Annotated in this window: 55 protein-coding genes and 2 pseudogenes (2 of these 57 running past the window's edge); 37 read left to right on the top strand and 20 right to left on the bottom strand. The window is 48.0% G+C overall.

Annotated features, from left to right (window positions below; translation table 11 throughout):
* Positions 1–43, bottom strand: partial view of an AraC family transcriptional regulator gene (locus KZE55_RS09595; protein WP_222258287.1) — the 5' end (the start) only. It extends 800 nt beyond the left edge of the window; the window shows 43 of its 843 coding nt (coding positions 1–43); it begins with the start codon at positions 41–43; its stop codon lies beyond the left edge, outside the window.
* Positions 44–165: 122 nt separating this feature from the next.
* Complete coding sequence (locus KZE55_RS09590) at positions 166–768, bottom strand: nitroreductase family protein (RefSeq protein WP_222258286.1); 603 nt, start codon at positions 766–768, stop codon at positions 166–168.
* Positions 769–884: 116 nt separating this feature from the next.
* On the opposite strand from KZE55_RS09590, the gene KZE55_RS09585 reads away from it, so the two are divergent.
* Together KZE55_RS09585 and KZE55_RS09580 are read left to right on the top strand one after the other, a co-directional pair.
* Positions 885–1,193, top strand: a complete 309-nt coding sequence (locus KZE55_RS09585; RefSeq protein ID WP_222258285.1) for a winged helix-turn-helix transcriptional regulator — start codon at positions 885–887, stop codon at positions 1,191–1,193.
* Positions 1,194–1,331: 138 nt separating this feature from the next.
* Positions 1,332–2,633 carry an L-cysteine desulfidase family protein gene (locus tag KZE55_RS09580; protein ID WP_222258284.1) on the top strand — a complete coding sequence of 434 codons (1,302 nt, stop codon included), beginning with the start codon at positions 1,332–1,334 and terminating at the stop codon, positions 2,631–2,633.
* On the opposite strand, the gene KZE55_RS09575 is transcribed toward KZE55_RS09580, so the two are convergent.
* Positions 2,634–3,809: an AraC family transcriptional regulator gene (locus KZE55_RS09575; protein WP_222258283.1), complete on the bottom strand. Its 1,176-nt coding sequence runs from the start codon at positions 3,807–3,809 to the stop codon at positions 2,634–2,636.
* Between the two features lie 143 nt (positions 3,810–3,952).
* Between KZE55_RS09575 and KZE55_RS09570 the strand changes: the two genes are divergently transcribed.
* Together KZE55_RS09570 and KZE55_RS09565 are read left to right on the top strand one after the other, a co-directional pair.
* Positions 3,953–5,959, top strand: a complete 2,007-nt coding sequence (locus KZE55_RS09570) for a right-handed parallel beta-helix repeat-containing protein (RefSeq protein WP_222258282.1) — start codon at positions 3,953–3,955, stop codon at positions 5,957–5,959.
* Between the two features lie 50 nt (positions 5,960–6,009).
* Positions 6,010–7,275: an MFS transporter gene (locus KZE55_RS09565; RefSeq protein ID WP_222258281.1), complete on the top strand. Its 1,266-nt coding sequence runs from the start codon at positions 6,010–6,012 to the stop codon at positions 7,273–7,275.
* Positions 7,276–7,428: 153 nt separating this feature from the next.
* On the opposite strand, the gene KZE55_RS09560 is transcribed toward KZE55_RS09565, so the two are convergent.
* The 3 genes from KZE55_RS09560 to KZE55_RS09550 are packed head-to-tail and all read right to left on the bottom strand — an operon-like array spanning position 7,429 to position 9,788.
* Entirely contained in the window at positions 7,429–8,280 is an 852-nt protein-coding gene (locus KZE55_RS09560; RefSeq protein ID WP_261313250.1) for an alpha/beta hydrolase, read from the bottom strand.
* A gap of 20 nt (positions 8,281–8,300) precedes the next feature.
* On the bottom strand, positions 8,301–9,254 hold the full coding sequence (locus KZE55_RS09555) for an alpha/beta hydrolase (protein ID WP_222258279.1): 954 nt from the start codon (positions 9,252–9,254) through the stop codon (positions 8,301–8,303).
* 3 nt (positions 9,255–9,257) lie between these two features.
* On the bottom strand, positions 9,258–9,788 hold the full coding sequence (locus tag KZE55_RS09550) for a DapH/DapD/GlmU-related protein (protein WP_261313249.1): 531 nt from the start codon (positions 9,786–9,788) through the stop codon (positions 9,258–9,260).
* A 108-nt stretch (positions 9,789–9,896) separates the two neighbouring features.
* Here KZE55_RS09550 and KZE55_RS09545 point away from each other — a divergent pair, with 108 nt between their 5' ends.
* The 3 genes from KZE55_RS09545 to KZE55_RS09535 all read left to right on the top strand — a co-directional run bounded on the left by KZE55_RS09545 (position 9,897) and on the right by KZE55_RS09535 (position 11,582).
* Entirely contained in the window at positions 9,897–10,784 is an 888-nt protein-coding gene (locus KZE55_RS09545) for a LysR family transcriptional regulator (RefSeq protein WP_222258278.1), read from the top strand.
* A complete protein-coding gene (locus KZE55_RS09540; RefSeq protein ID WP_396442461.1) occupies positions 10,768–11,253 on the top strand; it encodes a GNAT family N-acetyltransferase in 486 nt (161 codons plus the stop codon). The genes KZE55_RS09545 and KZE55_RS09540 overlap by 17 nt, the downstream gene beginning before the upstream one ends.
* Positions 11,254–11,345: 92 nt before the next feature.
* Entirely contained in the window at positions 11,346–11,582 is a 237-nt protein-coding gene (locus KZE55_RS09535) for a cytochrome b5 domain-containing protein (protein ID WP_222258277.1), read from the top strand.
* Between the two features lie 165 nt (positions 11,583–11,747).
* On the opposite strand, the gene KZE55_RS09530 is transcribed toward KZE55_RS09535, so the two are convergent.
* Entirely contained in the window at positions 11,748–12,884 is a 1,137-nt protein-coding gene (locus tag KZE55_RS09530) for a 5-methyltetrahydropteroyltriglutamate--homocysteine S-methyltransferase (RefSeq protein WP_222258276.1), read from the bottom strand.
* Between the two features lie 576 nt (positions 12,885–13,460).
* Positions 13,461–14,825, bottom strand: coding sequence for an APC family permease (locus KZE55_RS09525; RefSeq protein WP_222258275.1), 1,365 nt, complete (start codon positions 14,823–14,825; stop codon positions 13,461–13,463).
* A gap of 225 nt (positions 14,826–15,050) precedes the next feature.
* On the opposite strand from KZE55_RS09525, the gene KZE55_RS09520 reads away from it, so the two are divergent.
* Complete coding sequence (locus KZE55_RS09520) at positions 15,051–16,346, top strand: alkaline phosphatase family protein (protein ID WP_222258274.1); 1,296 nt, start codon at positions 15,051–15,053, stop codon at positions 16,344–16,346.
* Positions 16,347–16,354: 8 nt separating this feature from the next.
* Positions 16,355–17,454, top strand: a pseudogene (locus KZE55_RS09515) (MFS transporter).
* 70 nt (positions 17,455–17,524) lie between these two features.
* On the opposite strand, the gene thrS reads toward KZE55_RS09515, so the two are convergent.
* The 3 genes from thrS to KZE55_RS09500 form a co-directional block, all read right to left on the bottom strand.
* Positions 17,525–19,330: a threonine--tRNA ligase gene (gene thrS / locus KZE55_RS09510; RefSeq protein ID WP_222258273.1), complete on the bottom strand. Its 1,806-nt coding sequence runs from the start codon at positions 19,328–19,330 to the stop codon at positions 17,525–17,527.
* 327 nt (positions 19,331–19,657) lie between these two features.
* Complete coding sequence (locus KZE55_RS09505) at positions 19,658–20,245, bottom strand: hypothetical protein (protein ID WP_222258272.1); 588 nt, start codon at positions 20,243–20,245, stop codon at positions 19,658–19,660.
* 289 nt (positions 20,246–20,534) lie between these two features.
* Positions 20,535–22,142, bottom strand: coding sequence for an Nramp family divalent metal transporter (locus KZE55_RS09500; protein WP_222258271.1), 1,608 nt, complete (start codon positions 22,140–22,142; stop codon positions 20,535–20,537).
* Positions 22,143–22,461: 319 nt separating this feature from the next.
* On the opposite strand from KZE55_RS09500, the gene KZE55_RS09495 reads away from it, so the two are divergent.
* The 6 genes from KZE55_RS09495 (at position 22,462) to KZE55_RS09470 (ending at position 28,400) form a co-directional block, all read left to right on the top strand.
* Complete coding sequence (locus KZE55_RS09495) at positions 22,462–23,475, top strand: zinc-dependent alcohol dehydrogenase family protein (protein ID WP_222258270.1); 1,014 nt, start codon at positions 22,462–22,464, stop codon at positions 23,473–23,475.
* Positions 23,476–23,611: 136 nt separating this feature from the next.
* The gene (locus KZE55_RS09490; RefSeq protein WP_047770372.1) at positions 23,612–24,130 is read left to right on the top strand and encodes a TetR/AcrR family transcriptional regulator; all 519 of its coding nucleotides are present in this window, start codon (positions 23,612–23,614) and stop codon (positions 24,128–24,130) included.
* A gap of 1 nt (position 24,131) precedes the next feature.
* Complete coding sequence (locus KZE55_RS09485; protein ID WP_047770374.1) at positions 24,132–25,202, top strand: FtsX-like permease family protein; 1,071 nt, start codon at positions 24,132–24,134, stop codon at positions 25,200–25,202.
* A gap of 11 nt (positions 25,203–25,213) precedes the next feature.
* On the top strand, positions 25,214–25,888 hold the full coding sequence (locus tag KZE55_RS09480) for an ABC transporter ATP-binding protein (RefSeq protein WP_047770375.1): 675 nt from the start codon (positions 25,214–25,216) through the stop codon (positions 25,886–25,888).
* 136 nt (positions 25,889–26,024) lie between these two features.
* Positions 26,025–27,983 carry an ABC transporter ATP-binding protein/permease gene (locus KZE55_RS09475; RefSeq protein WP_222260001.1) on the top strand — a complete coding sequence of 653 codons (1,959 nt, stop codon included), beginning with the start codon at positions 26,025–26,027 and terminating at the stop codon, positions 27,981–27,983.
* A 183-nt stretch (positions 27,984–28,166) separates the two neighbouring features.
* Positions 28,167–28,400, top strand: coding sequence for a hypothetical protein (locus KZE55_RS09470; RefSeq protein WP_047770379.1), 234 nt, complete (start codon positions 28,167–28,169; stop codon positions 28,398–28,400).
* Positions 28,401–28,674: 274 nt separating this feature from the next.
* Here the strand turns inward: KZE55_RS09470 and KZE55_RS09465 are convergent, their stop codons facing one another.
* Entirely contained in the window at positions 28,675–28,983 is a 309-nt protein-coding gene (locus tag KZE55_RS09465) for an ArsR/SmtB family transcription factor (protein ID WP_047770381.1), read from the bottom strand.
* A 127-nt stretch (positions 28,984–29,110) separates the two neighbouring features.
* The gene (locus KZE55_RS09460; RefSeq protein ID WP_222258269.1) at positions 29,111–30,823 is read right to left on the bottom strand and encodes a LysM peptidoglycan-binding domain-containing protein; all 1,713 of its coding nucleotides are present in this window, start codon (positions 30,821–30,823) and stop codon (positions 29,111–29,113) included.
* A 377-nt stretch (positions 30,824–31,200) separates the two neighbouring features.
* Between KZE55_RS09460 and KZE55_RS09455 the strand changes: the two genes are divergently transcribed.
* Positions 31,201–32,139 (top strand): LacI family DNA-binding transcriptional regulator, encoded by a 939-nt coding sequence (locus KZE55_RS09455; protein ID WP_222258268.1) that lies wholly within the window; start codon positions 31,201–31,203, stop codon positions 32,137–32,139.
* 91 nt (positions 32,140–32,230) lie between these two features.
* On the opposite strand, the gene KZE55_RS09450 is transcribed toward KZE55_RS09455, so the two are convergent.
* Entirely contained in the window at positions 32,231–32,416 is a 186-nt protein-coding gene (locus KZE55_RS09450) for an LBP_cg2779 family protein (RefSeq protein WP_047770387.1), read from the bottom strand.
* A 216-nt stretch (positions 32,417–32,632) separates the two neighbouring features.
* Here KZE55_RS09450 and KZE55_RS09445 point away from each other — a divergent pair, with 216 nt between their 5' ends.
* From KZE55_RS09445 to hisS, 3 genes are all read left to right on the top strand, one after another.
* The gene (locus KZE55_RS09445) at positions 32,633–33,253 is read left to right on the top strand and encodes an LVIS_2131 family protein (protein WP_222258267.1); all 621 of its coding nucleotides are present in this window, start codon (positions 32,633–32,635) and stop codon (positions 33,251–33,253) included.
* A gap of 25 nt (positions 33,254–33,278) precedes the next feature.
* Positions 33,279–34,481, top strand: a complete 1,203-nt coding sequence (locus KZE55_RS09440; RefSeq protein ID WP_222258266.1) for an MDR family MFS transporter — start codon at positions 33,279–33,281, stop codon at positions 34,479–34,481.
* A 294-nt stretch (positions 34,482–34,775) separates the two neighbouring features.
* On the top strand, positions 34,776–36,053 hold the full coding sequence (gene hisS, locus KZE55_RS09435; protein ID WP_222259999.1) for a histidine--tRNA ligase: 1,278 nt from the start codon (positions 34,776–34,778) through the stop codon (positions 36,051–36,053).
* A gap of 223 nt (positions 36,054–36,276) precedes the next feature.
* Here the strand turns inward: hisS and KZE55_RS09430 are convergent, their stop codons facing one another.
* Positions 36,277–37,098: a magnesium transporter CorA family protein gene (locus KZE55_RS09430; protein ID WP_222258265.1), complete on the bottom strand. Its 822-nt coding sequence runs from the start codon at positions 37,096–37,098 to the stop codon at positions 36,277–36,279.
* 313 nt (positions 37,099–37,411) lie between these two features.
* On the opposite strand from KZE55_RS09430, the gene KZE55_RS09425 reads away from it, so the two are divergent.
* Positions 37,412–38,272: an IS982 family transposase gene (locus KZE55_RS09425; protein WP_222259876.1), complete on the top strand. Its 861-nt coding sequence runs from the start codon at positions 37,412–37,414 to the stop codon at positions 38,270–38,272.
* Between the two features lie 34 nt (positions 38,273–38,306).
* Here the strand turns inward: KZE55_RS09425 and KZE55_RS09420 are convergent, their stop codons facing one another.
* A complete protein-coding gene (locus KZE55_RS09420) occupies positions 38,307–39,092 on the bottom strand; it encodes an NADPH-dependent oxidoreductase (RefSeq protein ID WP_222258264.1) in 786 nt (261 codons plus the stop codon).
* Positions 39,093–39,112: 20 nt separating this feature from the next.
* A complete protein-coding gene (locus KZE55_RS09415; protein WP_222258263.1) occupies positions 39,113–39,754 on the bottom strand; it encodes an NAD(P)H-hydrate epimerase in 642 nt (213 codons plus the stop codon).
* 116 nt (positions 39,755–39,870) lie between these two features.
* Here KZE55_RS09415 and KZE55_RS09410 point away from each other — a divergent pair, with 116 nt between their 5' ends.
* Together KZE55_RS09410 and KZE55_RS09405 are read left to right on the top strand one after the other, a co-directional pair.
* Entirely contained in the window at positions 39,871–40,269 is a 399-nt protein-coding gene (locus KZE55_RS09410; RefSeq protein WP_222258262.1) for a hypothetical protein, read from the top strand.
* The gene (locus KZE55_RS09405) at positions 40,262–40,588 is read left to right on the top strand and encodes a DUF7671 family protein (RefSeq protein WP_222258261.1); all 327 of its coding nucleotides are present in this window, start codon (positions 40,262–40,264) and stop codon (positions 40,586–40,588) included. The genes KZE55_RS09410 and KZE55_RS09405 overlap by 8 nt, the downstream gene beginning before the upstream one ends.
* A gap of 95 nt (positions 40,589–40,683) precedes the next feature.
* Here KZE55_RS09405 and KZE55_RS09400 read toward each other — a convergent pair whose 3' ends face one another.
* Positions 40,684–41,040, bottom strand: coding sequence for a DUF488 domain-containing protein (locus KZE55_RS09400; RefSeq protein WP_222258260.1), 357 nt, complete (start codon positions 41,038–41,040; stop codon positions 40,684–40,686).
* A 65-nt stretch (positions 41,041–41,105) separates the two neighbouring features.
* Here KZE55_RS09400 and KZE55_RS09395 point away from each other — a divergent pair, with 65 nt between their 5' ends.
* The 9 genes and pseudogenes from KZE55_RS09395 (at position 41,106) to KZE55_RS09355 (ending at position 49,655) form a co-directional block, all read left to right on the top strand.
* Positions 41,106–41,738, top strand: coding sequence for a DNA-3-methyladenine glycosylase (locus KZE55_RS09395; RefSeq protein WP_222258259.1), 633 nt, complete (start codon positions 41,106–41,108; stop codon positions 41,736–41,738).
* On the top strand, positions 41,739–42,893 hold the full coding sequence (locus tag KZE55_RS09390) for an AAA family ATPase (protein ID WP_222258258.1): 1,155 nt from the start codon (positions 41,739–41,741) through the stop codon (positions 42,891–42,893).
* Entirely contained in the window at positions 42,893–44,188 is a 1,296-nt protein-coding gene (locus KZE55_RS09385) for a vWA domain-containing protein (RefSeq protein ID WP_222258257.1), read from the top strand. The genes KZE55_RS09390 and KZE55_RS09385 overlap by 1 nt, the downstream gene beginning before the upstream one ends.
* Positions 44,188–44,484 (top strand): hypothetical protein, encoded by a 297-nt coding sequence (locus tag KZE55_RS09380; protein WP_222258256.1) that lies wholly within the window; start codon positions 44,188–44,190, stop codon positions 44,482–44,484. The genes KZE55_RS09385 and KZE55_RS09380 overlap by 1 nt, the downstream gene beginning before the upstream one ends.
* A gap of 75 nt (positions 44,485–44,559) precedes the next feature.
* A complete protein-coding gene (locus KZE55_RS09375; protein ID WP_222258255.1) occupies positions 44,560–46,464 on the top strand; it encodes a M13 family metallopeptidase in 1,905 nt (634 codons plus the stop codon).
* 490 nt (positions 46,465–46,954) lie between these two features.
* Positions 46,955–48,334: a group II intron reverse transcriptase/maturase gene (gene ltrA / locus KZE55_RS09370; RefSeq protein WP_181578162.1), complete on the top strand. Its 1,380-nt coding sequence runs from the start codon at positions 46,955–46,957 to the stop codon at positions 48,332–48,334.
* A 187-nt stretch (positions 48,335–48,521) separates the two neighbouring features.
* Positions 48,522–48,759, top strand: a pseudogene (locus KZE55_RS09365) (helix-turn-helix domain-containing protein); the annotation flags it as partial.
* A gap of 39 nt (positions 48,760–48,798) precedes the next feature.
* The gene (locus KZE55_RS09360) at positions 48,799–49,152 is read left to right on the top strand and encodes a hypothetical protein (protein WP_222258253.1); all 354 of its coding nucleotides are present in this window, start codon (positions 48,799–48,801) and stop codon (positions 49,150–49,152) included.
* Complete coding sequence (locus KZE55_RS09355; protein ID WP_222258252.1) at positions 49,152–49,655, top strand: O-acetyl-ADP-ribose deacetylase; 504 nt, start codon at positions 49,152–49,154, stop codon at positions 49,653–49,655. The genes KZE55_RS09360 and KZE55_RS09355 overlap by 1 nt, the downstream gene beginning before the upstream one ends.
* Here the strand turns inward: KZE55_RS09355 and KZE55_RS09350 are convergent.
* Entirely contained in the window at positions 49,569–51,296 is a 1,728-nt protein-coding gene (locus KZE55_RS09350; protein ID WP_261313247.1) for an IS1182 family transposase, read from the bottom strand. The genes KZE55_RS09355 and KZE55_RS09350 overlap by 87 nt on opposite strands.
* A gap of 275 nt (positions 51,297–51,571) precedes the next feature.
* Here KZE55_RS09350 and KZE55_RS09345 point away from each other — a divergent pair, with 275 nt between their 5' ends.
* Positions 51,572–52,432 (top strand): IS982 family transposase, encoded by an 861-nt coding sequence (locus KZE55_RS09345; RefSeq protein WP_222259876.1) that lies wholly within the window; start codon positions 51,572–51,574, stop codon positions 52,430–52,432.
* 17 nt (positions 52,433–52,449) lie between these two features.
* Here the strand turns inward: KZE55_RS09345 and KZE55_RS09340 are convergent, their stop codons facing one another.
* Positions 52,450–52,737: a SemiSWEET family transporter gene (locus tag KZE55_RS09340; protein WP_047767784.1), complete on the bottom strand. Its 288-nt coding sequence runs from the start codon at positions 52,735–52,737 to the stop codon at positions 52,450–52,452.
* Between the two features lie 207 nt (positions 52,738–52,944).
* Between KZE55_RS09340 and KZE55_RS09335 the strand changes: the two genes are divergently transcribed.
* The 5 genes from KZE55_RS09335 to KZE55_RS09315 all read left to right on the top strand — a co-directional run.
* Positions 52,945–54,303, top strand: coding sequence for a glucose-6-phosphate isomerase (locus KZE55_RS09335; protein WP_222258251.1), 1,359 nt, complete (start codon positions 52,945–52,947; stop codon positions 54,301–54,303).
* Between the two features lie 18 nt (positions 54,304–54,321).
* The gene (gene scrK / locus KZE55_RS09330; protein WP_222258250.1) at positions 54,322–55,200 is read left to right on the top strand and encodes a fructokinase ScrK; all 879 of its coding nucleotides are present in this window, start codon (positions 54,322–54,324) and stop codon (positions 55,198–55,200) included.
* Positions 55,201–55,224: 24 nt separating this feature from the next.
* On the top strand, positions 55,225–55,491 hold the full coding sequence (locus KZE55_RS09325; RefSeq protein WP_222258249.1) for a hypothetical protein: 267 nt from the start codon (positions 55,225–55,227) through the stop codon (positions 55,489–55,491).
* A gap of 137 nt (positions 55,492–55,628) precedes the next feature.
* Positions 55,629–57,122, top strand: a complete 1,494-nt coding sequence (gene cls, locus KZE55_RS09320) for a cardiolipin synthase (RefSeq protein WP_222258248.1) — start codon at positions 55,629–55,631, stop codon at positions 57,120–57,122.
* 242 nt (positions 57,123–57,364) lie between these two features.
* On the top strand, positions 57,365–57,671 hold the start of the coding sequence (locus KZE55_RS09315; RefSeq protein WP_222258247.1) for an NAD-dependent succinate-semialdehyde dehydrogenase. Its footprint extends 1,070 nt past the window's final position; only the first 307 of its 1,377 coding nucleotides appear in the window; it begins with the start codon at positions 57,365–57,367; its stop codon lies beyond the right edge, outside the window.

Here is a 57,671-nt window from a genome sequence, read left to right as displayed (position 1 = left end):
AATCGTTAGTTGGTGAAAAATCAAATGCGGTTGCCTTTTCCATATTTGCCGTCCCCTTTCTCCCTTTATTTTACCCCCTTTCCCGGATAAGTGGTGTCGTGTTTCACATGAAACATGCAAAACCCCTCGTGGCTTGTGGGCCGTGAGGGGTTTCTTCGCTAGTAGTTACTTAATCAGCTTGAAGACGTCGCTTTCTGCTAGGTAATCCTTCTTTCCAGCAGGGGCTTCGATTGAGCCAAACGGCATTTCAGCCCGCAATTGCCAGCTGGCGGGGAGGTTGAATGCTTCGTGAATGGCGTCGTCAATCAGCGGGTTGTAGTGCTGGAGGCTTGCGCCAATCCCCTGTTCGGCCAGTGCGGCCCAGATCGCCTGCTGGGCACCACCGATTGCTTGTTCTGCCCACGGGCCAAAGTTGGCGGCATAGGATGGGAACTGCTTTTCTAGCTTGTGAACGGTCTCCGTGTCAGTGAGGTAGAGGATTGTCCCGTAACCGACGCGGAAGCTGGCAATCTTTTCCTTGGTCTTCTGGAAAGCGGCCGGGTCCTTAACGATCTTCTGCAGTGCTTCTTCAACGATGTCCCACACCTTATTTGATGACTGATTAAAGAGGACAACTGCCCGGACGGTTTGACTATTGAAGGCACTTGGTGAGTTACGGACGGTGGTCTTCACCAGGTCAAAGATCTCTTCAGGTTGGGCGTTAACCTGGTTACCCAGGGCGTAAATGCTGCGCCGCTTAGCTAATAATTCATTTAATTTTGATTTCATAGTTAATTCCTCCTTGTTCATTCATTTCACTTACTAATAGTAACCAGTCTATTGAGACAATACAAGAGGGGAATTATTTTTCACCTGGTATAATTGATAAAAAGCGGGGTGAGAAAATGAGTAAAGCAATCAAGGGTTGCCCAATTGACCAGACAATTCAAGCAATTGCGGGAAAATGGAAGGCGGTCATTATTCACGTTCTCCTACACACGCCGGTCTGTCGCTTTAGTGAATTACAGGAGAAATTGCCCGATTGCACACGGCGAATGCTGGCCCTTCAGCTAAAGGAATTGACGGCCGACGGGATTGTCAAGAAGCGGGTCTACGTAACGGTTCCCCCGAAAACTGAATACTCCTTGACAAGCCGGGGCAAGCAGCTGGGTCCCGTTATTGAAGGAATGCAGGACTGGGGGAAACAAGGTTAACCATTGTTGAAATCTTTTCCGTAAACTTGATAATTTATTAGTGATAAAAAATTATCAAGATGATATAATTTAATATGAAAGAAGTATGTGAAACGTTTCACCACCCGTCGGAATAAGGTTTCACATGAGGAGGAAAAGATGGAAGCTAGTAAGAAGGCAATGTATTTGAAGGCCCTCCACAACGGGGTATCAGTCGCAATCGGGTGTACGGAACCCGTTGCAGTCGCTTTTGCCGTTGCCACTTGTGCAGAACAGTTAGGCCATGAGGAGCCCGCTAAAATTGACGTTCGTGTATCAATGAATATCATGAAGAACGCAATTGCGGTGATTGTTCCGGGAACCGGGAAACCCGGTCTTCCCGTTGCGGCGGCCGTGGGCTACCTGTTCGGTGATCCTAGCAAGGGGATGAAGGTGATTCCGGAAATCTCAGCCGCCGGGGTCAAGCAGGTTGCTGATTTGGCGTGCTCTGGCAAGATTCACGTTTCCCTGGCCGACGTCAAGGATAAGCTTTACGTTCAGGTGAAGGTTACCACCGTCAGCGGTAATACTGCAGAGGTTTACATTGCGGCGGACCATACGAACAATTACTGCATCAAGAAAAATGGGGCGGTGGTGTTTGAAAAGGAACGCCCCGCAGTTGATTCTCTGGCCGACTGGGAACTCTTCATGCAGCAGGGCCGGCTCCAGGAGATTTGGGACTTGGCAACAACGGCGCCACTAGAGGAGTTGAAATTTATCAAACTTGCCCAGGTCGATAACATGGCCCTGGCAAAGGAGGGGCTGTCGCATGACTACGGGATGCGGGTCGGCCGGGCGATGAATAACTCACAGAGTCTGGGCTACGATAACTCCCTGTTGAACCGGCTGGTGTCATACACCGCCGCCGCTTCGGATGCGCGGATGGGTGGCGCCCCGCTGCCGGCAATTACTAACTCCGGTTCCGGGAACCAGGGAATCACGGCGACCGTCCCGGTGTGCGTTGTGGCCAAAGCGCAGCAGGCGTCTGACGAGCAGCTAATCAGGGCCCTGGCCCTATCCCACCTGACTGCAATCTACGTGCACTCATTTTTGCCGATCCTGTCAGCCTACTGTGCAACCTATGCCGCTGCGATGGGCGCTGCCACGGGAATTGCTTACCTGTTGAGCGGCGACATCGAGGTGGCCGGTCGAGCAATTAAGAACATGATTGGGGATGCTGCCGGAATGGTCTGCGATGGGGCGGGCTGTTCCTGCGCCATCAAGGTAGCGACCTCGGTTCAGACAATGTTTAAGGCGGTCAACTTGGCCCTGCAAGGGGTAACGATTCCGGGGACCAATGGCTTGGTAAGTAACTCTGTCGACGAAACAATCCGTGGCCTCGGTGAGCTAACCCGGAGTGGCTTGGCAGCCTCGGGCCCCGTTATCTTGAAGATTATGATGGGTAAGGAAGAATGTAAGTAACTATAATCGACACTTACCCTTTAGATAGTTATAGATATTCCAATCACTAATAAGAATAGGATTATTGCGCACCTGGTTTGGCGAAAACCCGGTGTGCTTTTTAAATTGGTTAGCAAAGTAAGCCTGGTCGTTAAAGTGAAGTAGGGCTGCAATTTCTGAAACGTTCATGTTTGATGAAACGAGAAGAGTGATAGCACAGTTGATTTTTTCGAGAATTCGGAACTGAGTAAAACTAATTCCCATCCACTTTTTAAACTGACTGGAAAAGTAGTTTGGTGAAATGTTGAGCTGCTTCGCTACTTCCACAATCGTAATGTCCTCCTGGGGATTTGTCGATACGATACGGTAGGCCCGGACAATTGTCGGTGGCATACCGGCAGTAATATCGTGCTTAACTTCTTTGCTGAGGTCGGTTAAATTATCTTCAATGCATTTGATGACGGCATGAAACGACTTTTGCTCTTCTAAACGGTGAACGTAGTAATCGTTCAGACTGTAAGCAAGTTCGAAGTTCATCCCGCTTCTTAAGGCTACCCGGATGTTGGTTGAAATAACAATGATGCCAAAGTCAATGATATTGCGTAATTCACCCTTATTGCTCAAAATGCCAATTCGCCCGGACTGGTATAAGCGGGTTAAGGCCGTATGAATTTCCGCTTGGTCGCTACAAAGGATAGCATTATTGATTTGCTTTTCAAAGGCGTAGTTAACATGGGCACCATTGTTGTTCAGACGGATGAAACTGCTCTTCTTAAAGCTTGTGTTGGTATAAACGGGTCGCCGGTAACGAAGCTGCAGTTTTTTAGAATTGATGTATGCGCCTAACAGGTTAATGCATAGGGCAATAACCATAATGAAACGATCCGCCGAGAAATGCTTTAGGTGGGCACTGCTGACTAAGAAAGGCTGGGGTGTCTTATCTTGGTCATTGGTGCTGATAATAACGGGTCCAATTACGTAGTAGTAATTGTGATGTCTAATAATAGCGGTGATAATATTTTGTCCCTTAAGTTTGTAAAAAGTAACGAGTCGTCTTTGCCTGCTGGTGAGGGCGAATTTTTTTGCATTGAACGTTCCCGCCAGTAAGTTATCCCGATCTTTTTCAATAGTCTGGCCGTTTCTGATGATACTGTAAGCAAAACTAGTTGTTCTGAGGTACTGACGTAATAGATTCATAAAAATCCCTCCACTTACTTATATCCAAAAATTCGTAGAAAAATGCAAGATATCCCCGAATTGATTCTGCATAATTAAATACGTAAGCGCTTGCAGGTATTGTTACTATTTAATTTTACACAAAATGATTGGAGCTGTCATGAATGAAGATTTATGTTGATGCTAATGCGACATTTGACGGCAACGGTACTCAAGAACGACCTTTCAAGTTAATTAACGAGGCTGCCCAGGTTGCTGAACCTGGTGATGAAGTTCTCGTGTTCCCTGGTACTTACCGGGAAAATGTTAACCCAATTCATGCCGGAACAAAGGATGCCCGGATTGTTTACCGCAGTGTTGAACCCCTCAAGGCGACAATTACCGGAGCAGAAAAGGTAACTAACTGGGAAAAGTACAAGGGCAACGTTTGGGTTACCCGGATTAATAACAGTATTTTTGGTTCATATAACCCATATACGACGTTTGTTGTCGGTGACTGGTACTTCGGCCCAGTTGATAAGCACACCGGGGCTGTTTACATGAATAACATCCACTTCTATGAAACTACTTCGCTAGAAGATTGTATTAAGGGTGAAGTTTATGCCCGCTCATGGGATCCGGCAAATTCAGTTTACAAGTGGTACACCGAACAAGATGAGGACCGAAACGAGACGGTCATTTACGCTAACTTCCAAGGCAAGAATCCTAACCATGAAGACGTTGATATCAATGTCCGGCGGGAATGCTTCTGGCCAAAGAAGACGGGTGTTAACTACATCACTTTTGCCGGTTTCACCGTTAACAAGGCGGCTACCACTTGGGCTCCACCGGCAGCCTTTCAAGATGGAATGATTGGTCCTCACTGGTCAAAGGGCTGGATCATTGAAGACTGTGATATTAGCTTGAGTCGGTGTGCAGGAATTTCCCTTGGTAAGTATAAGGATCCTAATAATGACCACTACTTTACTTACAAACACATCAAGAGTCCAACCCAAATGGAACGGGAAGCCGTTTGTCGGGGACAATACGATGGTTGGCTGAAGGAAAAGATTGGTCACCACATCGTTCGGCGGTGTAACATTCACGATTGCGAACAAGACGGAATTGTTGGCCGGCAAGGGGGTGTCTTCAGTCTGATTGAAGACAACCACGTTCATCACATCAACAATATGCAGGAACTTGCCGGAGCCGAAATTGCCGGTATTAAGATGCATGCGGCAATCGATGTAATTTACCGGCGGAACCACTTTGACCACTGTACAATGGGCCTCTGGTGTGATTGGGAAGCTCAAGGAACCCGAATCACTCAAAACCTGTTTGACCACAACTATGCACCAGATGGTACTGCTCACCGCCTTAATGGAGCAATGGAGAGCCAGGATATCTGGGTTGAGGTTGGTCACGGGCCAACGCTGATTGATAACAACCTCCTGCTTTCTAAAGACTCCTTGAAGATTCCTACCCAGGGCCTTGGGGTGGTTAATAACTTAATTCTTGGCTCATTTACCTATGTTGGCACCGGGACGGATTATCCAGGCAAGGGCCCTGACCGTCAACGGTACACGCCATACCACATTCCACACCGGACTGAAGTAGCTGGCTTCTCGACTATTCTGCACGGGGATGATCGTTTCTACAACAACATCTTTGTTCAAAAGTGGGCTCCAGAAGCTAACCCTGAAGATAATGAAGAAGTTGGGACCTTTGTCTTTGATGACTACCCGACTTATGACGAGTGGTATGCACCGTTCAAACGCCTTGAAGGTACCTACGCCAAGGAAAATGATATGAATGATCTTCAGCCATACCACCTGGGTCACCTTCCAGTTTGGGCCGGTGGCAACGTTTATCTAAATGGTGCTAAGGCATGGAAGAAAGAAGTTAACAATCTGGTTAACGACCATGACGAAGCCAAGGTTGAACTAGTTGAAGAAGACGGTAAGCCAGTAATTGAAACGAACGTCTACGACCTAATTGGTAATTATAAGACGAACATTATTAACTCGGATATCCTGGGCGAAGCATTCGAGCCAGAGCAACGATTTGAAACGCCTGAAGGTGACGATATCCAGATTAGTGAAGACTATTTTGGCAACCACCGTGGTATTTCGACCATCCCCGGACCGTTTGCGTCAAGCGATGCAGTTGGCAAGGCCCTCTGGAAAGAGTAGGGTCATTTGCTAAGTATTGAATGACGTGATTAAAAAGGAATGTGAAAAATATGGATAATTCGACCGAAAGAAAACCATGGCAAACGCCAACTAACGAAGAGCAGAAGAAGTTTCCAGTAAGAACTTGTATTGGGATTGTTCTGGGTTACTTTCTTTGGGTTGGCCCTTACCTTGGATTAGTTGGGGTAACAGTTCCAAAACTGGTCCAAGATATTGATCCGGCAACGAAGCAAAACGTTATTGCAACAATGTCTGCGGTCGCAATGATCGTGGCAACAATTTCGAATATTATCTGGGGTGGCCTTTCTGACCGGACCCGCTCACGTTGGGGGCGGCGGACGCCATGGATAATTGTTGGTTCAATTGGTTCATTCATTAGTATTATTGCCTGGAGTCATGCCAAGACAGCATTTGGTGTTGTTGTCGGTGACTCTGTATATGTCCTTTTCCAAAATATGATTGTGGCGCCATTGGTCGCGGTAATTGCCGACCGGACCTCTGAACAATTCCGGGGCACGATGTCCGGGATGTATGCGTTAGGGACCGCTGCCGCACAAGGATTAGGACCAGTAATTGGTTCCCATTTCTTGTACAATAACACAATGGGCTTTTACGTTATGGCTACGATGACTTTAGTATCTGGGCCAATTGCGGCGCTGATTTTACACGAGCAGTCAACTAAGGATATGCCCGTTGAAAAGATTGATGGTTGGAAGGCATTTTCTGCTAACTTCGTCTTCCCAACCCATAACGCCCGTAATTTCTATCTAGCTCTATTTGGTAAATTTATGATTATCATTTCTCAATTTGCCATTTCGGGCTATACCCTATATATTTTTACTGACTACATCAAACTCAAGGGTGGCGCGGTTCAGCAATATGTTTCACTAATTTCGATAATTTTGATGATTACCGCGATTATCATGTCACTAATCTCGGGACCACTGGCCGATAAGATGAAGGTTCGGAAGATGCCCGTTATTACTGCTGGCCTGATCATTGCCTTAGGGGTATTTGTCCCACGGCTAACAACAAATACTTGGGGAATGTTAGCATACGCAGTGATTGCCGGAATTGGATTTGGAATGTACAATTCCGTGGATCAGGCGTTGAACATTGATGTATTACCAAACGAAAAGACTGCTGCTAAAGACTTAGGGCTGTTGAACATGGCAAACAGTGCCGGGCAGATTTTTGGCCCAATTGTTGCCGCAACGGCAATTAACATGGGTAGCTATGGATATATCTTCCCTGCAGCCTGTGCTTCAGCTGTTTTAGGTTCAATTTTGATCTTCTTCATTAAAGGAATTAAGTAACTGCAATTATTAAATAACTAACTTACACATTATTTCACCGACTACCGACAACAGGGTAGCCGGTGAAATTTTTAAACAGCAAAAAACGACCAGGAATAATTTCCTAGTCGTTGAGTAGTAAAGGCTATATGAAGGGAGGGGGATCCCTTTATCCTATTTTGCCCACAGAAAGTTGATCAACGCCTGGTCAACCTGGTGGTTATTGTTGTGAAGCCGGCTGTGCTGGGCACTTTTGCCGTGCAGCTCAAGCTCCTGGTAAGATTTTGCCCGATTAGCAACCAGGTACTTCAACGACTTTGCCGAGTTAACGGGGACGTCACCGTCGGAGTTAGAGCCGTTGTCAAGGTTACCGTAGATGTTTAACACCCGGGTATTGCGGGGGAAGTTTTGCCGGAGAGAACGGAGGGCCTTGAAGCAGGAGTTCTCCCGCGTTGGCTTACCCTCCTGGCTAACCGCACTTTCGGCTGTCGATTGTCCGACCAGTCCATTATAGTGGCCAGCAATAGCAACCAGGTGGTTGATCTTCGGCAGGTGACCGGCATTGTCATTGATGTAGTTGGCAATCTCTAGGTTACCCATCGAGTGCCCCACAAAGTTAAATGCCGGGTAGTTACCGCGTTTTTCTAAGGCGTTAACCACGTTCTTGACGTAGGTGCCGCCGTGGTGGTAACCGGCCGTGTAGTTGTCCTGGTAGTGGCTAAGCTTATTATCAGCGAGGTTGACCTCCACGATGGGGTTGACTGCCCCCTTGGGGAGGCTTCGGTCAAACGACACCTTTCCCTGGCGGTCGACGTTGGCACGGATAATCGTCTTGGTCACGCCGGCACGTTGGGCAGCCCGGGCCATCTTGTCTTCTGCCCGGGCACTGGAGCCCCAGCCGTGGATGAAGATGGCTGGCACGGTTGACTGCCGGTAGTGCTGGATGGCCATTGCCCGGCGCGAAACGGTAAGGCAACAGAAAGTTAAAATGATGGTTAATATTGTAATTAGGGAGAATTTTTTCAAAATGCTCACATCCATATTAATTAGTTAAGGTGGTCAGTGAAAAAGCTTTGGATCTTGGTAAACGGAATCTTATTAACTTGGTCGTACAGGTCAATGTGTTCACAGTCGTCAACAATGTACTTTTCCTTTGGTCCCTTGGCTAAATTATATGCCCGTTCGGAGAAAGAACGGGAATGGGCCCGGTCACCAAAGATAAACAGGATTGGCCGCGGGGAAATCTCATCAATGTAGTTGAGGGCGGAGAACTGCATCATCGTCAGGTTAGAAGTGGTGGTAAAACCGGCCCGGGCATTGGGGTGGAAGCCCCGGGAAACAGCGTAGAAGCGGAACCACTCATTATTGATGGGGCCCATCTTCGGGAGCTCATCAACCGACGGGTAGGGGTGGTCAGGGAATGACGGCTTGTATTCCGGCTGCCCATTGGCAAAGTCCGCCCACCGCTGGTTAGCCAACTGGGTCTTCATCTTATCTAATTGGTCCTTGCTGGGCTTCATCATGCCGCGGATATCCGTGATGTCGTACATTGAGGCGGTAACCACCGCCTTGATCCGGGGATCAACGGAAGCGGCGGAAAGGGCAAAGCCGGCAGAGCCGCAGATACCAATCACACCAATTTTATCCCGGTCCACAAAGGGCACCTGGACCCCGAGATAGTCAACGCTAGCACTAAATGATTCGGCAAAAAGCTCTGGGGATGACACGTGGCGTGGCCAACCACCGGATTCACCCATGAAGACCTGGTCAAAGGTCAGGACCACAAAGCCTCGCTGGGCGAGCTCGTTGGCGTAGACGGCCGGGCCCTGTTTCTTTACCCCACCGTAGGGTGCACCCACGATTAAAGCCGGGTACTTTCCTGCTGTCCGTTTCTTTGGGGAGTAAAGGTCAACCGCAATCTTGATCCCGTAGCGATTTAAAAAGCTGACGTGGTCGCGGTGGACGTTTTCGTTAAGTTTGGTAATGTATCGTAATGACATAGATTAGTCCTCCTTTATTTTCTTAATGACTTTTGCGGGGACGCCGGCAACGACAGTGTTAGCTGGGACGTCCTTAGTGACGATGGCCCCAGCCGCAACAACCGCGTTTTCGCCGATGGTTACTCCTGGTAAGATGGTGGCGTTGGCCCCAATCCAGGCGTTAGTGCCCACCTTGATTGGCTTGAGCTCAAGGTTGCGACGGTCGGCCGGGTCGAGGGGGTGGTTGACGGAGACAAGAGTGGCGTTGGGGCCAATCAGGACCCGGTCTGCTGGTTGGATGCCGCCAAGGTCTGTGAAGGTGACGCCGATATTGATAAAGACGTTTTTCCCAATTTGAAGGTGGCGTCCAAAGTCGGTATAAAAGGGCAGGCGAATTTCAACGGACGGGTCAATTGCCTGCCCCGTGATTTTCGCAACGACCTGGCGAACCTCTTGGTTGGTGTGGACACCAGTGTTGAGCGCCTGAACGAGGGGCTGGTTAGTGGCGACCACCTGGGCAATTTTTGGGCTTGTGGCTTTCATGTTAGTTGTCATCCATTGATTCTCCTTTCTGTTTATTATTAGGATAAACAGTTGGCATGTCAGTGTAAAATACTTATAATATATGTGAAAGTATAAGTATTATGCATAGGAGGACTGACGATGGAAGTTCGGGTACTACGTTATTTCAATGAGATTGTCCGGGAAGGGAATATTTCCGGTGCGGCGCAGGCCCTTCACATCTCGCAGCCAGCCCTTTCTCGCCAGATGAAGGAGCTCGAAAATGAGTTGGGGGTTACGCTCTTTGAGCGGGGGCACCGGCAAATTAAACTTACTCAGGAGGGGTCCTACCTCTTTGACCGGGCTCAGGAAATCACCACCCTGGTGGACCGGACTACTGTCCAGTTGCAGAAAAAAGCGGTGGTGAGTGGTGTCATCAATATCGGCGCGGACGAAAGTCGGGCCGTCCAACCCGTGATGGACTGTATCAAACACATCATGGCTAAGTTTCCCCAGATTCGCCTCAACCTGGTGAGTGGGGACAGTGAGCTTTTACGCCACCAACTGGATACGGGCTTGATTGAGTTTGCCATCCTGATGGGACACGAAAACCTGATTGAATACAACACCATGCCCCTTAGCGGGGTTAACCGTTGGGGCATCGTCGTTGCGACCGATTCGCCACTGGCACAAAAGAAGGCAATTACCCCTGAGGACCTGATTGGCCAACCGCTGATGACGTCGGGGCAGACCAGGCGCCAGGATACCTTTCGCCAGTGGGCGGGAATGGCACTGAACCACTTCAAATTTGTTGGCCAGTATAACCTGGTCTTTAACGCGGCTCTGCTGGCTAAGACTGGTGCGTGCGCGGTAATGACTTATGAGGGACTGATTAATCCCTGCGCAGAGGACGACCTGGTCTTTCGGCCCCTAACCCCGGCGCTAGTTGATCAGAATATTTTGGCTTGGCGCAAGGATAATCGCCTGCCAAACGTCGGCAATATTTTTATTAAGGAGATGAAGGAGGTTACCCATGATCAAAATCAGTAATGTCCAACAAGCAGACCTACACGCGGTAGTTGCAATTGAGCGGGCGGGCTTTAGTCCTGCCGAGGCTGGGACCCCGTCAGCTTTTCAGGACCGGCTCAACAAATTACCAGACACCTTTTTAGTGGCCAAGGACGGGGACCAGGTAGTCGGCTTCATTGTTGGCCCGGCGGTCAATACCCAGGTGATTGACGACCAGATGTACGAGACGGCGCCGACTAACCTGCCCACGGGCGGTTACCAGCTCGTGCTTTCACTTGCGGTGGCCCCGGACTACCGGAGAAAAGGCGTTGGTAGTAAGCTCTTGGACGCCCTAGCGCGGGTAGCCCAGGCAAGTAAGCGGCAGGCAATTGTGCTAGACTTCCTGGCCAAAAACGTTCCCTTTTACGAGCATAACGGCTTTCACCAGGCGGGGGTGTCACCTTCCAGCCATGCTGACGAAACTTGGTTGACCATGGTTAAGGACTTATAACTTTTCATTAAGGTCGAGCAGAAAGTGTGCTTTTTACAGCCAGCTTCGGTATAGTAAAACTACCAAAAAAATGGAAAAGGGAGGAAACCGGTATGGCAAAGACGTTCACAAAGGAAGAGTTACAAAAGTACGATGGGCAGGATGGCCGCCCCGCGTACATCGCAATCGATGGCAAGGTTTATGACGTTTCTGAAGATGCATCCTGGCAGGGTGGTAAGCACCATGGTTATTCGGCGGGTCAGGATTTGACGGAACCATTAAAAAGACGGGTAGCCCACGGTGACAGTGTCTTACCGGGGATTCCCGTTGTTGGTGATTATATCGGATAACAAGCTGGGAAAAAAGCATTGGAGTGCTCCGTAACTAGACACTAGGAGCACGCTTTTTTCCGCGATTACTGCGTAATATTTAGAGAACTAAAAGAGGCTGGTGAGAAAACAAGTTTTCTCCCAGCCTCTCCATTTTTCGTATTCAGGAGGTGTATATCGGCGGAACTAGCCCCAGACTTTGGTGGCAATTTCCTTGACGAGGGCGACTTTCTTCCACTGCTGGTCTTCGGTGAGGATGTTACCTTCCTCAGTGGAGGCAAACCCACACTGGGGACTCAGGCAGAGGTGGTCCAACGGGTGGTACTTTGCTGCTTCGTGGATTCGGTCGATGATGGCCTGCTTGTCTTCCAGCTTGCCAGACTTGGACGTGATGAGCCCCAAGACAACGTACTTGTCGTCAGGAACCTTAGCGAGGGGTTCAAAGCCACCAGCCCGGTCGGAGTCGTATTCCAGGTAGAAGGCCTGTACATTTTCCTGGGCGAAGAGAGTGTCAGCGACGGGACCATAGCCACCAGCGGCAGCCCAAGTTGAGTGGTAGTTTCCCCGGCAAACGTGGGTGTTAACTGTTAAATCTGCTGGCAGGTCCGCAATGGCGGCGTTGTTTACTTTGAGAAACCGTTCCTGGAGTTTCTTCAACTCGGACGTATCAGCGTTGGGGTCCTTCTTCTTAAGGTTGGCAAAGTTATTGACGGAGATTCCCCAGGTACAGTCGTCAAGTTGGATGGTCCGGCAACCGGCCGCGTAGAGGTCTTCAATTACTTGGTGGTAGGCGGCCGCCACGTCGTGATCCAGCTCGTCAACGGAAGCGTAGTTGTCCTTAACGCTAGCCTGGTTTTCGGGCCGGATTAGCTCTTCCAGAAACTGAGCTGGTGCGGGGATGGTCTGCTTGACCTGGACCCCGGCAGGAGCGTGGTCCCGTACAAACTTGAAGTAGTTGACAAACGGGTGGTTTTTACCGCTGATTTTGCCCGCTACCTGGGCGGAGTCGTTCCGGGTCTCCTCGTCGTGGAAGAAGTAACCGTGCTTTAGGTTAACGTGCTTGACCCCCTGCAGCCCCCAGAAGAAGTCGAGGTGCCAATAGCTTCGCCGAAATTCACCGTCCGTGACGGCCCGTAGTCCGGCCGCAACTTCTTTTTGAATTAATTCGGTGATGCACTTATCCTCCACGGCGGTCAAGTCAGCCTGGTTGATTTTGCCCGCCGCAAATTTGGCCCGGGCATCCTTTAATGCTTGGGGACGGAGAAAACTACCAACAACGTCGTAGCGGAATGGGGAAACAGTTCGTTTTGTGAATTCAGTCATAATAATCGATCCTTTCGTATGCGGTGGGTTCCGGTGCGGAGCAAATAAAAAACGTCCCTAGGAAAGACACTGTGCCTTTCCTAGGGACGTCAAGCTAATCATTAGTTAACGTGTTACCACCCTAATTTGAGCCGGCCTCGCAGCTAGCTCCTCAGTAGGTACACCCGAAGGTAAACCTAGACGTTATATCGGACGTCACTCGTGGGTAGCTCACGTCTGGCTCGCCACCCGAACATTGCTCCAAGACCATCTTCGACAGGTCTAGCCATCCCGCCTTCCACCAACCGCGGTTCTCTGTAATGGCTACGCCTGCTTACTCATCTCTTCTAAGCATTTCTTAATTTAATTGTCATTATCTTAACGAATTCTAATTTAATTGTCAACACTAATTGGAAAATTAATTACAAAAGCGAAGCTGGAAAGCATTAGCGTGCTCCGTAATCAATGGACTTGCTTCGCGGCGCTAGACACTAGGAGTACACTTCGGCGCGAAGCTAGTCTCTGGTTTTCCACGATTACTGTGCAGTATTCGAAGGCTGAAAAACACGGCTAGCCAAATAGGCCAGCCGCGATAGACTACTTATCTTCAGTAAAGTTAAACTCGTCCGCGTGGCGAAGTGAATAGGCGAAGTAGACGATTAACCCGATGACAATCCATAGCAGGTAGGTTAACCATGCCTTGAGCGAGATGCTGACCAGCAGGATTAGGCAAAACAGGATTGAACAGGTCGGGATCACGTTGCCAAACGGGACCTTAAATGGCCGCTTTAATTCCGGGTACTTGTACCGGAGGATGATTACAATCAAGGAAATGAGCATGAAGACCATCAGGGACCCAATGTTGGCAATCAAGGCCAGGTAGTGGAGGTCGAACTCGCCGGCAAACACTGCGGAGGCCAAACCGACTAGCCAGATTGCCCGGTTTGGACTTTGGGTACGGGTGTTCAACTTGGCGAGACCCTTGGGCAGAAAGCGTGACCGGCTCATTGACTTAAGAATGTTGGACCCGGCATAAATAAAGGCAAACACCACGGCCATGATTCCGAGGACCGCCCCTAAAGAGACAATCTCGGCGACATAGTTATGGCCCTCACTGAGTAGTACGTAAGACATCGCCTCGGAAACGTTCAGCTTGGTGTAGCGCACAACCCCCGTCATCACTAAGCTAACTAGGATATAAAGGGTTGTGGAGACCGTTAAGCAGAGGACGATTGCCCGGGGAATTGTGTGACCGACGTCTTTAGCATCCTCCGCCGACGTGGCGAGGGCGTCAAAGCCCAAAAAGGAGAAGAAGACTGCCGAAGCCCCGGTGAAAATTCCCTTCGCACCGTACGGGAGGAAGGGGTGCCAATTGGTGGTCTTGACGTCCCAGACGCTGACCACGATAAATAAGACGATAATGAATATCTTGACCCCAACCAAGAAGTTGTTGACTAGTTTACTTTCGCTCGTCCCCCGGGTCAGGATGATGGTCATCAGGATGATCATCAGGACCGCTGGAAGGTTGATGTAACCACCAGCAGCGGGGTTGACGAGGAGCTGGTGGGGTAAGTTAATTCCCAAAACTTCTAAGAATGATTGGACATACCCGGTCCAGCCGTTGGCAACCGTTGCCGTGGTGGTAATGTAGACCCCAATCAGGGTCCAGCCGGCGAGGAACGCGACAAACTTACCAATTGATACCCAGGCGTAAAAAAACGCACTTCCGGAATTCGGTAAGCTAGTGGTGAGCTCCGAATAGCAAAGCCCAATCAACCCACTTGCCAAGGCCGCAATCAAAAACGAAAAGACGATTCCGGGGCCCGCATCGGTTGACGCGACGATTCCGGTGAGGACGAGGATTCCCGTACCGATGATTGCGCCAATTCCAAGGATTGAAAGGTCAAATAGCCCGAGAGTCTTTTCCTTCGGGCTACTACCTTTGCCAATCTGATTTTTCATAATTTTTTCGATTCCTTTCTCTATATATGTCCGAACCTTAAGTTTACCTTAAATAGGGCGAGAGTTCAAATTCAGGTGCTTAACATTATTAGTATTTTCCGATGGGTGGGGGCAGTTTTTTCATTGCGCTCACCTCCTAAAATTTTCTTCAGGTAAAAAGGTTTCGTATTTCTTCTTAATCCAGCTTAAAATAGAAGGGTAACTTTGAAAAAGGAAGTAAAAATAATGACCCAACATAAGCTTGTTGTAATCTCATTGGATTCACTTGGTTATCGGGACCTGGCTGAATTACGTGACCTAGTACCGAACCTTGATAAGCTGATCCACCGGGGGACGTGGGTCAAGCGTGTCCGGGGCATCTACCCAACACTGACTTACCCGTCCCACACGTCGATTATCACTGGGCAATATCCGGCGGTGCACGGGATTGTTAATAACACGAAGGTCCAGCCGCGGCGGCAGTCACCAGACTGGTATTGGTACCGTAAGGACGTCAAGGCCACACCGCTTTATGACGTGGCTCGGGCTGCGGGAATGACCACGGCCGCATTTCTGTGGCCAGTCACTGCGGGGAGCAAGATTAACTACAACCTGGCCGAAATTTTCCCTAACCGGATTTGGACGAACCAGGTGCTGGTCTCCCTTACGGCCAGCTCGCCGTGGTTTCTCCTCAAGATGAACCAGCGCTACGGGAAGCTTCGCCACGGGATCAAGCAACCCTGGTTGGATGACTTTGTGACCGCCTGTGCTGTCGATACCCTCCGCAACAAGCGGCCCGACCTAACCCTGATTCACCTGGTAGATATGGATAGTATGCGGCACCGTTACGGGGTACGGTCGAAGGAAGCAAAGGCGGCTCTGCAGCGGCTTGATGGCCGGGTGGCCCGCCTGATTCGGGCGACCAAGGATACCGGGACCTATGACTGGACGAACTTCGTAATTTTAGGGGACCACTACCAGATTAACGTCCACAAAATGATTCACTTGAATATGCTCTTCGCCCGGGAAGGGTGGCTGAGCCCGATTGATGGTAAGACCACCTTTAAGAATAACTGGAAGGTGACCGCGAAAACCTGTGACGGGGAAACCTACGTCTACGTGCGGGGGCACGACATTGACTACGGCGACGTCAAGCAGTTAATTGCCCGGGCTGACGGGGTTCAACACATTTACGATGGTGCTGAGGCGGTTAAGTTGGGCGCCGACCCTAAAGCCGCCTTCCTGGTTGAGGCCCAACCAGGTTACTACTTTACGGACGAGGTCAACCGGCCCGCAGTGGTAGAAGAGGTTGACCCTGATTCCATCGGGACCCCAGACCGTTACCACGGTGTCCACGGGTACGGGCCCGACCAGTCGAACTACTTCACAACGGCAGTTTTTGCGGGGCCGGATGTCCAGGCAGGCGCAACGGTTACTGGTGCCCACCTGGTTGACGAGGGGCCAACCTTCGCGCGCTTACTCGGCCTCCACTACCCAGCTCCAACCGCTGGGCAGGCAATTGATGAAATATTTAGAAAGTGAGTGAAACTGTGAAATTCACTAAGCAACAGTGGCAATGGATTTTTTACGATTGGGCGAACTCCGGTTACGGGATTCTCGTGATTACCGCTGTCTTACCGGTTTACTTCAAGGCGGTTGCCCAAGCTGGCGGGGTCAGTGCCGCTGACTCCACCGCCTTCTGGGGTTACGCCACTGGCAATGGCTTTTGGGCCTATATGTTTTGAGCATTATCGGTTACTCTGGCGGAAACCTCTTTTACGATAGCTTCTTGACGGATGTTGCTGACGACCGCCAGATGGACCTGGTATCGTCTACTGGCTATGGGATGGGGTACCTGGGCGGTGTATTAGCCTTTATTATTTTTCTCGGCGCCCAGCTAACCAACGGTTTTGGTGGGATGTTATCCAGCTTTGGGGTGGCCCGGTTCAGCTTTGTTCTCGCGGCCGTCTGGTGGGTAATTTTTGCCTGGCCCCTTCTCCGGCACGGTCAGCAGCGCTTTAGCGTTCAGGCCGTCAAGGACCCATTGACTGATAGTTTTCGTCGCCTGGGGCGCACCTTTCGCCATATCAGAAAATACCGGCGGATTTCCTGGTTTTTGGTCGCTTACTTCTTCTATATTGACGGGGTCGACACTATCTTTACCATGGCGACCGCAATTGGGAAGGACCTCGGTGTGAACACGACAATGCTGATGATGGTTTTGCTGATGGTCCAGCTGATTGCCTTCCCGTTCTCGCTTTTGTACGGGTGGTTGGCAAAACGGACCTCCACCCGGTTATCCGTCCTATTGGGAATCATCGTTTACCTTTTTATCTGCCTGTACGCACTGAAGCTTGATAGTTTATTTGACTTCTGGTTCTTGGCAATCTTAATTGGGACGAGCCAGGGTGAGCTGCAGGCCCTCAGCCGGTCATACTTTGGCCAGTTAATTCCGAAGGACGCTTCAAGTGAGTCCTTTGGTTTCTACAACATTTTGGGTAAATTCTCCGCCATTATAGGGCCCCTGGTTGTGGGGCTCGTCACCCAGTGGACGGGGCGTTCAACGGTGGGCGTGGCTTCGCTTAGCGTCCTGTTCGCGGTTGGGCTGGTAATTTTCCTGGCCCTGCCCAAGCTAAGTAATGGCGACTAATACAAAAAATATCCCTGACATTCGGTAATGATCCGAACGTCAGGGATATTTTTATTTATAGGGGACGTAATTAGTTCTTGCGGGAGTATGAAGCGATGTCAGCGAGGATTTCGTTCATGAAGTCATCCTGACTCATTTCGTTTTGGGCTTCTTCACCGTACTTCCGGACAGAGACACCATTACTCTTCATTTCGTCGTCACCGACAACCAGGGTGTATGGTACCTTTTGAGTTTGGGCTTCACGAATCTTGTAGCCCATCTTTTCGTTCCGGTGGTCAACAACGACCCGGATGTTAGCGGCCTTCAGCTTCTTAGCAAGGTCGTCGGCGTAAGCACCGTGGGCATCTTCGTTAACTGGAATGATGTGAACTTGTTCAGGAGCTAACCAGGTAGGGAAGGCACCCTTGTAGATTTCAGTCAGGTAAGCAACGAACCGTTCCATGGTCCCAACCACACCACGGTGGATCATGACTGGCATGTGTTCCTTACCATCCTTACCAACGTAAGTTAAGCCGAAGCGGTCAGGGAGCATGAAGTCCAGTTGAATAGTGGACATGGTTTCGTCGTTCCCCAGGGCCGTCTTGGTTTGGATATCCAGCTTTGGACCGTAGAAGGCAGCTTCACCTTCGGCTTCGTAGTAGTCAAGGTTCAGGTCATCCATGGCAGCCTTCAACAGCTTTTGGGACTTCTCCCACATCTCGTCGTTAGCGTAGTACTTCTTCGTGTTCTTAGGGTCACGAAGGGAGAGACGGAAGCTGTAGTCGGTAATGTCAAAGTCCTTGTAAACGGACATGATCAGCTTCAGGATCTTGGCGAATTCAGTCCGGATTTGGTCAAGGGCAACGAAGGTGTGACCATCGTTCAAAGTCATTTCACGAACCCGTTGCAGACCGGAAAGGGCACCAGACTTTTCGTAACGGTGCATCATTCCCAGTTCGGCAATCCGCAGTGGCAGGTCACGGTAGGAACGGATGTGGTGCTTGTAAATTTGAATATGGCTTGGACAGTTCATTGGCCGCAGTTCAAGCATTTCACCGTCACCCATGTCCATTGGTGGGAACATGTCGTCACGGTAGTGTTCCCAGTGACCAGAAGTCTTGTAGGCATCCAGGTTCATCAGAACTGGGGTGTAAACGTGCTTGTAGTCATCGGCAACTTCACGGTCAATGATGTAACGTTCGATTGTCCGCCGAATAGTGGCCCCCTTAGGCATCCAGTATGGTAAACCGGCACCAACCTTTGGGTCAACGAAGAAGAGGTCAAGCTTGTTACCGATAACCCGGTGGTCACGTTCCTTAGCTTCTTGACGCTTCTTCAAGTCGTCAGCTAATTCGTCCTTCTTGTAGAAGACGGTCCCGTAGATCCGTTGCAGCATTGGGTTGGAGGACATGCCCTTCCAGTAAGCACCGGCAACGGATAAGAGCTTGAGGTTCTTAACAACGTCACCATAAACCAAGATGTCATCCTGGGCAACGGCCTTGACGTCACCGAGAACATACATGGCAACCTTGCCATCCTTGGCGTTTTCCTTGATCAATTCAGTGGAGAACTTGTCGTCCTTGACTTCTGCCAGGGCGTCGTCAACAGCAACTTCGGCAAATTCAACCTTGACGTCATCCTTGGCCATGCCCTTGACAACGTCTTCCAGTGCGGGCAGTTCGTCAGCGGAAACTTGTTGGTCATCCTTGTCGGAGTCAACGTGGAAACCATCTTCGTCAAAGCTAGATTCGCCAAGACGAATTCCCTTGAATTCTTGCTTCAAAGCGGCCTTCAGCATCAGAGCTGAAAGCTTCCGAAGGGCTTGTAACCCTTCTTTAGAGTCCCGATCGATTTTCTTTACTGATCCATCTGGGGACATAACCGCAACTTGAGCCATAAAAATCTCTCCCTTTATAAAAAATAAAACGTCCCTAATGCCTGTTTGATAACAAGCATTAGGGACGTTAATTAACATAGTTAGCGTGGTTCCACCCATGTTCAGAGTATTACTACTCTCTCTATGGTGTGGTAACGGACACGACCCGACCAGCCTTATTTCGGCCGATAAAAGTAGGAAGGTGGTATATTTAACGGTCGACTCGACATAACTTCCAGCCTAGGTTACGTCTCCCTGGTTGAGCACTCAGTAAATACATATCCTTCAATTGACTAAAATTATAACACCAAAAATCGGCTTGGCAAGGGATTTGATAAAAAATTTTCATTAATTATTATTTCCGCCAGTCGATGGGGTACTTGGGACGGTCGTGGTGGCGCTTGAGTTACCACCATTGCTGCTGTTACCTTGGCTCTGGTTATTACTATTGGAGCCGTTTCCGTTGCTTTGGTTACCCTGTTGACTTTGACTGCCCGTGCTGGTACCACCATTGCTTTGTCCCTGGTTGGACTGCTGACTGCTTGATTGGTGAGGCGTGGTTGTGACGGTGTAGGTGTCACTAGTCCCGGTATTATCATCGTCATCGTCGTCAGTCGTGCTTGATTGCCGGTGGTGGTGACCGCTGCTCTTCTTCTTGTGTTTCTTGGAGCTTGTCGTCACCGTCGTGTCATCGTTATTGGTGGTGTTAACCGGGTTCTGCTGCTTAACAACGAAGATGATGACCATCACTAAAAGAATTGCAAGCAGGAGGGTTAAGAGGAGCTTAAAGGTCCGCTTGCTCCGGTTAGGCTTCTTTCCAAATACCTTTTTCTTTTTAGCTTTGCTACTTAAACGAGGACGACGGTTCCCCCGTTTCTTAGGCTGGCTATCGTATAGTTGTACACGGCTCGGCCGCTTGTCTTGATTATTATTCAATGATTTCACCTCATCTGGCTAAATAGCATTCATTTCCATATTATAGCATTGATTGGGGGTGACAAAAGAAAAACAACGACCAAACACGAGGTGAATGACCGCTGTTTCTTAATCTATCTGGGGGATTTATAGGATTGTTTTAACCTTACCCCTAATCCATGAAAAAGTTGTGAACACGTAATGAAAAAGTGAAGAATAGTAGGTTATGGTGTAAAACAAATAGCGGGTGAGAAAGGTTATTCCCTTTTCTCATCCACCATTTAAGTTAGATAGATATTTGATTCAGAAATTAGTCTTTAGCAGAGTTCTTCATTTCCTCTTCTTGTTGACCAAAGCCCTTGCCTTCAGCAGCAAAACGCTTGTCACCACGGTAGAGTTCAACACAGGTCCAAGCAAGCAGGACCAGGATGACAACAATGGTCAGGTAAGCAAGAACATCGGAAGTGCCCTTAGACCAAACACCGAAGCCTTCGTAAGTTGAAGGCAGGTTGTACAGATTCAAGAAGGTCAGGGCAATAACTGAGACCCAACCACAAACCTTAACCCACATCCGGTTCTTGAATTCACCCATTTCAACCTCACTGTTAGTCATCATCAGTAATGGCAACATTGAGAATGGTAAGGCGAAGGCCAGAAAGACCTGTGAGTTTTCCATCAGCAGGTTCAAAGCCGAGTGTTGTTGGATCACGGATTCACCGCTCGTCATGGCAACACAAGCCAGAACAGGGATAACAGAAATGATACGGGTAACTAACCGCCGTGCCCACAGTGGCATTTTCATGTGAATGAAACCTTCCATGATAACCTGCCCGGTCAAGGTACCAGTAATGGTTGAGTTTTGACCAGAAGCAAGCAGGGCAACAGCGAACAGCGTTGACAGGATCCCGGACTTAGCAACCGCAATCAGAATTGGGTTGGAAAGCATTGAGGTGTTGTTCAAAGCATCGTACAGACCGAAGAATGAACTATCCTTAACGGCACCGTACTTGAAGACCGCAACCCCCATGATCAGCAGGAGGGCGTTAACAACGAAGGCCAGAGACAGCTGAATATTGGAGTCCCAAGTGGTAAAACGAACAGTTTGCCGAATGCTGTTAAGGTCGTTGTGGTCCATCTTCCGCGTTTGTGAAATAGCGGAGTGCAGGTACAGGTTGTGCGGCATAACCGTGGCCCCGATGATCCCCAGAGAACCACTCAGTGGCGTAATTCCACCGATTTGTGGGTGCTGGGCAATCGCCTTAGCAGAAGGTACCAGGCCAGCAAAGGCAGCGGCCCAGTCAGGCCGTGACAAAGCAACTTGGTATGCGAAGACGAACAGGATAACCAGAATTAAACATGCAACAATTGCTTCGATCTTCCGGAAACCAATCTTTGTCAAAAGTAACAGAACTAAAACATCAAGAACAGTAATGAATACTGATGGGATCAACGGAATGTGGAAGAGGAGGTTTAAGGCAATCGCCGCACCAATAACTTCCGCAATATCGGTGGCCATGATGGCTAATTCCGTCATAATCCAAAGAATAATCCCTAACGCTTTACCGGTCCGTGCCCGTGTTGCCTGGGCAAGGTCCATTTGGCTCACGATTCCGAGTTTAGCCGCCATGTATTGTAGTAACATCGCAATCAAACTTGAAATCAAGATAGTAGTCATCAGGGTGTATTGGAAGCTTTGACCACCGGTGATTGAAGTAGCCCAGTTACCTGGATCCATGTACCCAACCGCAACGAGGGCACCAGGTCCAGAGTAAGCAAACAAGGTCTTAAAGAAGCCCTTGCCATGAGGAACCTCGACCGTTCCGTTAATTTCTTCGAGTGACTTACCGTTAGCATACTCTATCAAGTGATGCTTCTTGTGTTGATTTTTTGTGTTATCCACGCCAAATCCACCTTTCATCTTATTTTGTTAACTTGACCAACAATCAAAATTAACTTAATTCGAATACTTTGTTAGGTTAGCATAAAAAATATTACATTTCAACGGAAGATTGCCGGCCTCAAGGCATTTTATCGCGCTGAGCTTAAATAGCGATTGCGCTGATAGGTAGCTACTAATACCGATAAAGCGGTTTCGCGACTATTATAAATAAATTTAAGAAATTTTGAAGTTTTCTTCATATATTTATTTGGAAACGGTTACTTTTGTCAAACGTTTGACAACTAGTGTAATTCTTCACTATGATTATGCAGATTACATTATATAAGGAGAATTGATTATGAAAGCACTTGTATTAACAGGGACTAAACAGCTTGAAGTTAAGGATGTTGAAACCCCAGAAGTAAAGCCTGACGAAGTACTTGTCCACACCGCCTACGCTGGTATTTGCGGGACAGACCACGCCTTATATGCTGGCTTGCCGGGATCGGCTAGTGCCGTTCCGCCAATCGTCCTGGGTCACGAAAACTCGGGGGTAGTTGCCAAGGTTGGTGCTGCCGTTAAGAACGTCAAGGTTGGTGACCGGGTAACAGTTGACCCCAACATCTACTGTGGTGAATGTAAGTACTGTCGAACTTCTCGTCCTGAACTGTGTAAAAACCTGTCCGCTGTTGGAGTTACCCGTGACGGTGGATTTGAGGACTACTTCACAGCACCTGCAAAAGTTGTTTACGCGATCCCTGACAGTGTTTCATTGAAGGCCGCTGCCGTAACGGAACCATTATCATGTGCTGTTCACGGTGTTGACCTGCTGGAGATCCATCCATACCAAAAGGCATTGGTTATCGGTGATGGCTTCATGGGTCAATTATTCGTACAAACTCTGAAGGCTTACGGGGTTAGCGAAGTTACCCTGAGTGGTCGAAACGACGCAAAGCTGAAACTTAACCACGACCGTTTTGGTGCCAAGACTATTAACACCAAGAAGGGCGAAAAGATTCCGACTAACGAATATGACATTGTAATTGAAGCCGTTGGTCGTCCCGAAACCCAAGAACAAGCCGTTGAAGCTGCTGCCCGTGGTGGCCAAGTTTCAATGTTTGGGGTTGGTAACCCAGACGACAAATTCTCCGTTAACAGTTACGAAGTCTTCCAAAAGCAGTTGAAGATTCAAGGGGCCTTCATCAACCCTTACTGCTTCGAAGACTCAATTGCCCTGATGGCATCTGGTAAGGTTGATGTTTTGCCACTTCTTTCCCATGAATTTGGAATCGACCAAGTGGACGACTTTGTAAACGACCGGATTGAAAATGTCTCCAAGGCCGTTGTTAAGCTTGCCGGTGAAGAAGCTTAATGATTATAAAAGTATTTCCCGGGAAATAATCCTTGGAAATGCTTTTTTTATTTCAACAACGTTGACACGGTGTCACCAACTTGCTATGATGGTTATGCAGTTTGGTGACACTGTGTCACTTGAGGAGGAGTTAAATGTGCCAAGCAAAACCTTTGAAAATCTGCCGGCAGCTAAGCAAGAAACTGTCCGGCAGGCATTGTTAACTGAATTTAGCGCCCACAACCTGGCAGACGCCCAGGTAGCGCGGATTGTTAAGGACGCCGGAATTGCCCGGGGAGCCTTCTACAAGTACTTTACCGATCTGACAGATGCGTATACCTACTTGTATCGCAAGGCACTGTTCGCGCTTCACGACTACGATATTCGTGCCCACCGCCTTCAATCTGCTGCGGCGTACGTTGATCAGGTCGCCGCCTTTATTAAGCAAGTAAATGCCAGTCCCTATTATGAGCTGGTAAAGCGGCACTTTGCCGTTAATGAGGCGTTACTGCAGCCGATCGATTCCACGTTGCGCCCGGTGACGGCGACTGAGTGGGCCGTTATGACCTTGGTCCACGAGGCAATCAAGGAAGGGTTACGTTGTCCGGACAACAGTGACCAAATATTGAAACGATTAAAAGCCGCTTTGACGGCGCTCCTGGCAAAGGAGGAATAAGATGTTTTTAGCTTTAAAAGAAATTAAACACGAAAAGGTCCGGTATGGGCTGATTATTGCCATGATTGTGATGATTAGTTACCTAATGTTTATTCTAATGGGAATGATGCTGGGCCTGGCAAACGAAAATAAGGCCGCTTTGACGACATGGAGTGCCCAGACGGTGTTTTTGAATAAGAACGCCAACGATAATCTGGGCCAATCTGTCATCACTAAGGACCAGCTGGCAGACCACTCCCTCAATAAGCATGAGGCCCTCGTCGGCCAAACGGCAACGGTCATGACCCGGTCAAAGAAGAAGGCCCACAAGGAAAGCGTGCAGTTTATTGGCCTTGATGCTGGCCAGTATATCGCTAAAGACAATATGCCCCTGGTTGCCGGTCGTCATGCGAAAAATAAGCATGAGCTGGTTGCTGACGAGAGTTTAAAGGTGAAGGGCTACCAGCTGGGTGATAAGGTGAAGCTCAATTCAACGGCAGAAAACTACCGCTTGGTAGGCTTTGCTAAAGATTCCCAGTTGAACGTTGCCCCGGTGGTTTATGGTCGCCTTTCAACCTGGCGCGAACTCCGGGGGGCTGCTCCGCAAGTAGTTGCCAGTGGGATCATTAGTAACCAGCGGGAGGGGGCTAGTCGGTTTAAGGAGCTGGCCCACTACCCAATTGCCAAGTTTATCCAAAAACTTCCTGGCTACGCGGCAGAGAACAGTACCTTCATGTTCATGATTGGCTTCTTAATGGTGATCTCTCTTGTAATTATTGCGGTCTTCCTCTACATCCTAACGATGCAGAAGATGCCCAACTATGCGGTACTCCGTGCCCAGGGAATTTCGGCCCGTCACCTGATTGGGGCAACGATTGACCAGGCTGTTATCCTGACGATCACCGGGATATGTGGTGGCCTGGTTCTGACCCTACTGACGGCCTGGCTGATGCCGATGACGGTCCCGCTGGTTTTGGAGTGGCCATTGATTGGCCTGATCTCCATCATTCTTATCCTCCTTGGGGGAATTGGGGCGCTACTACCTGTACGGATGATTATGAAAGTTGACCCGGTAAGGGCCCTCAACAGTTAGGAGGTTACGCAATGTCTGTAATTAAACTCAAAAACATCAGTAAGGACTTTGGTAAGGGAATCAGTAAAGTCCAGGTGTTAGATAATGTTAACTTTACGGCTGACTTGGGTGAACTAAGCTTGATCTTGGGCCCTTCTGGTTCCGGTAAGAGCACCTTTTTGACGATTGCTGGAGGCCTTCAAACACCAACCACGGGGACAGTTACCGTTGAAGGGGAGACTTTGGAAAAATTATCAACCAAGGAACGGGACCAGCTGCGGCTGAATAAGATTGGCTTTGTCCTCCAGTCATACAATTTGCTCCCTTATCTGACCGTGACGGATCAGTTTGCCCTGGTTCGTCGGATTAAAAAAATTGGAAACATGTCACAGGAAGAGTTGGATAACCTCCTTGAAGAGCTCGATATTTCCCAACTCGTCAACCATTATCCAGATGAGATGTCTGGTGGGCAAAACCAACGGGTAGCGATTGCCCGGGCCCTGTACCCTAACCCACCAATTATCCTAGCGGACGAACCGACAGCGGCCCTTGATAGTAACCGGGTAAAGATTGTTGGCCGCCTCTTTAAGGACATGGCTGTTAAGCACCACAAGGCAATTGTAGTCGTGACTCATGATATGCGGTTACGGGATTTTGCCGACCACATTTACCAGTTGATGGATGGTAAGCTCACTATGGAAAGGTAAATATTTCCCGGGAAATAAATTTTTGATAAAGCCTGCTTGAGGATTTCCTTACCTTAAGCAGGTTTTGGTATAATTAAGCTAAATAATCGTAAGGAGAAAATAATGGCTTTTTTAGAATTTTTTAGAATTACACAATATTAAGAAAGCCTACTATCTTGATAAACAAGCCTTTCCGGTTTTAAAAGGGATTGACCTTCAATTTGAGCGGGGCGAGTTTGTTTCGATTTTAGGTGAGTCCGGTGGGGGAAAATCAACTCTGATGAATATCATTGGGGGGTTGGACCGTAACTTTTCCGGTGAGGTTCTGATTAAGGGGACCCCACTTGACCATAAGCAAGAAAAGCAGTTGGATGACTACCGGCGGTCAATGGTCGGCTACATCTACCAGTCATATAACCTGATTTCCCATTTAACGGTGTTAGATAATGTCCTGGTGGCTTTGGACATGACCGCACTTTCTCGGGAAGAGCGGCGCAAGCGGGCACTAAAGCTCCTTGACCAGGTTGGCTTGAGCGACCAGGCCCACAAACATCCTAACCACTTGTCTGGGGGGCAGAAACAGCGGGTAGCAATTGCCCGGGCCCTTGCCAGTGATCCCCAGATTATCATTGCTGACGAACCCACGGGGGCCCTTGATTCGCAAAATACCCAGGGGGTTCTGACCCTGCTAGACCAAATTGCCAAGGATGGCAAGCTCGTCATTGCGGTTACCCATTCTCAAGAAGTTGCGGACCATGGAACCCGGGTCGTACACTTGGCCGATGGCAAAATTGACGGAGACGAGCGGCTTCGACCAGCTTATGACCTTCCTAAGGACCCCACAGTGGTTAAGTCCCAACAGCTCCCGGCGATGGCTAGCTACCGGATGTCTTTTAAACACCTGATGTATAACTTCTGGCGTAACTCGCTAATTATGCTGGGAACGGCAATTGGTATTTTTGCCGTCCTTCTGTTCAGCGGTCTGGGCAATGGAATTAATGGCTACATTCAGAACCAAATTAATTCCTTGACCAATCCCCGTTCAATTACGGTATTTAAGAACCCGACTGGGAAACATCTAACCCAGGACCAGATTCAATCGTCATTAATGCAAAACCTTTCCGCGGATCCCCAGTCAATGATGATCGATAGTGGCGCCCTTCGCCGACTAGGTAAAGTTGATGGGGTAGCCAGCGTTCAAAAAGGGAACATAATCAGTGGTTACCGTCTGTCATACAAGAAACTGCAACAGAGTGGAACCACACTGACGACCTGGAATAAGTCAGTGACATCTAGCTCAATCAAGCATGGTCACCGGCCGGGCAGCAATGAGATTGTCTTGACGAAGCAGCAGGCCAGCCAGCTGACCGATGCAAAGAACTACCGCAAGATTATTGGCAAGCCGGTTAATATTTCCTTTAACTGGGTAAACAGTAAGGGGGACCCCGTTGCCATTAACGGGACTGTGAAGGTGGCCGGCCTCAGTGAAGGGGCCAGTGCCCAGACAACGGTCAGCTACGGTACAATGCAACGAATGCTGCGGGACAGCGGTGCCGTCACCAGCCCGAACTTTGTGGCGGTGAGTGCTAGCAGCCTCTCTGACGTCCAAAAGGTTGCTAACCGCATTAACAACCTCAAGAATGCTAAGGGTGAGCGCATGTTTGGGGCAATTACGGTTGGCTCAATCCTGAAGACGGTTAACACTTACGTTCACCTTGCTTCAACCATCCTGGCGGCCATTGCTGGAATTTCACTCCTGGTTTCCGCATTGATGATTATTGTGACGATGTATATGTCGGTATCGGAACGGACCAAGGAGATTGGGATTCTGCGGGCACTTGGTGAGCGGAAGAAGGACATTCGTCGCCTGTTTACGTCAGAATCAATCTTTATTGGACTATTCTCAGCGGTCTTAGCATTGGTTATTGTCATTGTCGTGACCATGATTTTGAACCACACCTTATACGGGATGATCAAATACAATATCGTCCAAATAACGGCCGGGAACGTTATCTTCGCTTTTGCGGTTGCGGTAGTGATTTCCTTCATTGCAGCACTGTTACCGGCCCGACGTGCGGCCCGTCTGAACCCAATTGATGCCTTGGCGGCTGACTAATATAACAAAATAAAGAAGGGACCCTTTGCGTGTGTAAGAACGTGGCGGGTCCTTTCTTTATGTGTGGAGTAAGTGCTGATTAATTAACATTATCAGCATAATTGATTATTAATTTAAACAACAATACTTTTTATTTTTAGGTATACCAAAGTTATGTTATAATACATAATGGAGGTGTTAGAAGTGACAACGATTTTTGTCCATGATAATGATAAGACGCAAACGATTCATTGCTCCGATGGTTCTCAAGGGGTGATGACGGTCAGTGAAGAGAGCTCAGCACCATACTACAATTTTAAATTTTACAGCCATGAACATCCTGGCTTTTGGGTGGACCAGGACCAATTTCATGACGGGGAAAGCGTCACGGTTAAGGATATTCAGAGTGACGACCAATTCCAACTCAAGTTTGTCTGAAAAGGCGCTAAAGGGAAAGTTGGGAAAAGTATCAGTTAATAGACTTGCTGCGCGGCGCTAGACACGAGGAATACGCTTCGGCGCGAAGCTAGCCGATGGCTTTCCCTAATTCCTAATGTTTGGAGATACAAAAAGGATGAGGCTGGTGAGAAAACAAAGTTTTCTCCCAGCCTCATCCTTTTTGCTTTCTGAATGACAACGTAATTATGGGAAACCTAACAGGCGCCGCGTCGTAACGCCTTTAAATCTCCGTCTATAGTCATACGGAGACTTTTTATTTAACGATGTCTTCTGCATGACTAAGGGCGTCGGCAATTAGGGTCATTACTTTCGGATCGTCAAGGTGGTAAATAACTACTTTACCGTGACGGTGCTGCTGGACTAGGTTATACTTCCGGAGCAGCTGCAGCTGGTGGGAAACGCCGGATTGCTCCCACTTTAGTGCCGAGCTAATCTCTGAAACGCTCATTGATTTTTGAATCAGAAGGTAGATTAATTGCAGTCGCTTGGGATTACCAAGAACCTTGAAAAGCCTGCTGATTTTGATAATATTTGGTAATTCTCCAGAAATACGCGTCGCCATTAGCTCTCCCTTACTTTCTTACGCTAAAACGAACTAACTATATTACACCTTATTTTAGGATTTAAACGACAAAAAAGCAAAAGGCTGTTAAGCACTTTTGCTTTTTATAAACAAATTTTCCAAATGATTAGAAGGCCAGTCGTTGTCCAACGTAGATGGTGTAGGGACTTTGTAAATTATTACGTTGTGCCAAAGTATGCCAGTTGAGGCCGTACTGTGCAGCGATACCAGAGAGGGTGTCCCCACTCTTAACGGTGTAGCCACCCCGGACACTAGCCGTTGCCGATGACCGACTGTAGTTGTTGTAACGTGGTGCGGCCTGACCATTTACCCGCAGGACTTGCCCAACGTAGATCCGGTTTGGGTTGGCAATGTTGTTAAGTCGGGCCAGCTGTTCGTAGGAAACCCCAAAGCGGCTTGCAATGCCGGACAAGGTGTCCCCACTCTTAACAGTGTAAGCAGCGTTGTTAGTAGTTGGTGCCGGTGCTGGTGCCGGTTTAACATTATTGGTGTTATTGTGGACCGGTTGGCTAACCGTACTATTATTGACTTGTGCTTGCAGCCGTAAAGTTTGCCCGACGTAAATCCGGTTGACGTTTCGAATGTTATTGATTTGCGCCAGCTGAATGTAATTCATACCAAACCGGTTAGCAATAGCGGACAAAGTGTCCCCACTCTTGACAGTGTATGTCTTAACTGTGTTGTTATTGTTGACCGGTGCAGTGGTGTGATTTTGGTTAGGCGTTGTCGTGGTAGTCGTCGTGGTGTTTTGGTTGTTGACCGGTGCTGACTGACGAACGAGGAGTCGTTGGCCAACGTAAATCCTGTTGACATTTTGAATATCGTTTAAGTGGGCCAGGGTGTTAACCGTTGTGGAGAAGCGGTTAGCGATGCTGGATAAAGTGTCGCCACTGTGAACGGTGTAGTAATTAGTGCTGCCTGCGTAACTACTCGATGAGTTATCATTTTGCTGCTTATTGATAACCGTCTTACCAGAGATGGCTACGGAATCCAGTTGATTTAATCCGTAAGTCTGTACCATCCGGATTAATGCGTTGGCGTAGTTAGGGTCGGTTGCGTAACCATCGGCCTGTAGTTTCCGGGCAACAGAAGCATAATTAGTGTCGCCAAGCAAGTTATGGTAACGACTGTTGACATATAGGAAGCTTCCGTGATCTTCAACAGATTGTGAGTTGTTAGCGTAAGCACGGAAGGCATCGTTGATGTAAACAGACCGGCCACCGTATACTTCACGGGTCGGCATCGTAACCGAGTTACCGTTATACGAGCCCTTGATACCGAAGAGGTTGTGGGCTTGCGTAGCTAAACCAGACCGGCCCCAGCCACTTTCGATGATTGCTTGAGCAACGGTTACGGAAGGCAGAACACCGTACTTGTTCCAACCGTTAATTGCACCCGGCGCTACGCTTTCAATAAAGCGTTGGGATGAGGCATTGTTGCTAAAGTGAAGTGAGTTTAAGTTAACCTGTTGAGTGTTGGTCTGGGCAGCAAAGCTCTGTGTTGAAGTAGCCTGAGCACTGTTGTCCTGGTTAGTAGCACTGGAAACGGTGTTATTGGCCGTCGCTGCTTGTGAGGCTGCTGTGCTAGCAGATGCCGGTGCCACATTGTTTACTGCAGTACTTTGTTGGTTAGCTGCTTGGCTGTCCGCATTAACATTTGAAACGGCTGCCGGTTGGTCGTTTGCGTTGTTTTCGTCAGCGTGGGCAACGACCCCAGTAGCAGTGAGCAGTGTTACCGCAGTTAAGCTGGCAACCATCCACTTGCGACCACTTTTATACATTTTGAAGTGCTTTGAATTAGCGTTTACCTGTTGATTCATTGATTAAGCTCCCCTGTCATTTAAAAGTGATAGTTGAAAGATAATCGGAAGACTGTCTTTCTTCCCTGAATAATTTTGCACAAAAAAGTTAAGAAGTTATTAAGATTTCACTATTAATTAAGGTAGCATTATTTTTGATATGCGTCAATGAACTATTAGAAATAAAATAAGTAAATTTATATTTTGAACAGTTTAAAATAACCAATTTAACCACTAACTTTGGCCTTTTGATCCCACTTTATCACGTGAAAAACATTTTTAATAGATGATAGTAATTTCATACTTAATCTCTACTAAATTAAAGAAAGTGATTCCAGTTGGGGTGGCACTAGGCTATAATGAAGTAGTTTAACACTAGGGATGCGAGGAAATTTAACATGGTAGCAAAGTTAAAAGATGTTGCACAACTGGCTGGGGTTTCCGTAACGACCGTCTCACGGGTAATCAATAATTACGGATCACTCAGCTCCAAAACAATTAAAAAGGTTCATGAAGCTATGCGGGAGCTTAACTACCAGCCCAATGCACTAGCGCGGGCAATGCAGGGGAAACCTTCTAAGTTTGTTGGCCTGATTTTCCCTAACCTGACCAACCCCTTTTTCGCGGAGTTAGTCAATGAACTTGAGCGCCAACTCTTTAATCAAGGCTATAAGGCAATCATCGCGTCATCGGCGGAAAATCCCGAAATTGAACACGAGTACCTTAGTATGCTGATGGCCAACCAGGTTGACGGGATCATTTCTGGTTCCCATAACTTAGACATTGCGGAGTACCATCAAATCTCCGCGCCCATCGTTTCCTTTGACCGCTACCTGGCTGACAACATTCCTATCGTTGCTTCTGACAGCTACCGCGGCGGCCAACTCGCCGTGGAATACTTGCTACGGAAAAACGCCCGCCACATTGCAGTGATTGTTGATGAAGACACGTCTGCTTCACCAACGCTGAACCGGCTGCAGGGGGCCCTGGACCAGTTGACGGAAAAGCATTGCAGCTTTGATCCGCTGGCTTTAGGAGACCTTGACTTTTCAACGACCTTCCCTGGTATTTACGATGGGGTGGTGGCCTCAAACGATGTCCAGGCTCTTGAAATTGCCGCGATTTATCAGCAACAGGGGTTAAGGATGGGACAGGACTTCTTCATCACTGGCTATGATGGTTCACAGCTGATTCGTCGCATTGCTCCCCAACTGCCGACGGTTATTCAGCCAATCCCCAAGTTAGCCGCCGCCTTAATTAAGACCCTTCTTAAGCGGGTAACTGAACCAACTGTCGCCGTTTCGTCAGTCACCTTACCAGTTGAATTTCATGAATAAAAGAAGAGCAAGTCAGCAATCATTTTGATTACTAGCTTGCTCTTTTTATTGGTGGTAAGTGGACCCGAGTCCCACGAGATTGGTCCCGTAATTACTTACTTTGCATAAAACGTTGGAGTAATTCGGCTTCTTCAGAAGTTGCAGCAGAATTTGATGATTTAATATCGTGAATCCGCTCTACTGATAGGTGGCTTCCAAAAGCAACTTCATTATCATTTAAGTCGTTATCACGCTCAAATTTGATTAGTTCTTTGGCTAACTCACTCAAATTGTCCATGAATTAATTCCTCCTTGATGTTCGGGCAGCTTTTCAACTACATTACTATTCTTATGTCCTTTGCTGGAGCAAAATTTAGTTTAGCACAGTTTGCGGATTTACAAAAAGAAAAGCAAAAATTAATCTTAAATTCCATTGGTGGGTGGGGACAAGAACTCCAATATGTGTGATAATCAGAGTATAGAATCATGACGAAGAAATGGAGCGAAAGAGATTATGACTTGGAACTGGTTAGGTTGGCTATTGTGGATTCTAGCAATCGTGTTTTTCTGCTACGTAATTCATTACATTCGTGTTCAACAATTGATGTTAATCGCTAAGACGAAGAAGGCCTTTTCACCTAAACTCTTTTGGCGTTACGTCGCTTTACTGCTGGTCGCCGCCATTTGGCTGGGCGGGATGCTTTATCTGACTTTCTTCCGCCAGGCAGACATCAATAATCACAATGAAACGCGAATCACAATGAAGTACTCACCGTTGCAGATTCACAACAAGAACAATGACTACTATTACGTTATGGCAACCCGAAGCCAAAACGGTAAGCACCCAATCGTTTCTTATACTTACTGGGCAAACGGTAACCGTTACACAACCAATTCCCATTACGGATCGGTGGCTGATGGGGACCGGATCATCACACTAGACGCAAGCAGTCTACCGTGGGACAAGGCGAAGTTGAAGAAGCAAGACCGGCAGACGGGGCACGCATTTGCGGCTGAAATGACGGTTAACTACAAGAATACCCTGCTAAACGGACTAGGCCTTCGTGCTAACCGGACGGCGGAAGTTTATACTTTACTACGGGTTCCATCATCAGAAATGGTTCACGAACGGTAGGGATGGCAAGAAAGTTGGGAGGATAATGAAAAAGCAGACAAGCGTAAAATTAAAATGGGTGGCCCTGGCAAGTTTGCTAAATAACACCGGGGCTGCTTTTTTATGGCCGCTGACAACGATGTACATGCATAATTACCTGCACGAAACACTGACGACTGCGGGGGTCGTAATGCTTTTCATGTCGATCTGCATGATGACGGGAAACTACCTTGGTGGTTGGCTTTTCGACCACTGGGACCAGTACCGGACCGCCGTCATGGGGGTCAGTATCTCAACACTGGCCATTTTTGCCCTGATTTTTGCGCACGGTTGGCCCTGGTTTGCGGTTTTAATGATGCTCGATAGCTTTGGTGATGGGATTAACATGACCATCGTTAATTCCTACGGCGCCCTGGTCACCGACCACAGTTCGCGCTACGTCTTCAACTACATTTATATGGCCTTCAACGTGGGGGTCGTTATTGGGACCCTGGCTGTCGGGGCCTTGCTACCAATTAGTGTCGTTCTGGTCTTTAGCGTTGCCACTGTCTTCTATGTTCTCCTAACCCTGGTTGTTGTTTTGGCCCTTAATGTCCGGGTGAGCTTGCCGCCCAAGGCTAAGCAGCCAACGGGGAAGGAGCGGTCAGTGGCGACCCACCACCGAGCCTTAGTATTGATCTGGTTAATTCTCCTCAACTTTATGACCATCCACCTCAGCTACTCCCTCTGGGAAAGCGTGATGGCTGTTCATATGACTAACATGGGGATCCCATTCTATGCTTATAGTATGCTCTGGACTTTAAATGGTCTGTTGATCATTGTTGGTCAGCCCCTGGTGAACAAGCTTAGCCCCTACGTCAAGCTCTCCAACCAGATCATGGTGGGGATCTTGATTTTTGCATCATCGTTTCTCTTCCTCATTGTTGCCCGGAGCCTCTGGGCTTTTATCATTGACTTTATAATATTGACAATCGGTGAAATGACGAGTTTTGCGGGCCTTCCTGCCTGGATTGCCCAGCTGACAGATGTAAATGAGGCGGGGCACTACCAAGGTCTGCTTAACATTACGATTTCGGTAGGTCGGGCAATTGGACCCCTCTACGGTGGCTTTGTTATCGAACGGGGCAATTACCAAGAGCTCTTCATTTCTGTTTTCTTAATGATGACGATTACCCTCTTGCTCGTTTTCTGCGCCGTCCTTTCGTGGCGCCGCTTAAAAGATAACAGAAATAATAATACCCAAAATTAGTGACCTATGTTAAAATCACTAATGTAATTGCAAAGAAGTAGGGCAAAAACAGCCACGCCTTAACAGAGAGCCAGTTTAGCTGAGAGCTGGCAGTGGTTGCGAATCCACCTCTACTGAGCTGGAGCGGTGAATTAAGTAGTTGCTTCCGGGACGACCCGTTATCATCGGGAAGTTGTTATGACTTCGTGAGGCAGTAACTGTGAGGTTACTGTAAATAGAGGTGGGACAGTGAGTAAATCGCCCTCTAAGGTTGAATGGCCTTAGGGGGCTTTTTTGATGAAAGGAGAAACAGAAATGGATTATCAAAAGCCAAAAGGAACAGCAGACTTGCTACCAGGCACAACAAATGTCTGGGAAAAGGTTGAGGCAAAAGCCCGGGAAGTTTTCCGGCAATTCGGTTACCGGGGAATCCGGACGCCAATGTTTGAAGACTACCATGTCTTCTCTCGGAACGTCGGTGATACGTCAGACATCGTTGAAAAGGAAATGTATGACTTCCACGATAAGGGTGACCGTCATATTGCCCTCCGACCAGAAGGTACCGCGGGGGTTGTCCGGGCTTACGTAGAAAATAAACTTTACGGTCCGGAATACCCGAAGCCGTACAAGGTTTACTACATGGGCCCCATGTTCCGTTACGAACGGCCACAGTCCGGTCGCCAACGTGAGTTCCACCAAATCGGTGTTGAAGCCCTGAACAACGAGTCACCACAAATTGATGTGGAAGTTATTGCGATGGCGATGACCCTCTTCAAGCAGTTCGGGGTCCCAAACGTGAAGTTAGTTATCAACACACTTGGTGATAAACAGGTTAGAAAGGACTACCGGGAAGCCTTGATCAACTACCTGAAGCCCCATTATGACGAACTAAGCAAGGACTCCCAGGAACGGCTCTACAAGAACCCCCTCCGTGTCCTTGACAGTAAGGATGAGGGAGACAAGAAGATTGTTGAAAACGCCCCATCAATTCTGGATTACCTGGACGACGAATCCCAATCCTATTTTGACCAGGTCCAGGCCCTCTTAAAGGAACTCGGGATTGATTATGAGATTGATAGTAACATGGTCCGGGGGTTGGACTACTACAACCACACCATTTTTGAAATCATGTCCGATTCACCAGCCTTTGGTGGCGGCTACACGACGGTTTGCGCCGGTGGTCGTTACAACGGCTTAATTTCCCAACTTGGTGGTCCAGAAGAAGGGGGAATCGGCTTCGGAATGGGAGTGGAACGGTTGATGATTCTCCTTAAGGAAGAGAACCCGGACTTCGCCCCCGCTGATAAGGTGGACCTCTTCTTGGCAAGTGCCGATGACAAGGGTGACAACCTGGCATTTGAAATTCTTAACAAGGTCCGCCAGCAGGGAATCGTGGCAGACAAGGATTATAGTGGCGTGAAAGTTGGTAAGCAGATCAAGGAAGCCTTCCGGCGCAATGCGAAGTACTTCGCTGTCTTTGGTGACCGTGAAGTAAGTGAAGGTCAGTTCCAGTTAAAGAATGCGGCAACTAAGGACACCGTAGACGTTAAGGTTGCGGACTTTGTTGCAGACCCCGCTAAGTATCTGAAGTAAAAATTGGGTAGCATTGAAACTGCAAAAAGAGAGGCTGGTGAGAAAACCAAAGTTTTCTCACCAGCCTCTTTGAATATTACACAGTAATCGCAGAAAAACTACAGACTAGCTTCGTGGCGACGCGAAGCAATTCCATTGATTACAGACAATCGCCGGCCCGTACCATGCCAACGATTGTCCTATACTAGCCCGAGGCGCACTCTGATGTTTTTTTAGCTTCTGGCTAGTCACTAAATCTTTTTCGTTTAAGGTAAATGCCGGTTGCAGTTGCCAGGATAAGGGCAACGATGCAGGTAAGAATAAAGCCATTGGTGGATGTTTTCCAAGGCAATCCGCCAACGTTCATACCCATAAAGCCGGTTACGAGGGCGATAACTGCGATCACCAGGCCAGCGGAATCTAAGTACTTCATTAAATGGTTGAGGTTGTTGTTCATCATTGCGGTAAATAAGCTGCCAATCGACGAAAGCAGGTCACGATATATGTGAATTGTTTTAGTAAGCCGCCGTTGCCGGGTTTGGGTATTATCAATCACCTTATGGCTAAATGACTGTAATTGGGGCGCGTCAAAGAAGGCGGTAAGAGTTTCACTCTGGTCATTCATGGTATGTTCAAAGAAGACCAGTTTACGAGTAAGGTCCGTCATTTCCCGCAGTTCAGTGTTCTTAACCGTTTGCGAAGCATTAGTATCAAGCTCATCAATTTGCTTCTTGTAACTAAGGAGGGCTTTTAGGAGACGGTCTTGCCAGAGGTTAATGCAACTAAAAACAATGTCTAAAAGAGTACTGCCCTTGTTGATGGCTTTAATCAGGAGCTGCCGGCAGACCGTAATCGCGTTAGTATAGATGATTAAGCATGACTGGTTAAAGATAATGATCGCCGGTGTGAGCTGCTGCTCAATGGTATCGTAATGGTTGATAAAATCGTAAAGGACCAATACAGCGGCACCTTCAATAACAGTGCTCGGAATGGAATGGAAGCGTGAGACCTCTTCTGCCGAATTACAGAACGCAAAGGTTAATGAGTCGAGGTCAATAGCCGACACAGTTGTTCTTGTTCTGCTATGGTCGGGTTAGCCGTCAATATAACATCTGCACCTGCACTGGGCTCGAGTACAGTTAAATGGTGGGCAGATATTCGGTAAAATTCAAGCATAGTTGCACCTTCTTTCTACTTCCTAGTAAATTTGATAGCTCTATTGTACCAGGATGGTGATTCTTCCTAGAAGGCAATTGGAATAATCTTAAAAATACGCGTGGTGCTAGTACTCATTAGTATGTTTGATTTTACAAAAAAAGCCCAACATGGTTAGACTATTAAGTGATACAAAACTTAAATAGAAAAGAGCCTTAATCATGTTGAACCTTCTTAAGTCTAACCACTATTGCCATCATTTACAAGTTAATTTTGCTCAATTAAACCGTACCTGCCATCGCTGGTATAAGCTTTATGCACCTAAAAAGCTCGTTCAACGACCGAACATCAACCAAGTTAAAGTTGATGATAGTACCCTAATAGCCCTTCTGATTTGCCAAACTCAGTTAGGAATCGAATCGCAACGACGCTTTTGTATGATCTTGGTGAGCTCCATTTCTCGGTCACGTTTCAACCGTCGCACTCGCCAATTACTACCGTTACTCAGTTTAATTAGGCGAAAGCTAAACCAAGATGTTGATTTACATGGACAATTCCTAATTATTGATAGCTTTCCAGTACCAGTTTGTCATCCAGTTCGCAATTATCGAGCCAAGATTTTTCGGGGAAGTACTGATATTGGCTATAACGCTACGAAAAAACAGTATTACTATGGGTTTAAAGTCCACATGATTGTTAGTAGTGATGGTTACTTGCTCAACTACATCGTTACTAAAGCTTCTGTCCATGATAGTAAGGTCGCCGAAGAATTAATCTTAAACACTATGCCACTTGAGCACTTTTTATTAGCAGATGTTGGCTATGTTAGCCGTCAGCTTCATACCGACCTAGTTAGTGATGGCTATGAGCTTTGGACTCCATTTCGTCAAAACATGGCTGGCGCTAAGAAGCATAATTCACGAATCCTAAAAGCAATTCGCCGAACGATTGAGACCGACTTTTCGTTATTAAAATACTATAATGCCGAAAATAATCGTGCGCGAAGTTTAGCAGGCTTTCAAGAACGGTTAGAAGTGGCAATTTTAGCATCTAATATGGAGTATTGTCTAGAAAAGTTTCACTAGCACCACGCGTTTAAAAATCTATTTATAAATGAGCCTACTTGATGTTTTGTTTTGGCGAGTCCTTTCCCCAGTCGAGGGCTAACCCCTGCTTTTGGGCGACCAGGGCGAACTCGTCCCGCTTGGTGAAATGTTTATTTAACTTATCGCCGTTGATTTGCTTGGTGAAGGAGTCAATCCGGCGGTTAGCATCCCGGAGGTCGTAGTACTGGGTGACAACTTGGTCATATTCTACCAGGTCGGCAACTTTGAAGTCCCGTGGGTAGTGATTTTCAAAGGCAATAAACCGTTGTGGCAGCCGGGGCTTTAGTTGCGGTTCTTGGTCCGGAACCCCAACCTGGATGCCAAGAAAGGGGAGGGTCATCTTCGGCATATTAAGAACCTGGACGAGTTTTTCCAAATTATTCTGAATGGACCCGAGGATAACCCCACCCAGGCCCATACTTTCGGCGGCCGTGAGAAAGTTCTGTACAGCCAGGGTGGTGTCCTCTACGGCCTGCATGAAGATGTCGGTAGTGTGTAGGCGGCCATCATCATTGCCCTCCTGCTCCCTGATCTGTTGGTTCCGGTAGAGGTCGACGATAAAGATGAAGAGGTCCCCGTTGGCGCCGACATACGGCTGCTGAGAAATTTCGCGAATCTGGGTGCGCAGTTGTGGATCCGTAACGTGAAGAATACTAAATTGCTGCATAAACATACTGGTGGAAGTGTGACGGGCAGCTTCGTATAAGGTTGTCAACTGCTCCTTATTTAACGGTTGTTCCTTAAACGCCCGGATGGTCCGGTGGTTAACTTGGTGATTAATTGTTTCATTGTGGATCATTTTTATCCCGCCTTTGATAATTATTCGTCAGTTGCGTAGGTACCCATATCATCAGCGATAACGATTCGCCCGGCATACTTTTGACCAGCACCCTTGGTCAGGCCAACCTTGTTGAAGGCAAAGGTAACGGTCGTGGTGGCTTTGACGGCGACCCCCATTACTTCACCACTGTCCGTGTTGATCCCGGATGGCATGTCAACGGCGACGACGACCGCATCACAGTTGTTGATGGCCTTGATGGCGTCGGCGTAGTTCCCCTTGACGGGTCGGTCAATTCCGATACCAAACATGGCGTCGACAATTAGAGTTGCCTGTTTTAGTACTGCCAGGTCGGTAGTTTGTGGGATTTGGTAGTACTGGCAAATCTTATCCTGAACCTTGTGCTCATCAGAGGCGTGGCCCGGGTTACCAACGTTTACGATGGTTACCCGGACGCCGGCAATGTGAAGGAGGCGGGCAACGTCAAGACCGTCGCCACCGTTGTTACCACTACCAGCGACCACGATAACGTGTCCGAGGTTGAGTGGGAAGGCGTTCAGAATTTCATCCCGTACAGCCAGGGCGGCCCGTTCCATGAGGACCAGTGACGGGACCCCAATTGTGTTAATGGTGTATGAATCATAATGCCGCATTTGTTCTGCAGTAATCGGTGCTTGTTTCATCTAAATTACCCCCTATTATTAGTTACCTCCACAATACCACTAATTTATTCGCCCTGGCGAGTGACATTCATCGCAAAAATCGGTACACTAAAAGAAAAAGATAAAAGGTGAAGTAAATGAACTGGCAGGTTGAGCAGAAGTACTTTAAGAAAATGATTGGGCGAAAGGCAGCGTGGACGATTTCGCGTCCGGAAGATGGACTGATTCGTGCCGGCTACCCCCTTTACGACCAAGAACTCCTCAACTTTGTCCGCAAGTTTAAGCAGAGCCCGGTTTACGTACCTAAGTACCGGAAAGTGCTACGCCACTTTCATGTTCACCCCAAAATGACGGCAGTCACGGTTGGGCAGGTAATCCTAATCAACAATGTGCGGGCGGCAAACGCAATGCTATCCCTGATTATTGATGAAGAAGATGTCCAACGCGGCACCTGGGCAGCGGCAATGCAGGCGGGGTACTTTTACCACCTGCTAGAGATCACGACTAAAGGCGAGGCCATCAAAGAAAATGAGTAAGAAAGATAAGTATGACGTGCAAAAGTTTACGGGGATTCCGGTAGAGACGGACGCCGACGGCAAGTACCAACTGAAGGTTGATCAGAACGGGGATGCTAAGTTGCATACCTGGCGGACCGGTAAGCATACAAGGGGGAAATACCAGGGCCCTGGCCAGTTGATGCTAACGGAAAATAACCTGCCGGTTGTAATTCTGGCAGCTGAACCAATGGCCTTCAAGAACCGCCATAGTGAGACGCCCCTCCAGCGGTTCCTTACGGTCAAGGTTGAAGACGATGTCCTTGACCAAGGGTTGGCAGTGTTGAACCGGCAAAATTAATTATGAACAACAATGGCTCTGAGCGCTTTACTAGTTGACGCTCAGAGCCATTGTTTGTTAATAATATTTCCCGGGTGATGTTTCATAGTTAGTAGCTACTGAAGATCCTTTTCTAACTGCTCCTTTAGAATAACTGCCTGGTTGTGGGTTTCGTCCTTGGCACCGAATAAGAGGATGATATCCTTATCGGCGTTAGTGGTGATGACTTCTTTTAGAATATCGTAGGCCACGTTGCCCTTTAACTCAGCAAGGTAGCGGTCCTTGAATTCATCATACTTGGCGGGGTCGTGGCCAAACCACTTCCGGAGGTCATTACTGGGACCTACTTCCTTAAGCCAATAATCCAGGTGGGCATTTACCTTTGACATGCCACGGGGCCAGAGCCGGTCAACCAGAATCCGGCAACCGTCCATGTCTGCTGGCTTATGATAGATTCGTTCGACTTTGATCATAATTTGCTAAACTCCTTTAATTATGTGGTACCTTTAGGATAGTCCAAATGAGGAGGAATTCAATTTTGCTGTCTGCATATCAAAAATTTTTTACTGGTCGACCGACAACTGCAATTGCCCGTGACCTCCTGGGGAAACTGGTACGTTACCAGGGACCAGATGGGGTGACGGCCGGCTACATTGTGGAGTGTGAAGCTTACCTGGGCGAAAACGACTCCGTCTCCCACGCCTTTAATGGTCGGCGAACATCCTATTCGGAGTCACTTTATGGGCAGCCAGGTAATATTTACCTCTACCAGATTCGTGCCCACTACTGTTTCGACATCGTGGTTCAAGATGCAGAAGAACCTCAAGGGGTTTTATTGCGGGGAATGGAACCCGCCCAAGGCCAGGAGTTGATGGCAAAACACCGAAAATTGACCGGCTTCAACATTAGTAATGGTCCCGCCAAGTTGGTGCATGCCCTGGGAATCCACTCACGGCAACTTGATGGGCAGCCGATGGAAGGTAACCGGCTATCTGTGGACCTTAACCAATTTAAAATTCCCCGGGAAATAACTGCTGGCCCCAGAGTTGGGGTTAACTTGGCGGGAAAAGATGGCAAAAAGCCTTGGCGCTTTTATGCTGCGGGTAATCCATACGTCTCGGGTCTGCGGAAACGTGAAATGGACCTTGAAAAGCATGGTTGGAGGGATTAGATGGCACTAACATACCAACAATTGCTGACGGCCGTCCCGCTGGTAATGCGGGCGGGAAACGTTCCTAACATTGTCGGGGACGCGGGAATTGGCAAGTCCGCTCTCGTAAATGAGGTTGCTCGAAAGGTAGGCGCTGCTCTCTTTACAACGGTGGTTAGCCTGAGTGAGAAGGGGGACCTCGCAATTCCAGTACCACCGCTCACTAGCGACTCATTTGTGGAAACCGCCAATTATGGACGGCTCGCCAACGTTCAATTTGGTTATTCAGCGACCTTAGTTCAAATCATTAAGCAAGCTGAAGCAAAGCCTGACCAGCCAATCATCTGGTTCCTCGATGAATTTAACCGGGGGAGTCAGGCCGTCCAGAGTGAGCTTATGAACCTGGTTCTTCAGCGGCAGATCAACGCCCTCCGTTTGCCGGACCAGGTCCACATCGTGATTGCCGAAAATCCGGACAGTAGCATGGCGGGCTTTAGTAACCGGGAATACGATGTTGCCGTAGGGGATGCCGCAATCAGGGACCGGACTGTCCGCCTGGTCATGACAACGTCGACTGACGAATGGATGCAATGGGCCCAGCAGCGTGGACTTAACCAGCTAGTAATAAACTACCTCCGTGTCCACCCCACCCGACTCAGTATTATTAACCCGGAAAGTGAGGACCTCCAACCAACACCGCGGGCCTGGGAACGGGTGGCAAGAAACCTTGACCAGCTACAAAGACTCCCCTCCAGCAGCCGGCAGGAACTGGCAACCGACCTTTTTAGCGGAGACCTTGGGGAGGAAGTTGGCACCTCTTTTGCTGAGTTTGTCCTGGCCCAGGGGAACGAACTCACCCTTGAAAAACTGCGGGCTTCATCAGCGGGGGCGGCAAAGTTTGCCCAAGCTGATGAGGCCACCAAGTTCAACCTCCTTCGTGACTGGTTGAAAAAAGATGCATTGTCGTTGGCCACCGAAACGGGGGCGGCACAATTTAACAACTTACTAGCGAAGGTTAGCCCCGATGGTCAGGTCGCCATTACCCATTCCGTGGGGGAAAAGGGTGACCGCCTCCTGGAAAAAATGTACCAGGTTGCCAAGCAACAACTGACCGGCCAGGTTGCCGCCCTCTACCAGCGGCTCGGCCAAATTGCAACCCGGGAGGACCGGCACTAATGGCCTGGTGGCATGAAATATTTGAGAAGTACACACCAAAGAAAAACTCTGGCCAAGCAGACCGGTTAAATCACCTGGTAGCACAGGCCCTCCACCATAACCGCTTCTTGGGTGAGGTTCTTCTCCAAATCCCCCGCAAACTATCGTCAACTGAAGAGGGGACTGCCGGATTGGCCTGGGATGGCGACCAACTCATCCTGCACCTTAACCCCAACCGCCTTGCCGAAATGCGGGATGATGATGCAGAACTACTATTGGAGCATGAAGCCCTCCACGTGGTTTGGCGACATCCGGCCCGTTACGCTAATTATCCGCACCCAGATTTGGCCAAGGTTGCCACTGATGTCGCTGTCAACCAGTACCTGCCAACGGCTCCACAAAACACGGCCACCCTTGCCCAGCTAGAACGGGTCTTGCATCGGCGCCTCCCGCCTAAGCAGGATTCGCATGATTACCTAGTGATTTTGCAGAAATTAACACCTCAGGAGCAGGAACGTTTGCGGGCGGCCGGCATTAAATTAACTGGTGACCAAACGGGAAAACAATCCGCGCCCGGTAAAAAGCAGTCGGGTCCGGATACCCATGCGGGATGGGGACGGACCGATAACGTTACTGGCACCCGGCAAAGCGTGCGCCTGGCCAATCTCCGCCAGCTGGTTAAGCAGGCGTGGGCCCAGACGCCCCAACGTGACCGGGGCTTACTCCCGGGGAGTGTTCACCAGGCTGTGGAAGCTTCGCCAGTAAAAACCGCAACGGCCCTTTGGCAGACGATTCTTCGCCAGCAACTGGGCAACATTGCGGCGGGCAAACGGGAATCGTCAGCCCGCTTTAATCGTCGCCAGCCCCTCCGGATGGACTTGCCGGGGCAGGTGAGCCGCTTAGTACCGGATATCTACATCTTCATTGATAACTCAGGATCCGTTCCCACCAAAGAATTAGCCAGCGCCCTGGATGCGGTTGACCAAATGGCCCGTCACTACCGGCTAACGGCAACAGTCTATACCTTTGACGCCAAGGTCCACCCTGACGGCCAGCGCTTACGGACGGGTACCCACTTGAAACGGGAACGAGACGGTGGTGGGGGCACCAGCTTCCAAAGTATTTTTGACTTTTTGCGGGCCCAGCACGTTTCCAAGCGGGCAGTGGTGGTGGTCATTACCGACGGTTGGGGTGAACAAAACCTACGTGATCACCACTACCGTAACGTTGACTGGCTTTTAACCACAAAGCGTGACCAATTGTCGGTTGCTGCCCCGGCAAACCGGGTTTTCGAACTAAGGACAGGAGGAAGATAATGGCAAAACAATTCTTAAAACCAGCGTTAATGGTGGCTGTACTTACCCATGACCAGGACTACCAGCGGGCAGTAGGCCTCCTTAACGAGGATTGGAATCCAGATGACCAACCAATTTACCGGGACGTGTTTGAAGCGCGGGACGTCATCTTTGCTCGTCAACTTCAACAGTCGGGACTGGTTCCCGGCAAAGTCGACCTGGGTGACTACCAGTCTGCTAATCACTTACTCGTCCGCCATCCCCAGTGGTTTTCGGCGGGCAGTCGGCAGGCCCTACTGGCCCCCTTTACGGATTGAGCATTAGGATTTGGCCGCGGTTACAAAAATAGTATAATAAGAAGCGTAAATCCCTTTGAAGGAGGAGAAGCCAAGGTGGCAATTAATAAGGAACTAATCAAGGATGACCTGTACGAGGCCGTTAACGGTGATTGGATCAAGGATGCCAAGATCCCTGACGATAAACCAGCAACTGGTGGGTTTAACGACTTAGTGGACGGCATTGATAAGCAGATGATGGCGGACTTTGCGGCCTACGCTGACGGTAAGGAGAAGTCAAATGACACCCGGTTCAACGAGATGATCAAGCTTTACCGGGTAGCTAAGAAATTTAAACTACGGAAAAAAGTGGGCCCCAAACCGTTAAAACTGATGCTTTACAGTGTTGAAGGTCTGAATTCCTATGATGATTACCAGGCCCAGTGGCGGAACTGGATCTTGATGGGGATGCCATCACCAGTTGCCTTTGACATCGACGCGGACATGAAGAACGCCACGGTATACGCCCTGTTTGCCGGCGCACCTTCACTAATTCTGCCGGATAAGAGCTACTACGCGAAGGAAAAGAAGGAGCAGCACGACCAGCTCTTGCAGCTCTGGTCGGGGATGGTCAAAGAACTGTTGACAAAGATCGGTTATGACGACAAGACTGCCGACCAGCACATTGAGAACGCTAAGGCATTTGATACTTTACTGGCACCACACGTCAAGAGTGCCGAAGAGGCCGCTGATTACAGCAAGATGTACAACCCCCAGAGTGTTGTCGAATTGGCAGGGTCAACGGACCAGCTTAACATTGGAGCCGTAATCAAGCAGCTAGTTAAGGCTACTCCTGACAAGGTAATTGTTATGGAACCGGCTTATTTCAAGGCCCTCGACGGAATCTTGAAGGGCCACTTTGACCTCTTCAAGAGCTGGGCACTGATCAACGTTGTTCGGGCCAACGCCAGTTACCTGGATGATGAGATGCGGGAAATTAACGGTCGTTATAGCCGCGCTCTTTCCGGTAGTAAGAAACCGGTTAGTCAGGAAAAGTTTGCCTACTACCTCGCTCGAGACACCTTTAGCCAGGTTGCTGGAGACTACTACGGGAAGAAGTACTTTGGTCCGCAGGCAAAAGCTGACGTCCACCATATGGTTGAACAGATGGTCAATGTTTACAAGGGCCGGCTGGCAAATAATACCTGGTTAAGTAAGGCGACCCGGGAAAAGGCCATCTTGAAACTCGATAAGTTGGGAATCCAGGTTGGCTACCCAGACAAGATTCCGGCCCTGTATGATAAGCTGAAGGTTGATGAACAGGAATCCTTGATTGCCAACCTCAACCAATTGGCCGTGGTTGCTAGTAAGGAAATGTTTGCCCGCTGGAACAAACCAGTTGACCGGATGCGGTGGGAAATGAGTGCCGCTACGGTTAATGCCTACTACCACCCGTTTAAAAACATCATTGTCTTCCCAGCTGCCATCCTGCAAGCACCGTTCTACTCACTCAAGCAGACGAGCAGTCAAAATTACGGCGGTATCGGGGCCGTTATTGCTCACGAAATTTCTCACGCCTTTGACAATAATGGGGCCCTTTTCGATGAATATGGAAACCTTAATAACTGGTGGACCCCAGAGGATTCGGCCCACTTCAAGAAGCTGGCCCAGAAGATGATCGACGAGTTTGATGGCCTGCCGATTGCCGGCCAGCAGGTCAACGGGAAATTAACCGTTTCGGAAAACATTGCTGATGGTGGTGGCCTCTCCTGTGCACTCGAAGCTGCTAAGCAGGAAGATGACTTTAACGCCAAGGAATTTTTCATTAATTGGGCTACGATTTGGCGGATGAAGGCCACTCAGCAGTATGAACAGCTGCTCCTCTCAATTGATGTCCACGCCCCGCAAAAATTGCGGGCTAATGTTCAAGCCCAAAACCAGGCTGACTTCTACACTGCCTTTGATATTCAACCAGGTGACAAGATGTATAAGGCACCGGAAGACCGAGTCAACATTTGGTAATACTAAGAAACACCGGGGCTCAGGTTACGAGCATCCGGTGTTTTTATGGTGCGCCCGGCATGGGTATTAACTAGGCGGTGAAAGTCCACTATGGGCCGTAGTAGTCGGAACCATGAGCTGACGACAAGGGTGTCCACTGTGAGGTGGAATCTGAAGGAAGTCTAAGGCAAAGTACTGCACCGATGAACAAGAAGTAGCTATAAGGCTGAGAGTAACTGGATAAGGTTGCCATACAAACTAAAGTCCAATACTACTCGAAGTTGCTTTCAGTAAAGCTAACGGTGACATGGTACGAAAGTTAATATTCTTACCCGGGGAGGTCTGGCTTACACGTTTCCGACAAGAGGAATAAATGAAATTCCACAGAAACAAGCACGACAGTGATGTGGTGTTGAGTAAGTCAGAAGTCAGCCGAGGTCATAGTAGTCTGATTAGTCAGACGAAGGACTGAACGACAATAACTCATAAATTATATCGGAGGTGTAATCAGGTGCGACAATCGCAGAAAACAGAAACACAAGCTGACCGCTTGTCGAGGATAGGTTTGGAAAACCGAAAGTACACAAGGGCGCGTAGTACCGATTATGGTGAAGGTAAAGGTATGAGTGTCACTATCCAAGACTTAGTCTTGGATCGCAATAACCTTAATCAGGCTTATTTGCGAGTTAAGAGAAATAAAGGAGCGGCGGGTATTGACGATATGACTGTCAATGACCTTCTGCCCTACCTCAGGGAAAATAAAACGGAATTAATCACCAACCTACGTGAGGGCAATTATAAGCCAGCACCGGTTAAACGAGTGGAAATTCCCAAGCCCAACGGTGGAGTGAGAAAACTAGGGATACCAACGGTAGTGGACCGCCTGGTCCAACAAGCAGTTGCCCAGGTACTCACGCCCATCTTTGAGCGAGTTTTCTCTGACAATAGTTTTGGTTTCCGCCCTCATCGTGGAGCCCAAGACGCAATCGCAAAGGTAGTTAAGCTATATAATCAAGGTTATCGACGGGTAGTTGATTTAGACCTTAAGGCCTATTTTGATAATGTCAACCATGATTTGATGATTAAATACCTCCAACAATATATTGATGACCCATGGACACTAAGACTTATCCGTAAGTTTTTGACTAGCGGAATCTTGGACCACGGGCTGTTCGTTAGGAGCGACAAAGGAACTCCGCAAGGAGGACCACTATCGCCACTGCTAGCGAATATCTATTTAAATGAGTTGGATAAAGAGCTGACCAGACGTGGTCACCACTTTGTGCGCTACGCGGACGATTGTAACATCTATGTTAAAAGTCAGCGGGCCGGAGAACGAGTAATGCGTAGTATTACTCAGTTTCTTGAAAAGCGATTGAAAGTTAAAGTTAATCCAGATAAAACCAAAATTGGTAGTCCCTTGAGGTTGAAGTTTCTTGGCTTCTCACTCGGTGTAGACCGTAATGGTGCCTATGCCCGACCAGCCAAACAATCACAACAACGAGTAAAACAAGCATTGAGGCTTCTAACTAAGCGTAATCGGGGTGTTTCTCTTACCAAGATGTTTGAAGAAATCCACCAAAAGATGCGTGGCTGGCTTCAGTATTACTCAATTGGGAAGTTAGCCAATTTTATTCACCGCCTTGATCAATGGTTAAGAGCACGAATAAGACAATATATCTGGAAGCAATGGAAGAAATTCAAAACTAAAGTTGTACACCTACAGAAGTTAGGTTTGTCTTATCATGATGCGTTCGTCTTCGCTAGTACCCGAAAGGGTTACTGGCGAACTGCACACAGTAAGACACTAAATTATTCTCTAACAAATAGAAAACTGGAGCACCTTGGACTAATAAATATGTCCAAGACGCTCCAGTTAATTCAAAAGTGATTAAATTGTCGAACCGCCGTATACGGAACCGTACGTACGGTGGTGTGAGAGGTCGGTAATTGAACTAATCAATTACCTCCTACTCGATTCGTCTAAAAAGGATAGCGTGACAATTCCGCTCGTTCCCGGTATTGTAATAGGCAAGAATTATTTCCCGGGAAATCAATTTGACTTGAGGAGGTACGAGATGGAATTTGCCGTGAAGATTAAACATTATCGCCAACAGAACGATTGGACCCAACAGGTAGTGGCGGAAAAACTTGGTGTTTCCCGTAAGACCATTTCAAGTTGGGAAAACGGGCGCTCCTATCCCGATATTTTCATGCTGGTCCAGCTCAGTGACCTCTATCACGTTAGTTTGGATGACTTATTACGGGAGGATCACGAAATGATTGATAGTTACAAGCAGGAGCACGTTACCAATGCTAAGTATGACCGCACATTTACTATTTCGTATATAATTAATGTTGTTCTACTTTCTCTGCCGCTCGTTAGTCGGCACTGACTGGCTTAACCAGCTGCAACCAGGGTGGCGGATGCTTGCTGGCGCTTTAGTTGGCTTGATGTCAGTTAATATCTATTTCTTGTTGAGTAAGGTTGAGTGGAAGAAATTAAGTCGCTCCATCAAGATAGGGGCAGTAATGACTTTTATCGTTGTGCTGGCTCTTTTGACTAAGCTGGACACGGTGGCCCTTCCCAAGAGTGCTTATCAATTTGGGGTGGGGCTTGGTCATGGCTTTGTCATTGGACTATCAGCCCTCTCAATTGTCGAAACAATCTGGTTGTACCAGCAATTTAGGAAACGAAGGGATCATTAATGGTAAAGATTAAGGTTGTCGAAGGTGACATTACGAAGGTTAAGGCGGACGCCATCGTCAACGCCGCCAACACCACGTTAATGGGCGGCGGCGGTGTTGATGGTGCCATTCATCGGGCGGCTGGTCCAGCTCTCTATGCTGCCTGCGAAAAGTTCGGTGGCTGCCCAACCGGCGAGGCCCGCATCACCAGTGGCTTCAACTTGCCGGCTAAGTATATCATTCACACACCAGGACCGGTTTGGCATGGTGGCCAGCATGGTGAAGACCAGCTGCTGGCGAACTCCTACCGCAATAGCCTGGAGCTAGCCGACCAAACTGGCTGCCGCACCGTGGCTTTCCCGTCAATCAGTACGGGTGCCTACTCCTTCCCCCTTGCCCGGGCGGCTAAAATTGCCATCCAGACAATCCGGGAATTTTTACAAACTGCCCAGCAAGTCAATGAGGTGACGATGGTCTGTTTTGACCCCACCACGGCCCGGGCCTATCGGGCAGCACTGAAATAATAAAAAATGGGGTTGTGACAAAAGCCTCTGAATCAGAAGCTCCATTCGGAATTTAACAAAAATTCTGAATGGAGCTTTTTGATTATCTGAATATTTTGAGAAAATGAGCGGCCTTCCGGCCATTTTCTTCATGTTTAATGCCATTAAAGCAATCCCAATTTGTCTTTTGGCTTTCTTAAGACCACGTACTGTGAACCTTTTAAAACCCAAATAAGCCTTCAAGTTACCAAAAACAGTCTCTACATCGTACTTACGACGGGAGTAAGTGTTGGAATTTGAAAGCGACTCGCGAGCTTTCGACTTAAAATATTCCCACTGTGGGTTCACCATAAGGTACTTAGTGTTCCCGTGTGGTGTTAATGCCTGGGAAATAATTTGATGATTCTCATCATACTTCTCTGCTTGATATACTTTGAAATCACGACGGAATTTGTATTTATCATTTCGGTATGCGTATCGTTTAAAGTTGAATCGGACGCCCTGTGGGTTTACATAAAAGTCATCAGCCTCATGATATTCCCAGTTCATTACTTTTCGATCATCAGAACGCCACTTACGGCTATTCTCTTTAATCATGGTGCTGTAAGGAATTAAAGCTGTACAATCAGATAGCTCATCTTCGATATACTTATAATTGCGTTCTGATCCGTAACCAGCATCGGCAACAATTTCTCGCCCCAAAACTTCGTTCTGGGCGAGATGAGATAAGAATGGGATTAATGTTCTAGTATCGGTTGGGTTCTGCATGAGTTCATAACCCAGCACGTACTGTGAGCTAGTCATAATTTGAAGATTATACGCTGGCTTTGTTTGACCATTACGCATCGGATCTTCCTTTAAACGCATAAAAGTAGCGTCATGATCGGTTTTGGAATAGCTATTACGTTGGCCAGCGATCTGCGATTGGGCTTGGTATTCAAGATGCTTTTGACGACAATGGTCTAAAGCATGGAGATACTTTTTGGCATGACGTCGTTCCTGCTTGGCCGGATTGGGCGAAACCTTTGCGGTTTCGGCCACCCGTTGGTTTAACTCTTCAATCCGTTGTTCAAGTAAGGCAATAATCGTATCAAGTTGATCAATGTCAAAGCTATCTTCATCAACATCAATCTTAACTTCTGCTTGCTTAATTTCACGAATTAGTTTTTGAGCCTTTTCAACGTTTAATTTGCGATACTTAATGGTGTGTTTCTTCCAAACAAAGGAATACTTATTTGCGTTAGCTAAAATCTTAGTGCCATCAATGAATGAAGCCTCATCGATCATTCCCTGAGCCTTTAAATAGTCATGAAATTCCTTGAAACTACTCTGAATCATATCTTCCAATTCTTGGGAGACAATGAAGCGAGCAATGGTGCGGTAGGTTGGGCGCTGTTCTTGAGTCAACCACATCGCAACAATGTTTTCACGAGCAAAGCGTTCAATTTTCCTAGAGGAAATGATACCATAGCTGTAAGCCAGTAAAACTAACTTTAACAGCATTCGTGGATCATACTCTCTTGGTCGACCCATAATATTGGGTCGCCGCAGCGCTAAGCTTTCAACCAGCCGATTAATATAACGTGCTGGATGATTTAACTCAGGTTCATAAGCAGTAGGTATGTTCAAACTAAGTTGATTCATGTTATAATCAGGTTCCAATGTTTTTGTATCCTTTCGAGGGTATTTTGGAGGCATCGACGGTCAAGTCGATGTCTTTTCTTTTACTAATATTTTAAAGGAAAATGGAGTTAAATGAAATCCGAAGATTTCATCTAACTCCATTAATTATTTGGGACTTATGTCACAGCCCCATTAATATATTCACATACGCGTGGTGCTAGTACTCATTAGTATGTTTGATTTTACAAAAAAAGCCCAACATGGTTAGACTATTAAGTGATACAAAACTTAAATAGAAAAGAGCCTTAATCATGTTGAACCTTCTTAAGTCTAACCACTATTGCCATCATTTACAAGTTAATTTTGCTCAATTAAACCGTACCTGCCATCGCTGGTATAAGCTTTATGCACCTAAAAAGCTCGTTCAACGACCGAACATCAACCAAGTTAAAGTTGATGATAGTACCCTAATAGCCCTTCTGATTTGCCAAACTCAGTTAGGAATCGAATCGCAACGACGCTTTTGTATGATCTTGGTGAGCTCCATTTCTCGGTCACGTTTCAACCGTCGCACTCGCCAATTACTACCGTTACTCAGTTTAATTAGGCGAAAGCTAAACCAAGATGTTGATTTACATGGACAATTCCTAATTATTGATAGCTTTCCAGTACCAGTTTGTCATCCAGTTCGCAATTATCGAGCCAAGATTTTTCGGGGAAGTACTGATATTGGCTATAACGCTACGAAAAAACAGTATTACTATGGGTTTAAAGTCCACATGATTGTTAGTAGTGATGGTTACTTGCTCAACTACATCGTTACTAAAGCTTCTGTCCATGATAGTAAGGTCGCCGAAGAATTAATCTTAAACACTATGCCACTTGAGCACTTTTTATTAGCAGATGTTGGCTATGTTAGCCGTCAGCTTCATACCGACCTAGTTAGTGATGGCTATGAGCTTTGGACTCCATTTCGTCAAAACATGGCTGGCGCTAAGAAGCATAATTCACGAATCCTAAAAGCAATTCGCCGAACGATTGAGACCGACTTTTCGTTATTAAAATACTATAATGCCGAAAATAATCGTGCGCGAAGTTTAGCAGGCTTTCAAGAACGGTTAGAAGTGGCAATTTTAGCATCTAATATGGAGTATTGTCTAGAAAAGTTTCACTAGCACCACGCGTATTCACATTAGTGAACAAATGAGGTAACAGCAGTAACTAAAACGAAGATAATTCCGGGGAAGTTAGCGATGATTACCGGCCAATCCTTCTTGTCCGGCTTTACCCAACCATAGATAACCCAAAGCAGGGCGTTAATGGAGGCAAAGAATGGTTGCACAGGAGATACCGGGTGACCGGTAAAGTTGGCGATAATTTGTTCAATGTAAGAAAAGTACATTACTAAGCAGGCAATGGTAGCGAAGTTCCCGGTGAACTTCCGTACCCGCTGCTTAACAGTTGGTTTTTGGCTATTCATAATAAAAAAGTCCTCTCAAGTAAAAATTTACTGAATGATTTCGAATATTTTGTTTCTATTCTAACCGCTTTTGACATATCATATCGCGAGAAAAAGATGATATCAACCGGTTGATATATAAAATAGTAAGCGCTAACATAGAAAACGTTAACAAAAGTATTCAATTCTGGAATTAGATTTTTAAGTAAAGGAAAGAAGAGAGCAAACATGGCACATCTTTCATTTGATACACAAGGCTTAAAACAATTTGTTCACGACAACGAATTAGGTGAAATGCAGGCAATGGTTAACGCCGCTAACGACGAGCTCCGTAACGGGACCGGCGCCGGGGCAGACTTCCGTGACTGGCTCCATTTGCCAAGCGAATACGACAAGGACGAGTTCGCCCGGATCAAGGCCGCAGCCAAGAAGATTCAATCCGACTCCGACATCCTGGTTGTTATCGGGATTGGGGGTTCCTACCTCGGTGCCCAAATGGCTATCGACTTCTTGCACAACACCTTCTACCAGGCCCAAAGCGCCAAGAACCGCAAGTACCCACTAGTAATCTTTGGTGGTAACTCCTTAAGCTCAACTTACGTTCATGACCTTCTCCAGCTGATTGGCGACAAGGACTTCTCCGTCAACGTCGTTTCCAAGTCCGGGACGACGACGGAACCATCGATTGCCTTCCGGATCTTCAAGAAGAAGCTGATTGAAAAGTACGGCCAAAAAGAAGCCAACAAGCGGATCTACGCCACGACTGATAAGGCTAAGGGGGCTTTGAAGACCGAGGCGGACGCCAACGGCTACGAATCATTCGTCATTCCAGACGGGGTCGGTGGTCGCTATTCCGTCCTTTGCCCAGTGGGTCTTCTGCCAATCGCTGCATCCGGTGCCGATATTGACAAGCTGATGGAAGGGGCCGCTCAAGCCGAAAAAGACTACGTGGACCCGGACTTGAGTAAGAACGAAGCTTACCAATACGCGGCCTACCGGAACATCTTGTACCGCAAGGGTTACGAAACGGAACTGCTGGAAAACTACGAGCCGAACATGCGGATGTTTGCCGAATGGTGGAAGCAGCTGGCCGGGGAGTCTGAAGGTAAGGACCAGAAGGGAATTTATCCATCCAGTGCTAACTTCACCACCGACCTCCACTCCCTGGGCCAATACATCCAGGAAGGGCGGCGTTTCTTGATAGAAACCGTTGTTAAGCTGGACAAGCCGAACTTTGACGTTGAGATTCCTCGTGAAGACGACAACCTGGACGGTCTGAAGTACCTGGAAGGTAAGACCATGGACTTTGCCAACACCAAGGCCTATGAAGCCGTGGTCGCTGCCCACACTGCTGGGGGTGTTCCGGTAATGACGGTCCACATTCCCAAAGAAAATGAATACACCCTCGGTTATTTGATCTACTTCTTTGAAGTGGCCATGGGCATCTCCGGTTACCTGAACGGGATCAACCCATTCAACCAACCCGGCGTGGAAGCCTACAAGACCAACATGTTTGGTCTGCTGGGTAAGCCAGGTTACGAAGAAGTTGGCAAGAAATTGCGGGCAGAAATGGAAAAGAACGAATAAACCAAGGAGGAACTTAGCATGTTATTAGGAAGTATCGAAGCCGGGGGGACCAAGTTCGTCTGTGCCGTTGGTAACATCAACTACCAAATTCAAGACTCAGTCCACATTCCAACTACGACCCCAAAAGAAACCCTGCAGAAGTGTATTGAATTCTTTGATAAGTATAAGGATAAGCTTTCTGCAATTGGGATTGCGTCATTTGGGCCAATTGAGATCCGGAAGAGCTCACCGAAGTACGGCTACATCACCAACACCCCAAAGAAGGGCTGGGCAGACACGGACTTTGTCGGTCCGTTCAAGAAGCACTTTAATATCCCAATCGCTTGGACAACCGATGTTAACGGGTCGGCCTATGGTGAATACGTTCTGTCGACTCTCTTCAACAAGCGAATCAACTCCCTAGTTTACTACACCATTGGAACTGGTGTGGGCGCCGGTGCCGTCATTGATGGTAAGTTCGTCGGTGAACTCGGTCACCCTGAGATGGGGCACATTCGCCTGAAGCGGCACCCCGACGACCTCGACTTCAAAGGAATTTGTCCTTTCCACGGTGACTGCCTTGAAGGATTGGTCAGTGGCCCAACCTTCGAAGCCCGGACAGGCAAGAAGGGGCAAGACGTTCCGTTGACTGACCACGTTTGGGACATCATGGCTTACTACGTTGCCCAAGCAGCAGTTGATGCCACGTTGATGTTCCGTCCTGGTCAACTCATCTTTGGTGGTGGGGTTGTCAGCGAGGAGTTCTTAAAGAAGGTTCGTCGCGAATTCAAGAAGTTGCTTAATAACTACGTTGACGTTGGCGACGTTGACGAATACATTAGTATGCCATTGGCTAAACACAATGGCTCTGCTACCATCGGTGACTTTGCCCTGGCCTTGAAAGCGGCTACTGAATAACTTACAGCGTGATTTAAGGAAGGCATGAGAGAGACAAAGTTTATTAGTATTTTAAGTAAGATTGCGACGGTAATTGCAATCTGCATGTACGTTTCCTATATTCCACAGATTATTAATAACTTGCATGGTAACTACGGGGCACCACTCCAGCCCCTTGTTGCGGCACTGAACGGTGTATTGTGGTGCATCTACGCCTATTTCAAGCGACAACGTGACTGGGCCGTTTTCTGGGCTAACTTCCCAGCAATCATCTTTGGCCTGATAACATTTTTAACATCATTTCCATGGTAAGGGAATAAAATAATTTCCTGGATTGTGTTACAGTCCAGGAAATTATTTTTTAGTTAATAGGGAAATACACCGGTGGGCTGCGCTTGAGATAATAAATGTTATAATTAAGTGAATTTACTAATAGGGTGGGAATAAGATTGAATATTGTTTGGACATGGGATATTATCCGCCGCATTATTGAAGTATTGTGGTTGATCAACATTGGTTTTGCTATCTGGACCGTTTTTCGGACCCGGCGTGATATTGCATCAACTTGGGCTTGGCTGCTGGTCCTGTCAGTATTTCCGGTGATTGGCTTTATCGTCTACCTCTTTGTCGGCCGAAAGCTGTCGGAGGACGATATCTTTAGCATCCGCGACGAACAGCAGCATTTTCGTGAAAAGGTCGTTGCCCGTCAGGAAGCACTGCTGGAGAAACATAAGCTCCTGTTGCAAAGCGGTCGCTTGGCCCGGGCTCGTCAGCTCGTCAGCCTATCGACCAGCCTGGATAACGCAATTGTGACCTTCAACAACCGGGTCAAGGTTTTCATTGATGGTAAGAAATTGTTTACCAAGATGATTGACGACTTTGACCAGGCCCAGGACCATATTTACGTCGAGTTCTATACCTTTTACGCCGACGACCTTGGCAAAAAAATTCTGGCAGCGCTGGAACGGGCAGCCAAGCGGGGGGCCCAGGTCAAGGTCCTCTATGACTTAAGCGGGTCCCGGGGAACAACTTACAGATTCTTTGCCCACCTGGAAGAGTTAGGTGGCGAGGCCCAACCCTTCAACTCCAAGCCCAATAAGCGGATCACCACGCCGCGGTTGAATTACCACCTTCACCGTAAAATTGTGGTGGTTGATGGCAAAATTGGCTACATTGGGGGCTTTAACATTGGTGACCAGTACGTCGGTAAAATGGCCAAGTTTGGCTACTGGCGTGATACCCACCTGCGGGTCGTTGGGCAAGCGGCCCTAACTTTGACTGGCCGGTTTGCCTTGGACTGGAACATGACTTGCCGAAAGACCAATAAACACCGGGTAGAAATTGAAAAAGTAGTTGAGAACTTGAACATTGAGCGGCCTAATGATCCGGAGAAAGACGTCGTGATGCAGATTGTTTCATCAGGGCCGGACAATGATGATTACGCAATTCGGCGGGGCTACGAGTCAATCATTTCATCGGCCCGTAAGTATGTCTACATCCAAACCCCGTACCTGATTCCGGGTGAACCAATCCTAGAATCACTGGTGATTGCGGCCCGGAGTGGAATTGATGTTCGAATCATGATTCCGTGCATGCCGGACCACCCGTTTGTTTACCGGGCAACGGAGTACTATGCTAAGTACCTGGTTAACAACGGTGTCAAGGTTTATAAGTACAATAACGGCTTTATCCATGCCAAAACCATGGTCAGCGGTGACAACCTTTCCTCAGTCGGCTCGGCAAACCAGGACTACCGGAGCTACCGGCTGAACTGGGAAGTTAACGCCTTTGCTTACAATGAGGAATTAACGGCCCAGCTGAAGAAAATCTTTGAGGAAGACATGAAAGATAGTACCCTACTGACACCTGAGTACTTTGCAAAGCAGTCAAACTGGCGGAAGTTTAAGCAGTACTTCTCCCGTTTGCTATCACCAGTACTATAAATTAAGAAGGAAGTGAGGAGTTAGCGCCCCGCACTTCCTTTTTGTTTTCTAATTTTAGGTGAGCTTGTGAATCTAATGAATAACTAAAATATCTTTTCATAAAGATCACAGTTCTGTTAATCAGCTACAGCGTGTGTGTTTATGAACTATCGAGTAAAATGATTGTGAAATTCTAGAAAACGTTTATAATGTGAAGCGTGGGGATGCAAAGTACAGAAAGCAAAGAAAGGTGGATATATAAAATGGCTTATCGAACAGTTAACCCTTATACCAATGAAGTTGAACATGAATATCCGCAAGCAACGAATGAAGAAGTTGAAAAAACGTTAGCCGCAGCTCATGCCCTCTACCTCAAGTGGCGTGATGGTAGCGAACTAGCTAAACGGAAGCAGATCATTACCCGTTTGGGTGAACTCCTTCGCGACAAGAAACACGCGATGGGTGAACTAATTACCCGTGATATGGGGAAGCTGATCGGTGAAGCGGAAGGTGAAGTTGAGCTGTGTGCATCCTTCTGTGACTACTATGTCCAAAAGGCGGACCAGTTTC

It is taken from the genome of Limosilactobacillus panis, from assembly GCF_019797825.1.
Classification (GTDB): Bacteria; Bacillota; Bacilli; order Lactobacillales; family Lactobacillaceae; genus Limosilactobacillus; species Limosilactobacillus panis_A.
This window is presented reverse-complemented; position numbering and strand designations above follow the sequence as displayed.

What these genes read in the sequence shown, in the direction of transcription:
- KZE55_RS09590 (WP_222258286.1), bottom strand. Translation starts at nt 768, where the DNA reads ATGAAATCAAAATTAAATGAATTATTAGCTAAGCGGCGCAGCATTTAC.
- KZE55_RS09585 (WP_222258285.1), top strand. Translation starts at nt 885, where the DNA reads ATGAGTAAAGCAATCAAGGGTTGCCCAATTGACCAGACAATTCAAGCA.
- KZE55_RS09580 (WP_222258284.1), top strand. Translation starts at nt 1,332, where the DNA reads ATGGAAGCTAGTAAGAAGGCAATGTATTTGAAGGCCCTCCACAACGGG.
- KZE55_RS09575 (WP_222258283.1), bottom strand. Translation starts at nt 3,809, where the DNA reads ATGAATCTATTACGTCAGTACCTCAGAACAACTAGTTTTGCTTACAGT.
- KZE55_RS09570 (WP_222258282.1), top strand. Translation starts at nt 3,953, where the DNA reads ATGAAGATTTATGTTGATGCTAATGCGACATTTGACGGCAACGGTACT.
- KZE55_RS09565 (WP_222258281.1), top strand. Translation starts at nt 6,010, where the DNA reads ATGGATAATTCGACCGAAAGAAAACCATGGCAAACGCCAACTAACGAA.
- KZE55_RS09555 (WP_222258279.1), bottom strand. Translation starts at nt 9,254, where the DNA reads ATGTCATTACGATACATTACCAAACTTAACGAAAACGTCCACCGCGAC.
- KZE55_RS09550 (WP_261313249.1), bottom strand. Translation starts at nt 9,788, where the DNA reads ATGACAACTAACATGAAAGCCACAAGCCCAAAAATTGCCCAGGTGGTC.
- KZE55_RS09545 (WP_222258278.1), top strand. Translation starts at nt 9,897, where the DNA reads ATGGAAGTTCGGGTACTACGTTATTTCAATGAGATTGTCCGGGAAGGG.
- KZE55_RS09540 (WP_396442461.1), top strand. Translation starts at nt 10,768, where the DNA reads ATGATCAAAATCAGTAATGTCCAACAAGCAGACCTACACGCGGTAGTT.
- KZE55_RS09535 (WP_222258277.1), top strand. Translation starts at nt 11,346, where the DNA reads ATGGCAAAGACGTTCACAAAGGAAGAGTTACAAAAGTACGATGGGCAG.
- KZE55_RS09530 (WP_222258276.1), bottom strand. Translation starts at nt 12,884, where the DNA reads ATGACTGAATTCACAAAACGAACTGTTTCCCCATTCCGCTACGACGTT.
- KZE55_RS09525 (WP_222258275.1), bottom strand. Translation starts at nt 14,825, where the DNA reads ATGAAAAATCAGATTGGCAAAGGTAGTAGCCCGAAGGAAAAGACTCTC.
- KZE55_RS09520 (WP_222258274.1), top strand. Translation starts at nt 15,051, where the DNA reads ATGACCCAACATAAGCTTGTTGTAATCTCATTGGATTCACTTGGTTAT.
- thrS (WP_222258273.1), bottom strand. Translation starts at nt 19,330, where the DNA reads ATGGCTCAAGTTGCGGTTATGTCCCCAGATGGATCAGTAAAGAAAATC.
- KZE55_RS09500 (WP_222258271.1), bottom strand. Translation starts at nt 22,142, where the DNA reads ATGAAAGGTGGATTTGGCGTGGATAACACAAAAAATCAACACAAGAAG.
- KZE55_RS09495 (WP_222258270.1), top strand. Translation starts at nt 22,462, where the DNA reads ATGAAAGCACTTGTATTAACAGGGACTAAACAGCTTGAAGTTAAGGAT.
- KZE55_RS09485 (WP_047770374.1), top strand. Translation starts at nt 24,132, where the DNA reads ATGTTTTTAGCTTTAAAAGAAATTAAACACGAAAAGGTCCGGTATGGG.
- KZE55_RS09480 (WP_047770375.1), top strand. Translation starts at nt 25,214, where the DNA reads ATGTCTGTAATTAAACTCAAAAACATCAGTAAGGACTTTGGTAAGGGA.
- KZE55_RS09465 (WP_047770381.1), bottom strand. Translation starts at nt 28,983, where the DNA reads ATGGCGACGCGTATTTCTGGAGAATTACCAAATATTATCAAAATCAGC.
- KZE55_RS09460 (WP_222258269.1), bottom strand. Translation starts at nt 30,823, where the DNA reads ATGAATCAACAGGTAAACGCTAATTCAAAGCACTTCAAAATGTATAAA.
- KZE55_RS09455 (WP_222258268.1), top strand. Translation starts at nt 31,201, where the DNA reads ATGGTAGCAAAGTTAAAAGATGTTGCACAACTGGCTGGGGTTTCCGTA.
- KZE55_RS09450 (WP_047770387.1), bottom strand. Translation starts at nt 32,416, where the DNA reads ATGGACAATTTGAGTGAGTTAGCCAAAGAACTAATCAAATTTGAGCGT.
- KZE55_RS09445 (WP_222258267.1), top strand. Translation starts at nt 32,633, where the DNA reads ATGACTTGGAACTGGTTAGGTTGGCTATTGTGGATTCTAGCAATCGTG.
- KZE55_RS09440 (WP_222258266.1), top strand. Translation starts at nt 33,279, where the DNA reads ATGAAAAAGCAGACAAGCGTAAAATTAAAATGGGTGGCCCTGGCAAGT.
- hisS (WP_222259999.1), top strand. Translation starts at nt 34,776, where the DNA reads ATGGATTATCAAAAGCCAAAAGGAACAGCAGACTTGCTACCAGGCACA.
- KZE55_RS09420 (WP_222258264.1), bottom strand. Translation starts at nt 39,092, where the DNA reads ATGATCCACAATGAAACAATTAATCACCAAGTTAACCACCGGACCATC.
- KZE55_RS09415 (WP_222258263.1), bottom strand. Translation starts at nt 39,754, where the DNA reads ATGAAACAAGCACCGATTACTGCAGAACAAATGCGGCATTATGATTCA.
- KZE55_RS09410 (WP_222258262.1), top strand. Translation starts at nt 39,871, where the DNA reads ATGAACTGGCAGGTTGAGCAGAAGTACTTTAAGAAAATGATTGGGCGA.
- KZE55_RS09405 (WP_222258261.1), top strand. Translation starts at nt 40,262, where the DNA reads ATGAGTAAGAAAGATAAGTATGACGTGCAAAAGTTTACGGGGATTCCG.
- KZE55_RS09400 (WP_222258260.1), bottom strand. Translation starts at nt 41,040, where the DNA reads ATGATCAAAGTCGAACGAATCTATCATAAGCCAGCAGACATGGACGGT.
- KZE55_RS09390 (WP_222258258.1), top strand. Translation starts at nt 41,739, where the DNA reads ATGGCACTAACATACCAACAATTGCTGACGGCCGTCCCGCTGGTAATG.
- KZE55_RS09385 (WP_222258257.1), top strand. Translation starts at nt 42,893, where the DNA reads ATGGCCTGGTGGCATGAAATATTTGAGAAGTACACACCAAAGAAAAAC.
- KZE55_RS09380 (WP_222258256.1), top strand. Translation starts at nt 44,188, where the DNA reads ATGGCAAAACAATTCTTAAAACCAGCGTTAATGGTGGCTGTACTTACC.
- KZE55_RS09360 (WP_222258253.1), top strand. Translation starts at nt 48,799, where the DNA reads ATGTTGTTCTACTTTCTCTGCCGCTCGTTAGTCGGCACTGACTGGCTT.
- KZE55_RS09355 (WP_222258252.1), top strand. Translation starts at nt 49,152, where the DNA reads ATGGTAAAGATTAAGGTTGTCGAAGGTGACATTACGAAGGTTAAGGCG.
- KZE55_RS09340 (WP_047767784.1), bottom strand. Translation starts at nt 52,737, where the DNA reads ATGAATAGCCAAAAACCAACTGTTAAGCAGCGGGTACGGAAGTTCACC.
- KZE55_RS09335 (WP_222258251.1), top strand. Translation starts at nt 52,945, where the DNA reads ATGGCACATCTTTCATTTGATACACAAGGCTTAAAACAATTTGTTCAC.
- scrK (WP_222258250.1), top strand. Translation starts at nt 54,322, where the DNA reads ATGTTATTAGGAAGTATCGAAGCCGGGGGGACCAAGTTCGTCTGTGCC.
- KZE55_RS09325 (WP_222258249.1), top strand. Translation starts at nt 55,225, where the DNA reads ATGAGAGAGACAAAGTTTATTAGTATTTTAAGTAAGATTGCGACGGTA.